Genomic DNA, 57,671 nt, shown 5'->3' with positions numbered 1-57,671 from the left:
TGAAACAAGGGCCACCACTGGCGGATACCGGGGGTGCAGCGGGTAGGGTGGGGGGCAGGCTGCGTTGCAGTTGTTGGCGTTGCTGCTGGTTCTGTTGCAGCAGGTCGCGTTGCTGTTGCTGAATGGTGTCGCGATCTGCCGGGCTAAGCGGGGCTGCTGCAGTTGTAGAAGAGGCCAGCGTGAGTAGCAAAAAAGCCATCCCATAAGGACGACCACATACCTGGTGAATACAACGGAAAAACAACATCAAACAATCCTTGTCGAAAATCGTAATATTTATTAGTCAATAAAATTTTGGGCGAATAATATTTAACAAACGGTCAGTTTGCAATCACTATTCTGCCTTGAGATTAGATAAATATGCTGCGGTTATGAGTGATACTGTGGTTATCAGCCGATTTTATGAGTAACGGAATACGAAGTCACTGAACTGGCTCATGCCTCACCTTGATGGTAGGTCTTGATGTGGGTGTGGCAAAGCTCGCTACGCTATCAAATGACACCATTTTTGAGCCTGTAAACAGCTTTAAATCCAACCAGAATAAACTTGCCAGACTCCAGAGTGAAATGAGCCGTAAGGTGAAGTTCAGCAACAACTGGAAGAAGGCCAAACGCAAAGTCAGTTCAGGTGTCTGGAATGTGGATTGTGGATATAGAGAAAACGCAGATATAAACGGCGCGCGTAATATTTTAGCGGCGGGTACGCCGCGTTAGCCTGTGGAAAAAGGGGAGCTTTAGGCCGCTCGATGAAGCAGGAACCCACCGAGTCAGACTTCGGTCTGCATGCTGTAGGGATCCTCGTCCTTTAGGGGAGGAGGATGTCAAGTTGGCTCAGAAGCTATCTGGCGAGAAGGCCTCAGCAACGCGATAAAAGCCACTAATACTGGCACCAACGCCCCCCAAAGTACCGCATGCCAGCCGAAGATATTGAGCAGAACGCCGGAAGAAAAGGAGCCGATAATCATCACGCCAAACACGATAAAGTCATTCAATGATTGGACCTGCGTTTTCTCTTCCGGGCGGTGATAGTCGACAATCTGTGTGGATGCGCCAGTAAAACCGAAGTTCCAGCCAAGGCCCAGTAGGATCAGTGACAGCCAATAATGCATGATCTCTGTGCCAGCAAGACCAACCATAATCGATAAGCCGGTGATGAGTAACCCCACCGCAGCGATACGTGTCGCGCCAAAGCGGTTGATGAGCTTACCGGTAAAGAAGCCCGGCCCATACATGGCAATAACGTGCCACTGGATCCCCAGGTTTGCTGCTTGCTGCGAAATGCCATGCATGTGCATGGAAAGGGGGGCGGCAGTCATCAGGAAATTCATCACCATATAGGCCACGGCACCACTGAATACCGTGCGGGAAAACCCGGGCTGGCGAACAATCTCTCGAAGAGGGCGACCACCCGCTTTGTTTGTGACGACGGGTTCAGATGATTTTACGCCAAGCAGCACCAGCGCCGAGAGAGCCGCCACCACGGACTGGGCGATAAAGGTAATAGCGAAGGTATGAGGTGGCCAGAGATTCATGGTGCTGGTGACTAACGTCGGGCCGATAATACCGGCGACAACACCGCCCCCCATGACCAGAGAAAGTGCGCGAGCCCGGCGTTCTTTGCTAACACCATCCGTTGCGGCAAAGCGAAATGACAGTGCCACCGCCGCGTAAGCACCCCCCATAAAGGCGGCAAGGCAAAACAGTAAAAACGAACTCATCACTACCGCCAGCGCGGCGGTCAGGCCGGTCAATATGCCGGTGCCCGTCCCGGTGATAAAAGCGGCTTTTCGACCATGTTTTCTGGCCAGTGCCCCCAACGGCAAAATACAGGCCGCCATCCCCAGTACAAATACCGTAATGGGCAGAGTGGCTAGCCTAGTGTCTGGGGCTATGTCGCTGCCAACAATGGCGCCGGTGGCGAAAAAGACCACCGCGTTTGCCCCTGCAAGCGCTTGAGCCGTTGCCAGGCGGATAATATTGTTATTCTGTTGCCTGATGGATAATACGGTTTCAGCATTCATGGCTGTTTTTATCCAGATGGGTGTGAGTAGTACCAGCCGTTTGCTGATAAAAACTGTTCAGGGACTCGGCCGTGGTTTATATGGTCTAAAAGCTAGAGAGTAATAACATATTCACCGCTCCTGCTAAAGCGAGCCAAGGGCCGAATGCCAGGGGCTGATTAAGGTCTTGTTTTGTCAGCCCGCGTTGCACCAGGGTAAACAACAGCCCACTGGCTGCAGCCAGTAAAAGCACATGAGGTAAGGCTTGCCAGCCCAACCAGGCGCCTAATGCTGCCAGTAATTTGAAATCACCGTAACCGAGCGCCTCTTTACCAGTGAGTAACTTGAATAGCCAAAAGAGTGACCAGAGGCAACCATAGCCCGCCATGGCACCTATTATCGCTTGCTCTAGTGAGACAAAGTGACCTTGAAGATTGAACAACAGCCCGACCCACAGCAGTGGCAGCGTCAGGGCATCTGGCAGCAGTTGCACATGATGGTCAATCACCGCCAGCACCAGCAAGAAAGAGAGAAATATCCAACAGCCGAGCAACGGGGCTCCCACCGGGAACACTGTGGCTGCCAGTACAAACAGTATTGCTGTTGTCACTTCAACCAGCAGGTAACGCTTTGGAATAGGTACGCCACAGCAACGGGCTTTGCCCTTTAACAGCAAAAAACTCAGCACCGGGATATTGTCTCTGGCGGCAATCGGCTGCTGACAATGGAGGCAACAAGAACGCGGTAATAACAGGTCAAAACGTGGCTCTGATTCAGGCAACGGTTGTGACAGGTGCAACAGAGCCTCATGTTGCCAGCGCTTTTCCAACATCACGGGCAACCGGTAAATCACCACATTGAGAAAACTACCGACAATAGCCCCGAGTAACCCGGCAATACCTAACCCAATGAGAGGGTAGGCGAGAGTAAAACTTAGCAATAAACTCACAAAACCTCCCTATCCATCAAAACAGCCGTCCTTGAGTTTGCCAGTCGATTTGACCTTGAGCATTGGCTCGCCCCAACTGCGCCATCAGTGGTTTCATCACACTGGGTAACGCCGCTCCACTGCCGACTTGACCACTGAATTGATAGCGTCCATCCATCCCGACGGTGCCACGTCCCATCATGTTCAGATGAGCAGAATCTTGTTTCCATACCAGCGCCAGCGCCCCTTGCTCATTACAGCTTAATTGCCCTTGTATATCCGCCAGATCCACGTAGCCCAACGGGGTCGCCAGCTGTGCATGCTGCCAGTTGAGCTGACCACCGTTAAAATCTCGGCAACCTTGAGGGGTAACTTCACCTTGTTGCAAGCGCAACTGCAATGTCCCTTGAGCGGTGATGGGCACTGGCAGTGATAACTGTTGCCTCACCCAATCCGCTGGGGCGGAGAGTTGCCACTGAGACAGTTGCAAACTATTCCAGCCGCGTAAAGTTCCCGCTCCTTGGAGCCCTTGAGCCGCGCGGAATTCAACGGTTATTGCCGGTAGCAATGAAAAGAAAGTGACTTGCCAGTCCAGTTTTTCCAGCATCAAGCTACGCCAGCTTAACTGGCGTAAACTGCCCTGCCACAAGCTGCCGGAGAAACTACCCACCTTGATATCCGCAGGCATAACAACCTGTAACAGCTGTGCTGGCGCATACCATCCCAGCAAGAATAAATAACAAACCAATAAAAGTATGGACTTTTTTATCTTAGTGCCCATTGTTGCGATCCAGCATCAGTTTATTGACCGTTACCCATCCGGGTTTTTTGGTGACCGCCGTCACATCAAGCGCGACAATCTGAACGCGATATTGCTGTTCCAATCGGCTGAGCCAAAGCATCAATCGGTTAAAATCACTCGGTTCTAACGTTACCGCCAGGCCGGTTCCCTGGGGTTGCAGGCGGGTAATATTGATGTTTTGGGCGGCCGCGCTCTGCGAGACTGCCGCCGGTAAACTGAGGGACTCGTCCGGGGCTGCCCGGGTTTGTGATTGGCGTAAGCGGGGGGCTTGTTGCTGCATCCACTCCACGGTGCTCTTTTCACGCGTGATAGTCCGCTGCCATTGCTCAGCCTGTTGTTGCCAAGGTAGCCATAGGGCGTAATAGCACAGACTGACCAGCAGCAATAGGCCACATCCCAACAGCAACCCGCGCTCCCGTGGTTTGAGTTGCAGCCAACGGAGTTTGAGTTCATTCATGGTTGATCCCCAGAATTGTTAATCCCCAGAGTCAGCCGACTCTCTACACCACCCGGGTTATGCTTGATTTCACCCGGTTGAACCCGGTAGAACTGCCCGGCACGGGTCTGGAACTGTTCCAGTGCCTGAAAAGAGGTCGCATGTACCTCGACTTTTAGCTCTTTGCGGTTGGCGTCATAAGAGATCGCCTGAAAGCGGATAGCCGAATTCTCCGCCACCAGTTGTTGCAATTGGCGCATCTGTACGCTGACTCCTGCCTGTTGGGCGGGTTGTAATTGCTGCAAGTGCTGCTGCATTTGCGCTCGTGGGTTAACAACGTTTTTCTCAGTGGGGAACAGTTGTTGGTAGAAGCGCGCACTTTCTTTCCGCCAATGTTCCGCCTGTTGCCACAGTCGGTAATGAGATAATCCTGCACCGAAGCACAGCAGCACTAAATAGCCGATGAAGGCGATCATTACCCATCGCCACGGGCGTAATCGGCTACGCCAAGGGCTGGAACGGGTAAATTCACCCTGACGCAGATCAGCCCCACGATAGGGCTCCCCCTCGGCTGCCAGTTGCAGTAAATGCCGTGGTGGGTGTTCGCGCCATTCGGCAGGGCCCACTTTCGGTGTTGGGGGAGGGGAGTAACTTTCAATAATCAGGGGTGCCCAGCCAGCGAGGAATTCAGGCAACCAGGAAGATTCCACCATCATCCCGGCATATTTTTCCCGGCGAAACAGCCATTGTTCATTGAGGTTGACGGCACTCCACCCGTGAGTCACCAAGGGCAACATCAGCACATCAGGGATCATGACCTGCACCCGCACGCCTTGCTGGTGACAGCGATTTATCCACTGCTGCATATGGCGTTTTTCAACCACCGCCACCTCACACTCATCGCCACTTTGATGCAAAATAGCAAAATGCAGCTGTTCAACATCCGTTGCCAGTTGTTCTTCCAACATAAATGGCAATACCTGCAGACCCTGACGGCGGACATTGCGTGGCAGCGTAACACGGTGGAAAACAAACTCGCTTGCAGGCAATAAAACATAGGCAGGATAAGTGGCGAGCAGCTTCGCCAGATTATCATCCTGTTCTCCCGGGGCCAGATATCCTTGTTGGTGATGCTCTGCTGAACGGAAATACCACCACAATGGCTGCGTTTCGTCACTGGGTAAACGTAATATCAACCGGGGCTGGGTGTCGGGCTTTTGGTTATGCATCAAGGCTCCACCATCATGCTCAATCCATATTGTCGCCGCACCACCTGGAAGTTATTACCGGCTTTATGCAACAGGGTGCGCTGGCTGTAGTGGGAATCCCCCATCAGTACATCGAAACTGGCAACGAAAAAATCACTCCCGACCGCTAACACCGGGCTGACCGCCGAAGTATCCATCTCTTTAAGGGCCTCTTGTGCCAAGAATACTTTGGTACTATTCCACCCTTCACGTGGGCGTTGTTGTAATAACTGGGTCGCCATGGTGGGATCCAACTCCTTAAGAAATAACGCCGTCAATAATTGCCCTTGAGACTCACTGAGGGTATTGATGTTAACCAATAATGTCTTGGTTGGTAGCACGCAAACATAAGGCAGAAGGCGCTGATAAAGAGGGGTATCAACACCAAAAACTGTCCGCAGTTCGCTGATATCCTGCATCGGCTGATTAGCGGGCAAATAAGGGGACTCCAACGCCATATAGACTTCATCTTCGGCCCCCTCCGCACTGGGCTCACTGTCGCTGTCTATCCAATCACGCAATGCCCCGGTTATTTGTGCCGCACGCAACGAGTCTTCCCCCAGGTTGATTAACAGTTGTCGAAAAACCTGCGCAGGGTAAGGTTCTTTAAGCTGTCCCCCTTCGTCGCTTGCCCCCTGATTGATGGCATTAAGATTAAAGCAAGCCTGACTATCGGTAATCTTGCCAGACACTTCGCCACCTTCAACGGGGAAACGACGCGTTTCTTGCGCCCAGTTTTGCGCCAAATGTGTTTTACCTGGGGAGTCCAAGGCATCGCGTTGTAGGATTTTCACCGCCAAGACTTCTGCCGAACGCCCATACCATTTTGCCTGTTGCCGCTCTAACTGAGTGACGGTGCGCAGATAGGTGCGCCCATTTCGTTCGGCAATGGTAGTGGCAATAATGACCATCAGTGCCAGGATCAGCAGCACCACCAGCAGTGCCACGCCTTTTTGCCGCTGCTTCACTTTTGCCCCCCATTGGTGACCAAAAACAGGCGGGTTAATTCCCCCACTCCCGTTACCGTCAGGGTGACTTCAACGCCTTGCGGCAAACTTGCAGCGTTGTTCCAGCTATCCTGCCATGCCCCATTGGCAAAAAAGCGTAACCGAAAGGCACTGACGTTGTTCAGCAACACCTTGACGGTAGGGGGCTGCCCGACAATGGGGTCGGTATGGGCATAGCTCAAGCGCTCTAACTGCTGATTACGCAAGCGATATCCCACCTGTTGTAACTCAGAACGGGGCAATACTCCCATCGGGTTTTGCCAGCCATTGCGGATGAAAGAGACGCCCCAGTCATCACTTTGCATGAGATAGCGCGCAGCAGAGAACAGCTGAGTACTGCCACGGGCACTGCGTGGGAGTATTTGACCAAAATCCCCATCCAACTGCACAAAGGCACGCTGAAGGTCAGCCAACTGCTGTGCTTTACGTTGTGAGATTTGATCATTGCGCATCACGCCCTGCAACACCTGAAAAGCACTGATGCTCAAGGCAGCAAAAATCGCCAATGCCAGCAGCATTTCCAGCAGTGTGAAGCCCCGCGCGTGACCACGGTTCATTCCGGCACCCTATAACTGCGTAAAGACACTATTGGCGCGACATCATCTTTATTGTGCCGAACTTCAACATCCAGCGCGCGTAATTGACCGAGCTCAGTATCCACCCCTTGCCAGCGGAGATACCACATCTCGCCCGCATAATTCACGGTGGTGCCAATCCAACGTTTTTCCGGCCAGGTTTTATCAAGGCGTAACCGAACCTGCTGGTTATCGGCTAACCAACTGGCGACGATTTTCTCGTGCATACGGCCAATACCGCTCGCCTGTTGCGCTGTGGTTTGCAATAGCGCCAACCCTGCCAGGGAGAAGACCACCAAGGCCACCAGGACTTCCAGCAATGTCATCCCCCGTTGCCTGTTCATGGCGCACCTTCGTTAGCTGATGAGCTGATTGCCCCGGTTTCGTCGACTCGCAACCAGACCAACGGGGTACTCCCCGCCTCGCTGAAAACCAGCTCAAACGGAGTTACTTCACCACCAGGCAACAGCAGAATATCCGGTTCAACCGCCAGTTCCGCCGCTGGTGGCCATGTCTGCAGGTTAGGGAAATGTAACTGGAGGGGCATCTCATCAGGAACTTGCCCCCCCAACGATGCCTGGCGCGGCTGCCACGGCTGCCAAAGATAACCCTGCCAGATATCTGACCCCGGTGCTGACGCATTCTTGGCGGTCGCCTGACGCTGTAGCATCAGGAATTGCCAGCCGTCTGGCCGAATCTGCAGCCCCAACAGTTGGTCATTTTGCACACTGGCATCAATGGCAAATTCCAACTGAGCTTGAAAGCGCTTCAATTGCAGCTCTGGGGTATTCTGCTGCATCGCTGGAAATGACATCACCACCAATGCGGCGGCACTGCCGATCAGCAGCACCACCAGCATCATTTCCAGCAACGTGAAGCCGCGCTGACGCATTACTTCTTACCGATAGTCCAGTTACCGATGTCATCCTCAGTATCCGGCGTACCATCTGGGCCATAAGAGAAAATATCGACCTGACCGTGCTGACCAGGGCTCAGTAGCTGGTAATCAGCCCCCCACGGATCCTGTGGCAAGCGGCGAATATAGCCCCCTTGCGGATAGCTGCGTGGTTCGGGTTGGGCTGAAGGTTTAGTGACCAGTGCTTGCAACCCTTGCTCAGTGCTGGGGTAGCGGCTGTTATCCAGCTTGTACATATCCAGCGCACTCTCTAACGCCATAATGTCGCTGACTGTTTTCTGCTGATCTGCCTTCTCTTTATTCCCCATTAGATTAGGCACCACTAGGCTTGCCAAGATGCCAATAATCACAATCACCACCATGATTTCCAACAGGGTAAAGCCTCTCTGACGCTGTTGCCGCATCGCTATCTCCGTTATTTGTCGATTGAATTTACATACTCATCAAATTATTTAATTGCAGGATGGGTTGCAGGATCGCCAAAACGATAAACAACACCACTCCCGCCATACTCACCACCAGCAAAGGTTCAAACAACCCCAAGGCTAACTGCATTTGGGCGGCGAACTCCCGGTCCTGATTATCTGCTGCACGTTCCAGCATGCTATCCAGCTCACCACTGCGCTCACCACTGGCGATCATGTGGCGCATCATCGGGGGAAACAACCCGGTCATTTCCAAGGCCCGATGCAGGCTCACCCCTTCACGTACCGACTCAGTCGCTAATGACAACTGGTGGCGGGCATATTCATTGGTCAGCACTTCACCGCTGATGCGCATTGCCTGTAACAAGGGCACAGAGCTGGCATTGAGGATACTTAGCGTTCTGGCATAGCGTGCGGTATTGAGGCCGCGCATGATACGACCAAGCACTGGCAGGCGTAGTAGCTGATGATGAAAAGCGGTGCGCCGCCCTTCATTGCGTAGCCCTATTCTCATCAGCAATATCCCCAGGAGTAACAGCAGCAACACCCAAGGGCCAAAAGTTCGAACCGCATCACTGGTCCCCATTAATAAACGGGTGGAGAGTGGTAACGCCTGTTTCATATGAATAAATTGTTCCACCACTTTGGGCACTACCGCAGAAAGCAGAATGGCGATCACACTGACGGCCACCAGCGTCAGCACGCAGGGGTAAATCATCGCTTGCATAATACGAGAGCGCATCTGTTGGCGCTGTTCGGTGTAATCTGCCAGCCGGTTCAGCACCAGGTCCAGATGGCCGGAGGCCTCACCCGCTGCCACCATCGCACAATACAAGCGCTCAAAACTGGTTGGATAACAGCCCATGGCTTCCGCCAAGGAGAAGCCCTCGAGGATTTTGGTGCGCACCGCCGCCATCAAGCTACGTTGGCGAGGTTTTTCACTCTGTTTTGCCACCGCATCCAGGGCTTCTTCTAATGGCAAGGAGGCCGCGACCAAGGTCGCCAACTGACGAGTCAACAACGCCAGGTCGGCGCTACTGATCCCTCGGCGCCAAGTGCGCCGCTGGCCCCCTTGTGCTTGCTGGCGCTCGTCCTGCGTTTCTTCCAAGCTGACAGGCACCAGCCCTTGCTCACGCAATAACTGGCGGGCATGTCGGGCCGAGTCGGCTTCTTGCAGCCCCCGCCGTTTTTTCCCGTGGTCGTCTAATGCCTGATAATGGAATAGCGCCATGTTATTCCTCTTCCAGAGACTGGTTTTCCGTCACGCGCACCACCTCTTCCCAGCTTGTTTCACCCGCCAAGACCTTTTCCAGCCCACCCAGGCGTAATGTGGTGTATTCATTGCGCAGTTGACGGGCAATAGCGAATTCACTCTCTCCCCGGTGAATCGCTGCCCGTACGCGCTCGTCAACCAGCAGCAGTTCATGGATACCAGTACGTCCACGGTAACCGGTAAAGCTACATTGTGGACACCCCAGCGGCTGCCAGAGTGGGGTTCCGGTGGGAATGCCCAGTTGTTCAGCTAATGCGCTATCGGCTTGATATTGTTGACGACAATCAGGGCAGAGGGTGCGGACCAGCCGTTGTGCTAATACCGCCAGCAAGGAGGTGGATAGCAGGAAAGGCTCTATCCCCATATCCTGTAAGCGCGATAACGCTCCCAGTGCGCTGTTGGTATGCAGTGTTGATAGCACCAGGTGCCCGGTTAATGAGGCTTGAACCGCAATCTGGGCGGTTTCGCTGTCACGGATCTCACCCACCAGTACCACGTCGGGGTCTTGACGCAAAATAGCGCGCAAGCCACGGGCAAAGGTCATATCCACCTTGGGGTTGACCTGTGTCTGACCAATGCCATCAAGTTCATATTCGATGGGGTCTTCGACGGTCATGATATTGCGTTCACTGGCATTGAGCCGACTCAAGGCCGCATAAAGCGTGGTGCTCTTACCAGAGCCAGTGGGGCCGGTGACCAGGATAATGCCATGTGGCCGCCGGATCAGCTCATCGATCTGTTGCTGATTCTGTGATGACATGCCCAGCGTGGCCAGATCCAGGCTGACACTGTTTTTATCCAGTAAACGCAGAACAATCCGCTCGCCATAATTGGAAGGTAAGGTGGAAACCCGCACATCAATGGCTCGCCCACCGATGCGTAGCGCCATGCGTCCATCCTGCGGTATGCGTTTTTCAGCGATATCCAGCCGGGCCATGACTTTGATACGCGAGATCAGCAAAGACGCCAACCGCCGCTGTGGCCGCAGGATTTCACGTAATACGCCATCGACCCGAAAGCGAATCTGTAAATGGCGTTCATAGGTTTCGATGTGGATATCCGACGCTTTATCTTTAATCGCCTCGGTTAACATGGCATTGATCAGGCGGATAATGGGCGCATCATCATCGGCATCCAGCAAATCATCGCTATCAGGCAACTCTTCTGCCAAAGTATAAAAATCCATTTCATTGCCGATATCGGTCATTAAACGCCGGGCTTCTTTTGAGTCACGTTGGTAGCTCAGTACCAACTGCTGCTCAAATTCCTCACTCGACAGGGTACTGATACTCAGATCACACCCGGCAACTCTACGTGCTTCAAGCAAGGCACTGGCTGCTGTATCTGCCACGCGGAGCACTCGGCACCCGGTGTCATCCTGCAGCAATAAAATACGTTGAGCCCGCGCGTAGGCAAAAGGCAACTGCGGGCGTAACTCATTGACGCCCTCCAGCAGTGTGCTCATCGTCCCCCCTGTGGATAGAAGGCGCGGATCGCCGCATTAACCTGGTTGAATGTCGCCCCATTTTGGTCTGGTGGTAACTTCAAGACATCGTTGGTGAGCGTGGTGCTGCTGCTCTCTTTGCCCCGCTGTTGTTCCTGCTCTTGGTTAAAGGCCTGATATTTGTCTGCTGAGGCACCACGAAACTGATCACGATCGCGGATGATGGTTGGGCGGATAAACAGCATCAGGTTACGCTTGGAGACCTGTTTGCTGGTGGAGCGGAACAGATAACCCAGCACCGGGATATCCCCCAGTAACGGCACTTTGTCGTTGCTTTCGCGCACTGTTTTATCCAGCAACCCGCCGACCACCACGGTTTCGCCGCTACCCACCAACACCGCATTAGTCACCGTCCGGGTATTAAAGGTGGCCCCCAGATCGGCACTGCTGCTGGAGGCAGAATCTGCCACACTGGAAACCTCTTGTTCAATTTCCATCAGCACCGAGTCCCCTTCATTGATTTGCGGCTTGACCTTGAGCTTAATACCGACCGTTTTACGTTCCACGGTGTTGAAAATATTATCCCCTGACGTGGTGCGCGAACCGGAGAGCACCGGGACTTCCTGACCCACATTGAACGTGGCTTCCATATTATCCAGTGTGACAATACTCGGTGTCGCTAAGATGTCATTTTTGCTAGTGCTGGAAAGGGCCGTCAGCAACATGGCCCAATTGCCCCGATAAAAACCGGCAGCGATACCGCTAAAGCTATTAATGGCACTGGCAAAGGCATTATTAATCGTGCCATCCTGGTTGTATTGATTGACACCCGCCATCGCGGTGGTGATCGGTAGGCCGGTATTGGTGAACTGCGTCATGCCCGCATTTTTGTTGGCCCACTGGATCCCCAGATTCAAGCCGTCAGCGTCTTGCACTTCGGCAATAATGGCTTCCACCAGTACCTGCGGACGGCGGATATCCAATTGGTTGATCACATTCTCCAGGTCACGCATCACATCTGGCGCGGCGGTGACGATCAGTGAGTTGGTTTGTTCGTGGGCTTTAATGGTGACGTCTTTTAGCAGTGCGACCGTGGGTTTGGCACCCTTTTGGTCGTTTTGAATACCCGCGCTGACGCCAGTTAAGACCTCAACTAAATCGGTGGATTTGGCATACTTGAGATAAATCACTTTGGTATTGCCCTGTACCGACTGCTTGCGGTCCAGTTGTTTGATCATGGCGATAATACGCTGACGGGAGTTGGGTTCCCCACTCACCAATACTGCGTTGGTACGTTCATCGGCGACCAGGGTAGCCGTCATTGAACCCGGCGCGGCTGATTTGCTGGTATCTTTGGTTAATTCGGTGACCTGTTTGACCACCTCAGCGGCAGACGCATACTCCAGCGGGACGGTGACCACATTGCGGTCGCCAACCTTGTCAACCCGCTCAACAATCTCCATTAAGCGTTTGATCACTGCCGCCCGACCGGTCATCAACAACACGTTAGAGGGGTCGTAGTGCACCACACTGCCTGCCCCAGCATTGTCATTCAATTGACGCAGTAACGGTGCTAGGTCGCGAGCGGACACGTTATGAACGGGGACCACTCGCGTCACTACTTCATCACCTTCCCCGGGTTGGGCATCGCTGGCGACCGGCACGGCTGCTGTTTTGGCATCTTTGGAACGCACCACCTTGAGTACGCCGTTATTCATATCCACTACGGCAAACCCGTAAACATCTAATACACTGAGGAAAAACTGATAATATTGCTGCTCATTGAGCATATCGTAACTGCGAACGGTGATCGTGCCACGCACCGCAGGATCGATAATCACGGTTTTATTCAGATTCTTGCTGACGGTGTTAATAAACTCCTGGATATCGGTTCCCTTGAAGCTGGCTGAAAACTCAGCACTCCAACCCTGTCTGACGCCCAACAACAGCGCAACCAGCACCACGATGCGTAAGCGACTGATTATTTTTGCATTCAACAATTAGTTATCTCCAAGAGAAATATAGATATCCTGTAACTGACCACCCCGTTCAACGGTAAGGTTCAGTTCACTCAGTTCTGAAAGCTGTTTCAGTGCCTGTTGAGCTTGCTGGGCATCGCGCAAATCCAGCCCATTCAATGCGACGGCAAGATCGTTGTCATGGAGCCCGACCTTGCGAAATAATTCCCCTTGTTTACCGGGGCTCAGGCGATAGCCAGTGAGCTTGTTATCCACCATCACCGGCGAGATAGTCAGGTAATCCAGAATGCTTTGTGGTTGCTTGAGCAGTTGCGCCTTGAGCTGGGACGCTGAGGGGGATTGTTCATTTTTTTTAACCGCTACGGGTTGCTCACTAAATAGCAACAAGGACTCATAACGCCCCTGATAAGAGATCACCACCCGATCGGCAAAAATAGAGGCAATTCGGGCATCATAACCGGGTACCTGATCCCCCATGCCAAGGCTGAATTGCTTGTTATCTTTGGCGATAATCGCGATGGAGCGTTCTGCATTGGCGCTGGCAACAATACCAGTCAGGTTGATTTTTAAAGAAGAAGGCGGCGCGTTGAGTAGCGTATCGCTAGATGCCGAAGTCACCGTGCTTGAAGAGACGGAGGGCGAAGTTCCAAACAAGGTAAAGCGAGTACTGTCTGACGGAGTACTCGCGTTAGTTTTGGCAGGCGTCAACGGCGCTTTGGATAGTTGCACATGGGATATTTCGGGCGATAGCCACCATTGCCAGGTCAACAAGGCGAGCTGGTTACAAATCAGCAGAGAGACGACACACATCACCCAACGTGGTGTTAACAGCCTGAATGTAGATTCTCTTATTGCTAACAACATCACCGAAAATCGCATTACGCTTTCCTTAGCTGGCCTCCTGATAGCTGCCACTGGTCTATCCTCGTCATGTATCCAATCTGCTTGGGTGTAGGCGACATATTGAATACATGACCGGGTTTGTTAGCTATCTCAACCTCAACGCTAAGGTCTTCATTGAGTTTCCTCACCTATGGCTATTGGGGTACCCATCACACGGAACTCTCTGACAGAGATTATTCCCCCGCCAAAAGGAGGAAGCAAGACCAAACGGACATATCGAGCCTCAATAGGATCAATCTTATGAGTACTTCGCCCAACAGGACTATCATCTTCGGTCACAACTGTCTCCCAATAATTACGATCGTTACTTATATCTATGCGATATGCTTTGGTGTTATAGACAGCTAAGTTGTGTTGATACAATTCAAAATACTTCAAACTGTAGTTACCTTGCAAATCGATCTCCAGTGTCTCATCAGAGCTATTTGAGGCATGGCGCTGCCATCCGGTAGCATTGACGATGTCATTGACAGCTAGGAAAGGATTACCATAACCAAATCGAGTAGCGTTGGCGGATACTGGTTTGTCCTTGGCAACATTCGAAAGCACTGGGCCATTATCGCAAATTCCATGCTTCACCATTGCCTTAAACCAGTTATAGGCGTATTTAGCATCCCCGTTTGCATTCGGGTGAGTCGCATCAACATGATCAGATCCCACCGCGATATTGAAATCAACCGAATGGTCCACAAAGATCACGTCTGATTTTGAGGCAAATTCGGCTATCGAATCATTGAATACTTTCATGCTGGGGATATCTGGTCGTATGTTCGGGTAACGACCAAGAAAAATCTTGGACTCAGGATTTTTGTTACGTATTTTCACGATGATGCTATTCAAGCTATTGAGCACAACGTCTGGAGCAATACGGAGCGCTTGTATATCATTGGCACCCAGCATCATGAGAACCACATCTGGACGGGCTGTATCCATCCAAGTATTAATAAACGAGGTATTTACTGTAGCGGCAGTAACTCCCCAAATTGCTGAGTGGCGGGAAACTACTGAGGGTAATGTATCCTGGAATTGTCCCACCCAGTCTATATCACAAGCAACAGAACGGGCCTGCTGAGCAAGCTGGGCTCGATAGTTATGAGTAGAAAACCCGGCAGTCACGGAATCACCCAGCGCCATTACGCGAATCGGCTCAGCATGAAGATGCTGCACCCCGAACAAGAACAGCGCGAGCGGAAAGATTTTTACAAGTTTGGATATATGACTTTTCATCGTTATTCCTTAACAAGATTCCCTTACAAGGATGAGAAATTTTTGACGTTACCCTTAGTTAGCATAATAACAGTATAAGTATAACGGCGTTAATGGGGTTGAGGACAGGGAGTGGGACTGTAATTAAAATGGCGTAACTGCCTGTTTAATTAGATTGTCGCCCCACGGACTGAGCAGCACGTCGGCTGCGTAGAATTCCCTTGAGGGTTACTCATGCAAAACGTTATTCTTACATTCAATTTTCTTGAGGATATGTGCTTCAGCATCAGAATATTCTCATCAAAGGGAATGATAAAGAACCCGACATCCCAGGTCAAGTATTCATTATGTTAACTGGCGTGTAAATCTCCGATTAAGAAAGAAAACACTGTGCGATTTGTTCCAACTACTGTTGGAATTCAATGTCACTTTCTGGTGTACTGGCGGTTACAGGGCTTACAAGGACGCTCTGCCTACGGCGAAGCATATCGTTGGCAAGCTTTATACACAGCATATTGAGCGTGAAAATCTGACGTTGAGTAACCGACTGAAACGCCTCAATCGTAACACCTCGGTGTATTCAAGATGATCCTGCAAACCTGGCAGGATCATCGGTACTTTAATGGAACGCGAGTATTACGTTTGACGCGCTATCAACTCATTGAATATATACCGTATTTAAAATTATCTAATATTCGAATCACAAAAGTTTATTCTGTTATTCTACTGCGACCTCATATATTAGAATGATTACGCTCGTAGTCAAAAAATATTAAATATTTGTGAATCACATATTGAAACATTTTTTACTTTCCATCGTCAGTGCTGGTACATCAATATCGGTTCAATGCTCTTGACCTGTGCCCACTGAAAAGATAGCGTTTTATTGCCCCGGTTAACCGATTGTACCTAATCGATGACTGGGTAGATGATGATTAATCAAAGGATCAGGGACGTGAACCATAAATCGGAATCAGATCCACAAGCCAGTGTACCCTCTGCCAAAGGGCTGTTTATCCCGGGTTATCTGTTACCCATCTACGCATTGCTATTGGTGGCGTTCGGTTGGTTTTCAGGTCAGTTCTGGCGTAACAATGAGGCTCATGCGGCACCGGTATTGACACAGGTTGCTTCTCCCGCAGCGCCACATACAGCAACAGTAAAGCCCGCAGTGGCTAAGGCGGCTATCGAACCGGCACCAGTGCATGATGCTGATAAACCGGTAAAACCAGTTGCGCCAAAACCAGTCGAATCAAAAGAAGTGATACCCTCGTTGCCCAGTGATGAAGTAGCCCCATTGAAATACAGTGCCCATGTCTACTCCTCAGAAGATGATGAACGCAGCATCACCTTGAACGGGCAGCGCTACCAAGAAGGGGAGAGCCCTGCGCCTAACCTCACCATTGAACAGATTCAACAGGATGCGACGGTATTCAACTTTAATGGTGAGGTATTCACACTGATTGCGCTAGAGGATTGGCCTGGCGGCAAGGTTGATAAAGCAGGCCTTACCGCAGCAGACGCAGAATAACCTGCCGCATTAAACTGGATGCACAGGGTTGCGCATCACAATCACACTAAATATTGCTTGCTGCACGCAGCTCATCGGCAAAGGGTGCTAACAGGCTGTTAAAGCTGCTGCATTTGGTTTGCTCTGGCGTGTTGTCTCTTATCAACCCTTGATAAATGGCCTCACTACGCTGCGGCAGCATGCCATAATCAGCGGTATTCCACCCCCGCTTTTTAGCCACTTGATAGGCTGCTTTGTTAATCACATCATCGCTAGGTAAATCGCTACGATTACATTTATATTTCAGATATTTGGTTCCGGCAACCACCGAAGCCAATTGTTCTACTTGCTCGTTAGCAGTAGCCGGACCTTTTTGCAAAGAAGAACGGGGTTGTTGACAACCGGTAATTCCCAGCACTAACAACAAGGGCATAAGGCGAAAAACTAGAGATAATCGCATGATAATCACTATGTTCTTTGGGTTAAGAGCTTTCTATTCTAACAATTCCACCCATGCTGTCACTAAATTGAGCGAAATGTTTTTCTATCTCCGCTGAAAGGACGACTCACGGGAGTTAGGGCGATGCCAGCGATTAAACATTAACCTCATCTTCTAAAGCACTCGCACTTAAACCGATAACCCGCAACTCAGATGGGTTTCTCTTCATCCGCGTTGCCACTGGGTGGGGGGTTATTGAGAACGCTGATAAATATCGGGCCTAACAATTTGCCAGACAAAATTTTCACAGTTTACTGGGCTATACCCCACTTTTTCATACAGCCACGGGGCGCTAGAGGTGACTAACATAATTCTTCGTAGCCGAGCCATCACCGGGTGGGATTGGCAGCACTCCAGCAGCCAGCGCCCCAATTTTTGTTGTTGCCAAGCTTCCAGAATATAGACGTCGCAGAGATAGCCGAAGGTGACGCCATCGGTCACCAGGCGAGCAAAACCAATTTGCTTATCCCCCTCAAAGAGCCCAAAACACAGGCTGTTATCGATGCTTTCTCTTACTGTATCAACATCAATGCCGGGGGCCCAGGTTGAACGAGTGAGGTATTGATGAATAGCTTCAATATCAAACTGTTTGCGATCGGTAGTGATAGTGTATGGCTGCTGACACCAGCTCTGCGTATTTTCCATTTTTTTATTCCCTCTTGAATAGATGTCATCAGCAAGCGCAACGCGTCGGTGGCTAACTGAACAGGCGAGAAATTGATAGACACGACAATATCATGGGTCTCTATACGGTCAATAATTTCCGCCACAGGCATCGTTCGGTGATGCTAAACCCTAAACCGCATTGTTGATTGTCAGTCATTCAGAATCGGTCATAAGTGAAATTTTTAATCCAAATAAAAGCCTGTGTGAAATGCCTTTTTAGCGTGGTTGATGCCAATAACCCCATTTGAAGGCATAAAAACCCACGGCTGATCACAATATTTAGGCTTTATTTTATTTCAAATTAAAATAGAATGTTTATTTCATTGTCCGTGGTTGGATAACAGTCACCTATCAACAGCGAGAGGTTAGGATGGAAACGGTAGCGAATTTTATTCATGGCGAATGTGTCAACGGTTCAGGCCAGCGAGTGCAGGCGATCTTTAACCCAGCTACCGGTGAGCAAATTCGTCAGGTGGTCATGAGCACGGTGCAGGAAACGCAGCAGGCGGTTGCGGCTGCCCAGCAGGCATTTCCGGCGTGGTCGCGTCAGTCACCGCTGAAACGGGCACGGGTGATGTTCCGTTTTAAAGCCTTGCTAGAACAGAACATGAACGCTCTGGCGCGGCTTATCAGTGAAGAGCATGGCAAAATTTACTCGGACGCCGTAGGGGAGCTGACACGCGGCCTGGAGGTGGTGGAGTTTGCCTGCGGGATCCCCCATCTGCAAAAAGGGGAGCACTCAGCCAATGTGGGTACCGGGGTGGATAGCCACTCATTGATGCAACCGCTGGGGGTTTGTGTCGGGATCACGCCCTTTAATTTTCCGGCAATGGTACCGATGTGGATGTTCCCGATAGCGCTGGCCACCGGTAATACTTTTGTTCTTAAACCGTCGGAAAAAAATCCCTCTTTGGCCCTGTCGCTGGCACAACTGCTGAAACAGGCCGGCCTACCAGATGGTGTCTTCAACGTGGTGCAAGGGGATAAAGAAGCGGTGGATGTGTTGCTCACCGATGAGCGTGTCCAGGCGGTGAGTTTTGTTGGTTCGACACCGATTGCGGAATATATCTATCAGACTGCCTCGGCACACGGTAAGCGCTGCCAGGCGCTGGGGGGAGCAAAAAACCACTGCATTTTGATGCCGGATGCGGATATGGAGATGGCCACTAACGCCATTATGGGGGCGGCGTATGGTGCGGCAGGTGAACGTTGTATGGCGCTGTCGGTGGTGCTGGCAGTGGGTGATAAAACCGCAGATGATCTTTGTGCGCTGCTGGAAAAACAGATTGCCGAACTGAGGGTTGGGCCTGGGCTGGACCAGACGCCAGAAAATGAGATGGGGCCGCTGATCTCTTCGGCACATCGCAGTAAGGTTTTGGGTTATATCGATAGTGGTGAAGCGCAAGGGGCCAAGCTGAGAGTTGATGGTCGCCATTTTCACGTCAAACAGCATGAGCAGGGGTACTTTGTCGGCCCAACGCTATTCGATAACGTCACACCAGAGATGACCATCTATCAAGAGGAAATATTTGGCCCGGTGCTTGCTGTGGTACGTGTTGCCGATTACCACAGTGCGGTGGATTTGATTAATCGCCATGAATATGGCAATGGTACGGCGATCTTCACCCGCGACGGTGGTTGTGCGCGGTTATTCTGCCAGGAGGTACAGGCGGGCATGGTGGGGGTTAACGTGCCAATCCCGGTCCCGATGGCCTTTCACAGCTTTGGTGGCTGGAAGCGTTCCATTTTTGGTCCACTGAATGTCCATGGCAACGATGGCGTTCGTTTCTATACCCGGATGAAAACCGTCACCGCTCGCTGGCCGGACATGCAACAGGATAGTGGTGCCTCATTCTCCATGCCAACACTGGGTTAAAAGGTGAGTTGATAAAAATGGAACCGATGACCAAGGACGGTCAAGAGGGTGACGATGACAGCAAACCGTGTTTCCCCTGCTGCTGTCGGCGGATCTGGTTTACCACACCTTGAGCATTAACACGACTTCCTGATCAGCACTTACGATAGCTTCTATTCGGTATCTCGTTACTGGTGCGCATCAACTCTATTGGTGGCGGATACCCATATCGGGTTGATAGCGCTGATGGCTGCGTTCCCTCTCTGCCCCATTGGTTGGCATAATCGATATTTCCCCCTAGACCCTCATTTTTGAAATTTTTATTTCATCCATCGCCTGATTTATGCTCATTAATCAAGCGATTTATGTTGTGATATTGATAACAAAACGCATCGAGAGTGTCATAAAAGTGTTAACCTCATCTCAAAATATCCTTTCTAATATTTATTAAAATAAAATGTATGTTTTATTTTGTGTGGTGGGTTCACTGTGTCGTGGTCAGATTTATTAAACCTCTATAGCTCCTGCAATCCATCGTCCTTCGGGCAACAGTGAACATTGAGTATTGCACATTGAAAAACATACCCTACATAGAGAGAGATAATGATGAAAAAACTAATCTTGGCCGCCCTTATCGCAGTCACCTCTGGGGCGGCAATGGCCGAGAACGAGCAGATTGTTTTCAGTACGCCGAATCTGGCCATGCCGTTTGAAGTTCATATGCAGCGTACCGCAGTCAAAGCCGCGAAAGAGATGGGCGTGAAGCTACAGGTCCTGGATGGTCAGGGCAGTTCGCCCAAGCAGGTTGCTGACCTGGAGAATGCCATTACTCGTGGTGCTCAGGGGTTTATTGTCTCACCCAATGATGTCAACGCCGTTTCCGATGCGATAGATGAAATTCAGGAGAGAGAATTGCCGGTGGTGACCCTTGACCGTTCCGTCGATAGCCAGAAGAAAGTGCCGCATTTCGGTGCCAATAACTACAACGGAGGGCTGGCGATTGGCGACTTTGTGAAAGCCAAATTTCCCGATGGTGCAGACATCATCCTGCTGACCGGGCAACCGGGCTCCTCTTCCAATATTGAGCGTACCAAAGGCATTCGCGACAGTTTGAAAGCCGGCGGTGAAAAGTATCGTATTGTCGCCGATCAGACCGGTAACTGGATGCGTTCTGAAGGGATGCGCATTGTGGAAAGTGTGCTGCCATCACTGCCGAAGCGCCCGCAAGTGATCCTTTCGGCAAACGACGATATGGCGTTGGGGGCGATTGAAGCGTTGCAGGGGCAGGGGCTAAAACCGGGGGAAATTCTGGTAACCGGTTTTGACGCAGTACCGGAAGCCTTGGCACGTGTGCGCGATGGCTGGATGGTGCTGACGGCGGATCAGCGCCCCGGTTACGCGGTACAGACGGCGATGAGTCAACTGGTTGCCAACGTGCGTGAGAAGAAAGCCATCACCGGGGCAGATTACCCGCCATTGTTGATCACCAAAGAAACCCTACAGCAGGCTGAGCGCATTAGCGAAGCCGGGAACTGATTTGATCAAGGCCACTACGCTGGTGGTGGCCCTCACTAAAGAAGGTGCTGGACGATGTTGCGACCCTTACTGAAAGTGACCAACCTGGCGAAAAGCTTTTCCGGCGTCTGGGCGTTGAGTAATGCCCAGTTAACTGTGGCGAGCGGTGAAATTCATGCGCTGTTGGGTGAAAACGGAGCGGGAAAATCCACCCTGCTTAAGGCGTTGGCGGGTGCTCAGCCGCAAAGCAAAGGTGACATCTGGTTTAACGGGGAAACGCTGCCGCTGGGTGATTCGCCAGTAGAGCGGCAAAACAGGGGCATTATTACCATCTACCAAGAGTTTAACTTGCTGCCCAATATGAGTGTTGCGGAGAACATGTTTCTGGGGCGTGAACCGCGCAAAGGTAACCTGATTGTGGATGAAAAAGCGGTAAATCAGGAGGCGCAGGCGATCCTGGATCACCTGCAATTGAATATTGCGCCGACCACGGCGGTGGCGCGTTTGAGTGTGGCGCAACAGCAGATGGTGGAAATTGCCCGTGCACTGACGTTGAACGCCAAGCTGATCATTATGGACGAGCCTTCTGCGGCGCTGAGCGACAGTGAAGTAGAAAGCCTGCATCGTGTGGTACGCGAACTCAAAGAGCGCGGTGTCAGCATTATTTACGTCACTCATCGTCTGCACGAAGTTTTCCAGCTCTGTGATCAGTTCACGGTATTTCAGGATGGCCGCTTCACCGGCAGCGGTAAGGTGGCCGACACCACGGTAGAGCAACTGATCCGCCTGATGGTGGGGCGTGATGTGGCGTTTAATCGCCGGCCACCCAGCGAAACGCATCATGAGCAGCAACCCATTCGCCTGGCAGTCAAGGGGTTGTGTCGTGAAAAGCCACCACTGGATCCCCATGGTATTGCTTTGCATGACATTAGTTTCCATGTGCATGCCGGAGAAGTGCTGGGTATTGCCGGTTTGGTGGGGGCCGGGCGTACCGAAGTGGCACGTTGCTTGTTTGGTGCCGATGGCTTTACCTCTGGAGCCTTCGAGCTTGATGGTGTGCCGTACCAGCCGAGCTCCCCGATGTATGCACTGGATCAGGGTATCGCACTGGTGCCGGAAGATCGCAAAAAAGAGGGGGCGGTATTAGGGTTGTCGATCCGTGACAATCTGTCGCTCTCCAGCCTCTCCTCATTGTTGCGCTGGCGCTACTTTATCAATACCCGCAAAGAAGATGCACTGATTGACGCTTACCGTCAGGCGCTGCAGATCAAAATGGTCGACAGTGAGCAGGAGGTCCGCAAGCTCTCTGGGGGTAATCAGCAAAAGGTGATCCTCGCCCGTTGTATGGCACTCAATCCTCGGGTGCTGATTGTCGATGAACCTACACGGGGTATTGATGTTGGCACCAAATCAGAAGTGCATCAGGTGCTGTTTGATATGGCGAAGCAGGGGGTGGCGGTTATCGTGATTTCATCCGATCTACCCGAAGTGATGGCCGTTTCTGATCGCATTATCACGCTGAGTGAAGGCCGGATGACCGGTGAGATCCATGGTGATGATGCTACCGAAGAACGCCTGATGATGATGATGGCGATCAACCACCACTCCCTTAACGTGGCATAACGGAGTTTTCCATGACGCAGATGATTTCCAAAACCGAGACGGCAATAAAGCGCCCCGGGCATATCGACCTGATCGCTTTTTTTGAGCGTTTTGGTGTGTTGATTTTTATGATCTTGCTGCTGATTTTTTTCCAGTTGCAGAACAGTAATTTCCTGTCTGAACGTAATATTTTCAATATTCTGACCGAGGTATCCATCTACGGCATCTTGGCCGTGGGGATGACGTTTGTCATTCTGACCGCTGGGATTGACCTGTCTGTCGGGTCCATTTTGGCGGTTTGTGCCATGACCGCTGCCTACATTATTAAAGGTGATAACTTTACCACCGCTGACCCTAACGCTTGGGGCGGCATGAGCTGGCTGATTGGGCTGAGTATTTGCCTGGCGATGGGGACGCTGATTGGCTTTCTGCATGGCCTTGGGGTGACCCGGCTGCGGTTGCCACCGTTTATTGTCACGCTGGGAGGTATGACTATTTGGCGTGGCTTGACGCTGGTGATTAACGATGGGGCGCCGATTGCCGGTTTCGATGCGGGTTACCGTTGGTGGGGTCGTGGAGAATTATTGGGTATCTCAATCCCTATCTGGATCTTTGCACTGGTGGCCATTGGTGGCTATCTGGCGTTGCATAAAACGCGCTGGGGGCGTTTTGTTTATGCCATCGGCGGTAACCCGGAGGCGGCGCGGCTTGCTGGGGTGAATGTGAAACGCGTGTTGGTCAGTGTTTATGTGCTGATTGGCTGCTTGGCTGGGCTGGCGGGTTTTATCCTCAGTGCCCGTCTGGGGAGTGCGGAAGCGGTGGCAGGGCTCTCTTTTGAGTTGCGGGTGATCGCATCGGTAGTGATTGGTGGTACCTCACTGATGGGGGGATATGGGCGTATCACTGGCACCATCATCGGTTCCATCATTATGGGGGTCCTGATTAATGGCTTGGTATTAATGAATGTTTCCGCGTATTACCAGCAGATTATCACCGGCCTGATTATTGTATTGGCGGTGGCCTTTGACACCTATGCCAAGAGCCGTCGCGGTGCATTATAAGGGGGGATGATGAAACCAGTACGTATTGGATTGATTGGTACCGGGTATATCGGTAAGGCACATGCGATTGCTTATGCTCAGGCACCCACGGTGTTCAGCCTGCGAGGCAAGTTGATACGGGAAATGGTGGCTGAGGTGACGCCAGAGCTGGCAGCAGAGCGGGCGCAGGCGTTTGGCTTCAACCGTTCTACCGGCGACTGGCGTACTTTGGTGGCTGATCCACACATCGATGTTGTGGATATTTGTGCGCCAAACCATCTGCATAAACAGATGGCGCTGGCAGCGATCCACCATGGTAAACATGTGTACTCGGAAAAACCGCTGGCGCTGAATGCCCATGATGCGCGCGAAATGGTGGATGCGGCAAAACAGGCGGGGGTCAAAACCTTGGTGGGGTTCAATTATATGAAGAACCCGACGGCGGCGCTGGCGAAAGAGATTATCGCCGGTGGTGAGATTGGCGAAGTCATCCACTTCTATGGAACCCATAATGAAGACTATATGGCTGATCCACTTTCCCCCATTCATTGGCACTGTTTCAAAGAAACTGCCGGGTTGGGGGCTTTGGGGGATCTGGCGGCACACATTGTCAATATGGCGCACTACCTGGTAGGTGACATCCTGCAAGTTTGTGGTGATTTGAAGATTGTTGTTCCTGAGCGTCCGGCCTATGTCGGCGCAACACAACGGGTGGTGGTGGAAAATGAAGACCAGGCGCATGCGATGGTGCGTTTTGCTAACGGTGCACAAGGGGTGATTGAAACCTCCCGTATCGCTTGTGGCCGTAAAATGGGACTGTCATACGTTATCACTGGTACCAAAGGGGCTATCCGTTTTACTCAGGAGCGTATGGCAGAACTACAGCTTTATCTGCATGACGACCCGGTTAATCGCCAGGGATTTCGTACGTTGCTGGTGGGGCCAGAACATCCGGAATATGCTGCATTTTGCATGGGGACCGGACATGGCATCGGCTTTAACGATCAAAAGGCAGTCGAAGTGCGTGACCTAGTGGATGGCATTGCTGCTGATGTGCCGATGTGGCCGGACTTCGAAGAGGGCTGGAAGGTATCGCGGGTGCTGGATGCGATCGCTCTTTCCCACCGTGAAGGGCGCTGGCTGAACGTGATTGATATTGTTTGACGAGATATCAACCTGGGAAAAGCCGTTTGATGCGTTAGGTATGGATCGTGCTGTGCTTGCCCGATGAAAATGCCCCTCTTCAGTTGGGTATCCCACTGAAGAGGGGGCAGGCGCGATATCAATATGGTAAATGGTTGATAGTTTTTTTATTTGGCAGGGGGAATTTGTCGGGCCGTATCGATAGGGTAAAGTGTTTCACATTTCACCTTATCATTATCTAATTTATCACAACGTTGTGCGACTTCTGATGATTTGGATGCGGTTGCTTCATCAGTAATGTAAATGAACTGATTGGGTCGGCAGACGATGTTTTTTGTTTTGAGGAACTGAATATAACCCTCATTGGTTAAATTCATCTCGTTTTTATTAACATAGACAGTACATTGGTCCAGATTGGCGATTCTAATATGCGAGGTGACGAAAACCTGTTCTCGTCTATAGTTACTGGCTAGATAGATTAATAAAATGGCAATCAGCAGCAATAGCATGGGGTTGATGATAATAAACCGGCCATTAATTCTGAATAACAGTGCCCGGCTTTTTTTTAACAGCCCTTTATTATGGCGGGGAGGATTCGGTACCTCATTCTTATCTACCCCTTTTTCAATATCATTTTCTTGCTCGAAGTTAATGGGAGCCGCTGTCTCTGTGGTGGCGGTTTCAACAGTCTCTGAGGTAGTAGTTTCAATATCTAAAACCTGTACCGTACCACAGAATAAAAGACCTTCTTTAGGGACGGTTTTGATGACTTCTTCTTTGATGCCAGCACTCACCAACCCCCTTCTTAACAGTGATACGTTCTGATAAAAGGTATTGTTAGTGACATAACGCCCTTGACTCTGCCAGGCAAAGGCAAAAAATTCCTGCTGACTAATCACTTTCCCGGGGTTTGATAATAATAGTTGCAAGCATCGACTGGCTGGAATATTTAAAATAGTTTCATTCCCTTTTTTCCCGTTCGGCAACAGCCGATGTTGCTCCGGGATGTAAGTAACCAAGTCGTTAATAACAAATTTTGTCATTTTTTTTAACCAACCACAGTTAGTTTTATCAAGAGTAACTGATTTCACTCCAATTATAGTAAAAAAATCAGTTATGTATACCACGCCGATTCAAGTTTTCGCCAGAGAGTGGCACTCAAGGCTCCTTGAGGTATGGGCAGCAAGCGACTGAACGGGGTAACTAGCGGCGTGACTGTGATTTGTATCAATTTAGTTCTCGGCGGTTTATGAGCAATGGTGCAGACCTGACTGAGCAGGGAGGGCTATCAAGGGAGGATTTATTCAGCTCAGGGAGCGGAGCATAGACTCCTTCACGTGGGTAAACAATATTAAATGTATGATTAAGATTTTTTTATATTAAAATCAATGAATTAAACTCAATCTCATTGTCATTCAGCCGGTGTGGTAAAGGTGTTATTTTGTTTTGGTCAATTCAGGTGTAAATTTTTTTACTTTTAAATCAGCATGTTATATAAACTTAAATTAATTGCATATTGTATTTAAAAAAATATTAACTTAATTAAGGGAATGCTTTCTACGCTTTGCCGCAAGGCATTTTTTAATCTTAACAGCATAAATAATAATAATTCACTAAGGTTTTTTTTTATTGTCGGCTAAAGTCTATTGCTGTACATGTAATCCTTGCTGTCAGTTTGGATGCGATATGGGGTATGCCAAAATACACTGCTAGTGGCAGGGTTTTGTAAAATTATCCTTTTCGCTAGCTTAATTGTCTCAAGATGTTATTAATCTATAGTATGTTGATGGGTATTATGAAGGGTGAGATTTACGGTTTTTTAATTGATGAAGAAATTTTATTTGATATGAATAAAAAAAGGTTGATTCGCTTTAGTGATGACACTGAATTGCGTGCTGTAACAATTTCGGTAGTTTCTCTTAGTGTAAACCTAGTGCGATTATTAACCTTATTACTGACCAGTGAGAAAGGTGTCGTTGTCTCGAAGAATGATATTCTCAATAATGTTTGGGAAGACAATAATCTCTCTTCCTCCAGTCAGCGATTGTGGCATGCTATCAATGAATTGAGACGAAAATTGACGGCAGTGGGGCTTTCTTCTGATTTTATTTCGAGTGTCAGAGATTCCGGTTATTTTATTAATAACCATAAAGTGACGCCACTTTTTTATGGTTAATATGTCGAGATTGAATATATCAGCAGTGAAGTATCGGGATTGGTTTTATTTTGTGAATCCATTTTATTTTGTGAATTCATAGTTTATAAACCTCATCCCTTGGTATTGTTGTGTCGTTGTATCGCTTTGCCGTGACAGCGAAAGTCTAGTTAAAATTCAAGTTCACTCCTGAACCCGTTAAAATGGGTTATCCTCGTTCCTAACTGCTATGTTGATTTAAGTTCAGCTTGAGTGACAGCGGATAGTAATTAGTCATTATTTTTGGGTTAATAAATTGTCCATCATGTTTAAGTTGACCTGGCACTGTATTAAACTATGTAATGAGGTAATTCCCAATTTGACCATAGCTGCTCGTTTGTGGGCACTGACAGTTTTTGGGTGAATCTGCATCGTTCTTGCAACCTGTAAGGTTGGCGTTCCTTTTAACAAATATTTTAGTACCTTGATTTCTTGATGTGTCAGCGGTGTTGTCGATTTTGATTTCTGCCTGATATCTGGTAAATTAAGAATAGTATCTTGCAAATAGTGACTTAACTCATTTATTGTTATTGCATTATCCAGCACTGCGGAAACATTATTCAGACCTGAAAGATAGTCCTTCAGCCGCCCGAGAATAAGGGTTTGCGCCATGATAATGACTTTGGCTTGCGGATAGTGTAAGGGGAGCCATTTGATAATAAAATCAAGGGTGTTCCCATAGCTATCATAAGTGTTTTGTAAGCCTAAAATAAAAACATCTACATCAGTGCCGGGTAATGCTAGATAGTCACTGATTTCTAAATATTTTTTTTCCGCAATAACCGTTAGGTCAATATTGCCACATGAAAGACGAGATAAGGTTGATTTTATACCTTCCCTGGTATACATGCAGGCATGTTGGATAAATAAATTCTTCCTAATGCTCATTTTTTCCCTGTTTTTTGTAAAATCCATAAGTATTTTTTTTTGACTTTTTAAATTTATTTTCATCATTAAAATTACAGATGGATGGCATGGCTGGTGCATAACGTCATTTATAATGAACAACTAATAGCCATGTAATGTAAAGTATCATGGGTATGGTTCAGTTAAGAGATGCCATATATACTTGATCCTTCAAGTTGGCTGAGTTTTGGCTGTAGTGACCGGTAAATAGTGACCGGTCAATAGTTACTCGGCCCATATCAAGGCACTCGAATTATTTTGTGCATAACCGTTTATTTGATAAAAGCAGAATATGTTTTTCCCTGGTGTTGTTTAAATGTGGTTATTTTAAATTGCATAGGCATAACGATACGAGAGAAGTATTTATCGGTATGCTTGGTAAATGATTAACGCTATCTTTGTCTAGCTGTGTTTGTTGTCCATCCATGTCCCTCGCCCTAAAGGGCCAGCGCAAGCGCTGTTCAAAACGAATTATTTAGGGTATAGGCAATCAATGCTATTCAACGTATAAGTCGCATTCACTTGGCTTGCATTATAAGAATAATCTCACTCTTATCAAGAAAGTTACTTATGTAATTATCGCTGTAGAAAAGCGCAAGATAAGGTTTATTGTGTTTTGTTTTTTTATTAACCTGGTGTTTAATTCTGCAATAAAACATAATGTTATTATTTTATAAATATAATGATGTGGTTGGCTTCGCTGATTTTGAGTAGTTTAATGTTGCAAAATTTTATAAAAAAAAGAATAAAATTTTAATTTTATGATAATTCATTGTTTTTATTTTATTTTTATTTTGCTTGAATTGATTGTAAAGCGAGCAATGAGAAATGGAAATGATGTGTCCCGATGCCAAGCGGATCTGTCTGGCAGACCGTCAGGTCGATTCTTTGTCTGGCAGGCTAACCAGGCATCTAATCAACGCCTTGCGGTTATGACCTGTCAACCACCGCTTGAGTGAAAATGAATATACTCGTCATACTTCAAGTTGCTTGAGTGTTGGCTGAGGTTACTCGTCTCATCCATGAGGTTCACCCTGCGGGCCAACACAAGCGCTGTTCAAATCGATTGCTGATCGATTTGTCTCGGACTGGCCGCCTTCAGGCAACTCGAATTATTTTGGGTATTGATAGCAGTGCGCTTGCAGTTTGTAAATCTACGTAAAAATATATATCATTTCTTTGCTGTATTAAACAATGAGGTTTTGGTTCCTCTTCGTTGGAATGATTGACATTAACTGAAGGATATAGAATGAAAAGCATTTTCTTTTTCGATGCGATGCTGACCCCAAAAATTATTACCTTTTTGTATTGGCTCAGTCTGCTAGGGGCGATTCTCTTTGGCATTGGGTATATGTATATGGTTGATTTTTTCTATGGCCTGCTGGGGTTGGTGATTGTTTGTGTCATGACCCGAGTCTCTTTTGAAATGATTATTATTGCATTTAAAAATAACGAGTATCTGCGCAAGATTGCTGAAAAACCGTAATATACTTAGCAATGTAATTATGTTTATCAGTAGCATTGGTAGCATTGGTACCAATGCCATTTTCCTGCCGTTAATCATTATCGCCAGGTTTAGCGCTTTCATTGGTTTTGCATCTTAGTGGATTAAGTAAAACCGAACAGGGTAAATGCGTCGTCTTCAGGGTAGTAGTCAAGCAGGCGAGTGGTTTCTTCCAGTGAGAGTCGTTTGTATTGGTTGTTGGAGATGCCGTGTACTACAGCGTACTGTACATCGGTGATGCGGATACAGCGATCAAGTAGATCAGCTGCATCCCGGTGACTAAGAAAAGTGCTCATATCACGAGCGCTTATCTGCTGGCCCTTTTCCAGAGTGGTGCAGTTGGCAATCCGTACCGATAACGCAGAAAGACCCTCCTGATAGGCGAAATAGGCGGCGATACCTTCACCAAATGCCTTACTGGCACCGTACATATTTTTGGGTCTCGGTGCATCTTCGGGGCGTACTTGATAATTCAAGGGATAACCTTCCACGGCAAGGGAGCTGCTGGCGAACACCACGCGTTTACAGCCCGCATCTTTTGCCGCCCGGAATATATTGAATGTGCCAAGGATATTGTTGTTCATCAATGACGCGTGAAACTTGGTATCAGGAGTGGGCTCGGCTGCCAGATGTAGTACGGTATCAATATTGGCGCAGGCATTACGGCAGGCTTCAATATCGCTGATATCAAAAGCCAACGCTTGATCTTCGGGTCGCAGCTCATTCAGCATATCGATATCCTTTTCGGCTAAACGAAAAGCGTAACGATGACCAGCAAACTGTCTGAATGCCGTTGCTACACGACCACTTGCACCAGTAATCAAAATTCGCCCAAGTTCGCTACGTAGTGCCATGACAACTGCTCACCCTCAATCAAATTTTCAGGACAACATTAATAATACTGTGAGTTATTTTTGTCTACCTTTTAATTAGTTTTTCTGATGTATTTTGTTGGGTAATGGGGAGCTATTTTGGTGTTAATTTGAAAAATGGTAAGTATTTTTAAGAAAAATCTTATTTATTTGTCAGAAATCAAGCGGATGTTTCGAGAGTATGAAGACCTTTTAATGTGTTCAACATGTTGTTAATATTGGTTTTTAATGGATTCCATCCTGGTTGGGTAATCTGCTTCCATATCTGTACACATTAAGTTACCTCTTCAATTTTAATTAGACAGGTTAATGTTTTCCTGGGGCGTTCACCGTGATCAAATTTTAACGGTCACTCTATTTCGATAGTGTGATTTTGTACTCCAGATCACACTTCGATAACTTTGTGCGGGAAGGTCTTGCCGGATGGAAAAACAGAATGTTACCGTCATGGCTCAACCAAATTTAGGGTTGTCACTGCGTTAGCAGGCAAAACCTAAACTTCGTGCTGCTGTCTTCCCTGTTGGGTGTCGACAGTAACGAGGTTTAGGTTTTTTTTTGCATTTAATTCCTCAACGGTGATTGGCCATCGCCAGCGAGTGAGATCACGAACGCTAAGCATTAAGGATATTGTTATGAAATATAAGGAGTTAGCCAGTGAGGTTTTGGCCGGGGTCGGTGGCCGCGACAACGTGAAGAGTCTGGTGCATTGTGCTACCCGTTTGCGTTTTAAACTGCATGACAGCAGCAAGGCTGATGTACAAGCGCTGAAGAAAAATCCGGACATTATCATGGTAGTGGAAAGCGGCGGTCAGTTTCAGGTCGTTGTCGGTAACCATGTTAGCGAGGTTTATAATAGTTTGAATGTGCTGGCCGGGTTAGATGATCACCAGCCAACGGATGCCAAAAAGGGTGATAAGGAGAATCTGCTCAGTCATTTTATTGACATTATTTCTGGCATTTTTACTCCGATACTCGGGGTGTTGGCTGCTTCGGGGATTTTAAAAGGCTTTTTGGCCTTGAGTCTGGCCTGTGGCTGGTTACTGGAGAGTAGTGGCACGTTTAAGCTGTTATTTGCCGCCAGTGATGCTCTGTTCTATTTCTTCCCGATTATTTTAGGTTACACCGCAGGGAAGAAGTTTGGTGGCAATGCCTTTGTGACGATGGCTATCGGTGGTGCGCTGACCCATCCATTGATGATGACAGCTTTCGATGCATCACAACAGGTAGGCGCACAGCCTGAATACTTTCTCGGTATTCCGATTACCTTTATTAACTACAGTTCGTCGGTTATTCCGATCATCTTTGCCGCTTGGATATCTTGTCGGTTGGAGCCCTGGTTCAACCGGCTGTTCCACAGCGCGTTACGTAATTACGTGACACCATTAATGTGCCTGGTGATCACCGTGCCGTTAACGTTCTTGCTGATTGGGCCAGCCGCTACCTGGTTTAGTCATCTGCTGGCTAATGGCTATCAAACCATTTATGCCTTTAATCCGGTTATTGCTGGCGCATTTATGGGGGCGTTATGGCAAGTCTGCGTGATCTTTGGCCTGCATTGGGGGCTAGTACCGTTGATGGTCAACAACCTGAGTGTGCTGGGATACGACACAATGGTGCCACTGTTATTACCCGCAGTGATGGGGCAGGTGGGGGCGGCACTGGGGGTCATGCTGCGCACCCGCGACAGCAAACTGCGTGTGATGGCTGGATCTGCAGTGACTGCCGGTATTTTTGGTGTCACTGAACCCGCAGTCTATGGGGTGACATTACCCTACAAACGCCCCTTTGTTTTCGGCTGCGTGGGGGGGGCACTAGGGGGAGCGGTGATCGGCTATTTTCAGACGGCAACCTACTCCTTTGGCTTGGTCAGTGTTTTCACCTTTGCTCAGATTATTCCCGCCAGCGGTTTCAACGCTACGGTATGGGGGGCGATTGCCGGTACTCTGCTCGGTTTCCTGTTTGCTGCCATTGCCAGCTATCTGTTTGGCATTGTCCCTGAAGCCAGGCTGGAAGGGGAAGAGTCCCTCACATCGCCTACTCCCGTTAATCGCAACCCGGTGTTATTCAGCCCGATAGCCGGTGAAGTCATTTCACTGGAGCAGGTAAACGATGCCACTTTTGCCAGTGGTCTGTTGGGGAAGGGGGTGGCCATTGTGCCGAGCCAGGGCAGGTTAGTGGCCCCGGTCAATGGTACGGTTGTTTCACTGTTCAAGACACGTCATGCCATCGGTATTGAATCGGATGAAGGGATAGAACTGTTAATTCATATCGGCATTGATACTGTCAAATTAGATGGTCAGCATTTTACTGCGCATATTGCCGAGGGCGCGCGTGTTAAGACCGGGGAGTTGCTGATTGAGTTTGATCTGGCTGCCATCCAGGCGGCAGGTTTTGATACCACCACGCCAGTCATTGTCAGCAACAGTGACGACTATATCGATGTGCTTGCCAGTGGCGAGAGCCCGGTGCAAGAGCGGGCACCATTACTGACCCTCTACCCAGTGTAATCAAGATGCAGCCAACAACCCTGCAGCTTGAGTGACAACGGGTTTATTAGATTAATCAGTCTATTGGCGTTACGAATCATTAAGGAGAAAGCGATGAGTTGCAAATTTCCCAAATCTTTCCTCTGGGGCGGGGCAGTGGCGGCAAATCAGGTGGAAGGGGCCTATTTGGCGGAGGGCAAAGGCCTTTCAACGTCAGATCTGCAACCCGAAGGGATCTTTGGTGCACTGATGCCGCGAGTTTCGGGTGATAGCAGCATCAAGGATGTCGCCATCGATTTTTATCACCGTTATCCGGAAGATATCGCGCTGTTTGCCGAAATGGGGTTTAAATGCCTGCGCACCTCGATTGCCTGGGCGCGTATCTTTCCACAAGGTGACGAAGAGACGCCCAATGAAGCCGGATTGGCATTTTATGATCGCTTGTTTGATGAGATGGCGAAATATGACATTAAGCCGCTGATCACCCTTTCACATTATGAAATGCCCTATGCTCTGACACAAAAATACGGTGGTTGGGGGAACCGCAAAACCATTGGGTTCTTCGAGCATTATGCGCGGACTGTGTTTGAGCGTTATAAACACCAAGTAAAACACTGGCTGACGTTTAATGAGATCAACATGTCGCTGCATGCTCCTTTTACGGGTGTTGGCTTGCCGGAAAATAGCAGTAAAAGTGAAATTTATCAGGCGATTCACCATCAGTTGGTGGCCAGTGCCAAAGCGGTAAAAGCCTGCCACGAGATAGTACCGGAGGGGCAAATTGGCAATATGTTGCTGGGTGGCATCCTTTATCCGCTCAGTTGTAAACCCGATGATCTATTGGAAACACAGCGTCAGAACCGTGATTGGCTGTTCTTCGGTGATGTACAGGCGCGAGGGGCTTACCCTACTTATATGAAACGTTTCTTCCGTGAAAACGACATTAAGGTGACGATCACCGAGGAAGACCAGCTGGCGTTAAGTGAAACCGTCGATTTTATCTCTTTCAGTTATTACATGAGTGGCTGTGTTACCACGGATAAAGAGCAGAACAACACCGCCCGTGCCAATATCCTTAACATGGTACCCAACCCCCATTTGGCGAGTTCAGAATGGGGGTGGCAAATAGATCCTGTGGGTTTGCGCTATTTACTCAATGTGTTGTATGACCGTTACCAGAAGCCTCTGTTTATTGTGGAAAATGGGCTAGGGGCGCGGGATCGTCTTGAGGCCGACGGCAGTATCAATGATGATTACCGCATCAATTACCTCAATGACCATTTGGTTCAGGTTGCTGAGTCCATCGACGATGGTGTTGAAGTGATGGGATATACCAGTTGGGGGCCCATTGATCTGGTGAGTGCTTCCAAAGCAGAAATGTCGAAGCGTTATGGTTTTATTTATGTTGATCGTGATGATGCCGGCAAGGGTAGCTTGGCGCGGTACCGTAAAAAGAGTTTTTACTGGTATCGCGATGTGATCCACAGTAATGGCGAGAGCCTGAAAATAGAGTAATCTTATCCGCTGGCGTTTTTACCCTCACTTTTAGGGGCGGGTCAAAAAAGTGATTGACGAGCATGATACCCAGCAGTAATATGCGCCCCGCATCGGCGAGTAGCGCAGCTTGGTAGCGCAACTGGTTTGGGACCAGTGGGTCGGAGGTTCGAATCCTCTCTCGCCGACCAAATTTGAAAAACCTGCTTTTTAGCAGGTTTTTTTTCGCCTGTCGTTTAAGCCTGTCGTTTAAGAGGATGAGACAAAACGGCCTGGAATCTTGGGGAAGACCAGCGATTCCTAAGCTATCCTCTGTGTGTCTGCCCAGTGAACTTGAATATATCCTTGTTTGCCGCCTTACTGCCCTATAAAGCGCGGTTCAAAACGGAGTATGTTTTTCCCCGTAACATGAATCAGCTGAGTAGCAGCAGCTTGATGTCCGACTGATTTTTGCCCACCGCTCTCAGCATTTCATCCTGTTTTTCAGCTATAATGAAAAAATAATCTTTTAGATGCCCTTCTTTCATCAATAAAATTTTGGTTTTTTGATTGGCTATTAATTCTGGGTTTATGCTGTTTTCTTAGCTGGCTGAACTGGATTTTAGTAAAAATTGAGACTTTAATTTTATCATGTTGCTGTTATGTTTTTTTTATGTTTGTTTGTTGTTTCACATATTACGTATAAATTCATCCCGGTTATATTGACGCCGCCACAAACAGTTGGCAATTTGGTAAACTGATGGATAAAAGTAAGGGCTGATTGGGGATATCCAGCACAAGCAGCCGTTTTGCTGTGATGCGTTCCACCCAGCATTTTCATACTTTATTCGATGACTAACTGCACAGAGACAGCGTAATAAAAAATAGAGGTTCTGGCAGTCATACACACACCACATACGGAGCACGAGCGATGATACGTTCCTTGGGAAAATCAGGAATTTTGAAATGCGGTATTGGGCTGATTGCCTTGACTGTAGCGGCAAGCGTACAAGCAAAAACATTGGTTTATTGTTCAGAGGGTTCTCCTGAAGGGTTCAACCCGCAGTTGTTTACTTCTGGTACCACCTATGATGCCAGTGCAGTACCGATTTATAACCGCCTGGTTGAGTTCAAGGCAGGTACCACTGAACTGGAACCCGGCCTGGCAGAGAAGTGGGACGTCAGCGAAGACGGCAAAACCTATACTTTCCACTTGCGCCAAGGCGTGAAGTGGCAATCGAGCAAAGATTTTAAACCTACTCGTGATTTCAATGCTGATGACGTGGTGTATTCCTTTATGCGTCAGCTTGACCCGAACCATCCTTACCACAAGGTGTCTGGCGGCACCTATGAATACTTCCAAGGGATGGGGATGCAGGATCTGATTAGCAAGATCGAAAAAGTTGATGACCACACGGTGCGTTTCACCTTGACGCGTCCTGAAGCACCATTCCTGGCTGATCTGGGTATGGACTTTGCCTCCATTCTGTCTGCGGAATATGCTGACAATATGATGAAAGCAGGTAAGCCAGAAGTCGTTGATCTCAACCCAATCGGCACCGGTCCGTTCCAATTGCTGCAATATCAGAAAGACTCGAAGATCCTTTACAAAGCCTTTGAGGAATACTGGGGTACCAAGGCGAAGATCGATCGCTTGGTGTTCTCCATCACGCCAGATGCCGCTGTGCGTTATGCCAAACTGCAGAAAAACGAGTGTCAGGTCATGCCGTATCCCAACCCGGCTGATATCGCGCGTATGAAGCAGGACAAAACCATCAACCTGATGGAACAGCCTGGTCTGAATGTCGGTTACCTGTCGTTCAACGTTGAGAAAAAACCGTTCGATAACGTCAAAGTGCGTCAGGCACTGACCATGGCGGTTAACAAGCAAGCCATCATTGATGCGGTTTACCAGGGGGCGGGTCAAGCTGCCAAGAACCTGATCCCGCCGACCATGTGGGGCTATAACGATGCGGTTAAAGACTATGCTTATGACCCTGTCAAAGCGAAAGAACTGCTGAAGGAAGCGGGTCTGCCAGACGGTTTCACTGTTGAACTGTGGGCAATGCCAGTACAGCGCCCTTACAACCCTAATGCCCGCCGCATGGCCGAAATGATCCAGTCTGACTGGGCGAAAATTGGCGTGAATGCCAAGATTGTCACCTACGAGTGGGGCGAATACCTCAAGCGTGCCAAAGATGGCGAACATCAGGCGGTGATGATGGGTTGGACCGGTGATAATGGTGACCCAGATAACTTCTTCGCGACGCTGTTCAGTTGTGCTGCCGCAAAAGATGGCTCTAACTACTCACGCTGGTGTTACAAGCCATTTGAAGATCTGATCCAACCGGCTCGTTCTGCCGCTGATCACGAAAAACGCGTAGAACTTTACAAGCAGGCGCAAGTGGTGATGAATGAGCAGGCTCCGGCATTGATTATTGCCCACTCAACCGTTTACGAGCCAGTGCGTAAAGAAGTGAAGGGCTATGTGGTTGATCCGCTTGGTAAGCACCACTTTGAGAATGTTTCTCTGGATTAAACCCGATGCAGGGCAGAGTCTCTTCTGCCCTGACCACCAGGTTGTCATTTGAAATTAGCAGGATGTTATTAGGCAGGGGCCAGATGTTACGCCTCTGCCTTCCTGTCTCCAGAAGATGTCGTGCAGTGCGTTTTAATAAACCCGGCAGACGATGCGCTGTCGGGCTCTTTATACAGAATACAGAGAGTTCGGGATATGTTGCAGTTCATACTCCGACGTTTGGGGTTGGTTATCCCAACGTTTATCGGCATTACATTGCTGACTTTTGCATTTGTCCATATGATCCCCGGGGATCCGGTGACCATTATGGCCGGGGAGCGCGGTATCTCCGCTGAACGCCATGCTCAGCTCATGGCAGAGATGGGGTTGGACAAACCGCTCTATCAACAATATTTCACTTACGTGACCAACGTGTTACAGGGCGATTTGGGTTTATCCCTCAAAAGCCGAATTCCCGTTTGGCAAGAGTTTGTTCCCCGTTTTAAGGCGACGATGGAACTGGGTTTATGCGCGATGCTTTTTGCCGTGATGCTGGGTATCCCTGTGGGGGTGTTGGCAGCGGTTAAGCGGGGTTCAGTCTTCGATCACACAGCAGTGGGGATCTCATTGACCGGTTATTCGATGCCGATTTTCTGGTGGGGCATGATGTTGATCATGCTGGTATCGGTGCAGCTTAATCTTACCCCGGTCTCGGGGCGGATAAGCGATACGGTATTCCTCGACGAGAGCTTGCCGCTGACCGGTTTTATGTTGATAGATACCCTGATCTGGGGGGAGCCGGGCGATTTTAAAGATGCCGTGATGCATATGATCCTGCCTGCCATTGTGTTGGGTACTATCCCTCTGGCGGTTATTGTGCGTATGACCCGTTCCTCGATGTTGGAAGTGCTGGGTGAGGACTATATTCGTACCGCGCGCGCCAAAGGCCTGAGCCGTATGCGGGTGATCGTGGTACATGCGTTGCGTAATGCCTTGCTACCGGTGGTGACGGTGATTGGTCTGCAGGTTGGTACGTTGCTGGCGGGGGCTATCCTGACTGAAACCATCTTCTCCTGGCCTGGCTTGGGGCGCTGGTTGATGGATGCGCTGCAACGTCGTGACTACCCGGTGGTTCAGGGGGGCGTATTACTGGTCGCCTGTATGATTATTCTGGTTAACCTGCTGGTGGACGTGCTGTATGGCATCGTTAACCCGCGTATTCGTCACAAGAAATAAGGGGCGCTCTGATGTCTCAAGTTACCGAGTCTGTAGTGAAAGGCGCGCCGAAGCCAATGACCCCCTTCCAGGAGTTTTGGCACTATTTTAAGCGCAATAAAGGGGCCGTTGTCGGTCTGGTTTATATCATCATTATGTTGGTGGTGGCGTTAGGGGCAGGGTTCCTGGCTCCGCATGACCCTGCTGACCAGTTCCGAGATGCCTTGCTTAAACCGCCAGTCTGGATGGAAGGGGGCAGTTGGCAGTATCTTTTGGGCACTGACGATGTAGGGCGTGATGTCTTGTCACGCTTGATGTATGGTGCTCGGCTTTCACTGCTGGTAGGTTGCCTGGTGGTGGTGCTTTCGCTGATTATGGGTGTGTTTTTCGGCATGTTGGCCGGGTATTTTGGCGGGGTGGTGGATGCCATCATCATGCGCGTCGTGGATATTATGCTGGCGCTGCCAAGCTTACTGTTGGCTTTGGTGCTGGTAGCGGTATTTGGCCCGTCAATTGTCAACGCCTCGTTGGCACTCACCTTTGTCGCTTTACCGCATTACATTCGTTTGACCCGTGCGGCGGTGTTGGTAGAAGTAAACCGTGATTATGTCACGGCATCTCGCGTTGCGGGCGCGGGTTCGATGCGCCAGATGTTTGTCAATATTTTGCCAAACTGCCTGGCACCGTTGATCGTACAGGCTTCTCTTGGTTTCTCTAACGCCATCCTGGATATGGCCGCACTCGGCTTTCTGGGGATGGGGGCACAACCACCGACACCGGAATGGGGAACGATGCTTTCCGATGTGTTGCAATTTGCACAAAGTGCTTGGTGGGTGGTGACCTTCCCTGGGGTGGCAATTCTGCTGACGGTTTTGGCATTTAACCTGATGGGGGACGGCTTGCGTGATGCTCTCGACCCCAAACTGAAGCAGTGACGAGGAACCGATCATGGCATTATTAAATGTAGAAAAGCTTTCGGTGCACTTCGGTGATGATGATGCGCCGTTCCGTGCGGTAGATCGCATTAGCTACAGTGTGGAGCAAGGGCAGGTAGTGGGTATTGTCGGTGAATCTGGCTCTGGTAAGTCGGTCAGTTCATTGGCGATTATGGGGTTGATTGATTACCCCGGCAAAGTAATGGCAGATAAACTGGAGTTCAATGGCCAGGATCTGCGTAAAATTTCTGAAAAAGAGCGTCGTCATCTGGTGGGCTCTGAAGTCGCAATGATCTTCCAAGACCCGATGACCAGCTTGAACCCCTGTTACACCGTCGGTTATCAGATCATGGAAGCCTTGAAGGTGCATCAGGGGGGCAATCGTCGCACTCGTCGCCAGCGTGCCATTGACTTACTGACCCAAGTGGGGATCCCTGATCCTGCTTCGCGGTTGGATGTTTATCCCCATCAACTTTCGGGTGGCATGAGCCAGCGTGTGATGATCGCCATGGCGATCGCCTGTCGGCCCAAGCTGCTGATTGCTGATGAACCGACCACCGCCCTTGATGTGACCATTCAGGCGCAGATCATTGAGCTGCTGCTGGAATTACAACAGCGTGAAAATATGGCACTGCTGTTGATCACCCATGATTTGGCCTTGGTGGCGGAAGCAGCACATCACATCATCGTGATGTATGCCGGGCAGGTGGTGGAGTCGGGCAAGTCATCGGAAATTTTCCGCGCACCGCGTCATCCTTATACTCAGGCGCTGCTCCGTGCATTGCCGGAGTTTGCCACCGATAAGGCGCGCCTGGCATCACTGCCTGGTGTGGTTCCGGGTAAATATGATCGGCCAGAGGGTTGCTTGTTGAACCCGCGTTGCCCTTATGCGAATCAACGTTGCCGTGTAGAAGAGCCGGAGTTACAAACTGTTCACGGCCGCCAGGTTAAATGTCATACACCGCTGGACGATGCGGGGAGACCAACCGAATGAGTCAGAATCACCCTTTTTTATTGCAGGCGATTGACCTGAAAAAATATTATCCGGTCAAGAAGGGGATGTTTGCTCCAGAACGGCTGGTAAAAGCGCTGGATGGCGTTTCCTTTACCCTTGAGCGCGGCAAGACACTGGCCGTGGTTGGTGAATCTGGCTGTGGTAAGTCCACGTTAGGCCGTCTACTGACCATGATCGAAGTGCCCACCGGTGGGGAGCTCTACTACCAAGGGCAAGACCTGCTCAAGCCGGATGTCACGGCGGATAAGTTACGCCGCCAGAAGATCCAGATTGTATTCCAGAACCCTTATGGCTCGCTGAATCCGCGCAAGAAGGTGGGGCAGATTCTGGAAGAGCCGCTGTTGATCAATACCTCATTAAGCAGTGCTGAACGGCGTGAAAAAGCGCTGGAGATGATGGCGAAAGTCGGCCTGAAAACGGAACATTATGACCGCTACCCGCATATGTTTTCTGGTGGTCAGCGCCAACGTATCGCCATTGCCCGTGGCTTGATGCTTAATCCGGATGTGGTGATTGCCGATGAGCCTGTTTCTGCACTGGATGTTTCGGTGCGTGCGCAGGTACTGAATCTGATGATGGATCTGCAGCAGGAACTGGGGTTGTCTTATGTCTTTATCTCCCATGACCTGTCGGTGGTGGAGCACATTGCTGATGAAGTGATGGTGATGTACCTGGGGCGTTGTGTGGAAAAGGGCAGTAAAGAGGCTATCTTCAACAACCCGCGTCATCCTTACACCCAGGCGTTGCTCTCGGCAACACCACGGCTGAACCCGGATATGCGCCGTGAACGTATCAAACTGACCGGTGAGCTCCCGAGCCCAATGAACCCACCGCCTGGTTGCGCGTTCAATGCGCGTTGCAGCCGAACCTTCGGTAGCTGTACCCAGTTGCAACCGCAGTTGCGGCAGTATGGTGACCAAATGGTGGCCTGTTTTGCTGTTGATCAGGATGAAAGCGCCGAGTCTTAAAACAGATTGGGTTGCCAATAAGAAAGGGCTCGTTTGAGCCCTTTGTCATGTATACCCAGTAAGATGGTTTAATGCGGATAAGGTACCCAATCACCGCCATTCAGTTGAATATAGGGTTGCTCCTGGTACTGAATGACGATGGCATTATCATTTTCAGAGATCGCGGCAGTTTTAGGTAGGCCTTCAGTCAGTGCTTGCCAGTTAACGCTGGCCGCAGTGAACGCTTTACCATCCACCAAGCGGGAGACTAACTCAGACAGTGCCAGATAGCTGCTGGGGGCTGTAATCTCTAGCGGGCTGCCTTGATGTGGAGCCTGCATGCCCACCAGTTTGATACCCACCGGGATATGCGTAATGCTTGGGCTGGGGATATCACGCAAACCTGACATCTGCATTTTATCACCCGCCAGCGCCGCACCGTGCTCTGGTACAAACACTACCATTACTTTGCGCCCCGACTTTTCCAGCTCATCCAGGAAGGTGTTTAACTGGTCTAACAGCATCTGTGCCCGAGGCCGGTAGTCGGCACTTTTATTGGAACCGACAAACCGGTTGCCATCATGTAACGGGATGGTATTAAAGAAAGTCGCAGTACGGGCATTACCCTCATTTTTCTGCTGTTCAAGCCACTGGTTGAGTAATTGCAGGTCGTTATATATCGGTTCACCATCAAATGAAGTGAGTTCGTGACTTATGTTAGCTTGAGACATAAGTGGCGCTTGCAGACCACCATCGGTCTGCAGATTTTTTAGGTAATCACCGAAGACACCTGAGTGATCCAGCATCAGTTGCTGCTTAAAGCCTAATTTAGCTAAATTATCAAATAGATAACATTGCTGATTGGCCGGTTGATACAGATCCTTATGGGCGGGTTGGCCGCAACTGGCACGTAATAGTCGTATGGCGGCCGGGCCACTATAGGCGGTTGCCGAGTTGAAGTTGGTGAACAGAATATCCATCTTCGCCCATAACGGATGGTTGCGCAGGTTGACCGCATCCAGATCAGACCACGAAAGTGAACAAATATTGATGATTAATACATCAAAAGGCTGAGCATCGGTCGGCAAGCTGGCTGGGAAAGTGGTCGCTCGGCTTTGCTCCTCGCCATAGAACTGGTTCAGGTAGGCGTTGAGATTCTCATTAGTGGGGGGCGCATTGGCGGCAGGTTGGTTACTCGCAGGAGCCGCAGGTGTCGCAGGTGTCTCAGGGACCATCGCCGCCTGCTTGGTCGCGGGTAACAGCGATACTGCCGGGCCGGTGATATTGACCAGATTCAACCAAACCAATGCAGCAACGGTAAACACCGAGATCCGTAGCCATTGGGCGATAAACAGATAAGCCACCAGCAAGACAAAAATTGCCCCGATCATTTGCCAATTGATAAAACGTAGGGTCAGCTCGAGCATATAGTGGGCACTGAAACCGGCCAGTTGTGAACCTTGGCTGATAATACTGCTCACCCCGGGCAGCCAGGTATCGTGATAGAACAAACCGATACCAATAGGAATGGCAATCCTCTGCCGCCAGCGGTGCCACCTTAGTGAGGGGATGGGCATCAGCAAGAATGCCATAAACACCAAATTAGGCAGTGGATGGAAGTTCAGATAACCAAACCATAATAGACCGAACTTGAGCAAAAAATAAAAATTCCAGCCGCCAAGGCCACGCCAATAGCGCCATAGCGTATTATCAGGTTGCGTGATTTCTTTATCAGTCATAGTTATTTTTTATGTTCGCCTTGAGAGGCCACGTTTTTGTTTCCCGATCGTTTTGCCGGTTTCAAATAACGTGGAGATAACAGTAAATTCTGCCAGGTTCGCAGCCAGTTAGGGAGACGACGGTGTAGCACGTATCCCACAGGAATAAAGATGATTGCGCACAGCAGCACTAATTGCACGATATCGTCTATGCCATTCATACTCCCCCCTCCGGCTCACGGCTCAAGAGTGTAATCGGCACCGGGTCACGGCGTTCAACCGCCGCCGCCTCTGCTACGGTTACCGCTGGTTTGGTAACTTTGACTTCCGGCTGACTATCGTCAAATGATAGCCCAATATCTTGAGTCAGTAGCCTGATTTGCGCGGTAATATCGATATCCTGTGACCATACTATCCGGTTACTGAATGCTTCGTTTACGGGTAAACGGAAAATAAACTTCAACGCGGTATCCAAATCGTTAATGCGGCAGGTGGACAGGAACAGGAATAACCGATTCTGTGCCACCGTCATGATATCGCCATAGCGGCGCTGATGGCACAGCGTCATCGACTGGCGAGCAGTTAACCCTGGGGCGGGGCGTAAAGCGACCATCACACCTTTGCCATCCTCCGGCAATAGCGTATTTTCCATCAGTGATAACACGGCTTTGTTGAACTCTTCTGGTGGCAGATAACCTTTTAATTGCAATGGACGCACCCCGGCAATCAGGGCGCTGATATCTTGCGGAATATGGCGCGATAATCTCTGGCCCTGAATACCTTCCAGCATGGTCAAAAAGGTGGAAAGCGGTGCGACATGGGGCACAATCAAATTAGTGCCGCAGGCGAGTAGTAGCCGTTCGTCACTGTAGCGCAGGCTGGCACTCATCTCGCGCACCGCAATCTTCAAACCATCCCCACGGCTGCGGCGCAAACTATGGATATGCTGCGCTAACGGGTCAATTTCATCAGTTTTGTACAAGGCAAAAATCAGCGTGGCGGCGGTGGCCTCCATACCGAGCTGCATCACTTGGGTATTATTTTCCAGTAACTGCCAATTGCTTGACAGCGCAGGCGCCCCTTCCAACACTCGTTTCTCTGCCAGGTAGAGGCTACTGTCGTTGTGCTCGAGGGCCGGCGAGGGCTGATCAGTATTCTCTTCTGCTTGCCAGCCCAGCTCATCGCTGTGCAGAGTGAATGACTGGTTGGCCTGGATGCTGTTTTCTGTACTCCACCAGTTAACCAGATATTGGGCGTGGTCCTGTTGCCACTGCAGGCTGGCTAATCCATGTAGCAGGTGATGCTCACCGCCGAGTTGGCCCTTAAGCTTGTTGACGCCGCTACCGTAACTGAGCACCAACAACGTGCATTGTTGCTGTTCTAACCAGCTATTGAGTTTCTTACCCCAGGATTGCAGTTCTTGACTGGTGAAGGTTTGCCATAAATTGGCATGAGCCAGCAGGATCAGCAGCCGGTTTTTCGGCCTTAGCGCGCGCATCAAATCGTCAGTCAAGTGCCAGAGTGCGGCCTTTTTTTCCGGTAAGGTATACCAAGGGCATTTTTTCAGCCTGGCGGTAGACAGGTGTTCCACCAGTTGTTCACTCGGTTGGTCACCGCTACAAATCAGGGCTAATCGGCGACTTTCTTCCTGGGCGGTGATGATTTGCTGGCAAAGCAAATCTGCATCGCGCTGGCGATCAACATTCACCCAATAGAACCCCGGGCCTTGCATTTCCGACAGCTCTTGCCAAATGCGTCGGATACCTAGAGAAAAATATTGCGCCATATGGTCTATTCTATTTTCTTAATTAACTGGAATGTCGGATAGAGAATTGAACTAAGCACCCGTCTCAAGTTCTGCTGTTGTGATGAAAAGAGATGCAGATAAGAAGGAGCAAGTATGAACAACTTAGTAAAGTTTCTCTGTAATGTCGATGATTCATGTCAGGTATTTATCCGATAACGGGAGCTGTAGTGTTTGGAATGGTGCTCGGAAAGTGGTTGTTACCAACGTATACGGCCATGCCGTATACGCCACCCATGCTTCTCGCTTTTCAGACGGGAGCTTTATGATGAACATTCATGATGAACAAACCGAACGACTTGTCAGTCATTTTTATCAGCATTCATTTCATCACTTAACGTTTTCACTATGCCTCTACCTGGTGCATTTATTTTTTATCTTAATGATTTCATTTAACTTTTTATTTAACTTTTTAATTAATTAAGCGCCTTCAGGTTAATTTGGGATATGTGTTATATTTAAAATACGGCGATAACCAAAGAAATATTCATGCATTTGCCCCGTATCTGTGCTGACGATTGCAACGGGGCTGTACAGGTTTTAAAAATGGTCGGTATTTTGCTAGCGATCTACCCTTGTTCGGTGTTGATTAAGTTATTTAGGGGCTCGCTCGTTTGCCAGCTACAACCAACTCTAATTGTTTTGAGTATATTTACCTTCCCACGATACTCGTGGCATAAGGGCTATTTTAAAATGGGGTTTTCTTATGTTAAAAAACGCAGACATCTGTCCGTTTAAAAACTCTATGACACTTCACTGCGTGGGTTGGCGACGGGTAGTTGCAATCTCTCTTTTTCTGACTTTGGTGCCGATGTCGACTTATGCCGATGCCCCACCTGATTGGGGTACTCTTCGTGAAGTGCAGAACAAAGATAATATGACTGTAGAGGAGGCCATCATTTCGGCTTTCCAGCGTAGCCCAGATATCAGTAAAGCACTTTCGCAAATCAACAGAGGCAAAGCTCAGGTCGATGAGGCTAAAAGCGCCTACTACCCGCAAATAGGTATGAATGCGAATTACGGTAAAGCAGGGGAGTCCTCTTTTGGGCCGAAGCTATCGCAGTTATTGTATGATTTTGGCAAAACAAGTAATTCTGTTGATCACCAAAGGAATTTAACTGACTCTTATCGTCAGGATCTGAAAAAAAGCATGACAGAGGTTGCTGGTAGAACACTGTTATCTTATTCCAACGTTAAGCGTTACCAAGGCTTAATGAACATCGCCCAAGACTCTATTGATTCACTAAAACAAGTGAGAGATATGTCCCGCTTGCGTGTTGATGCCGGGCTTAACCCGCAATCAGATATACTGCAAGCAGAAACACGTATCTCTCTGTTGCAAACCATTCTTGAACAGTATCGTACTCAGTTGCATGCCGCTCAGGCCAATCTGGCAACACTGACAGGGAGAAATGCAACTAATTTGGCTGAGCTGCCTGACAGCCTGAAAGAGATTACGGTCAAACCTGATGCCATCAACTATAATCAAATTTCTGCGATGCAATCTGCACGCGCTAAACAGAAAGCCGCAGAAAGTACTGTCGCGCACAGAAAGGCGCAGTATTTACCCGATATCAAAGTAGAAGCGGGACGTATACGGCAATTTTACCGAGATGATACCTACTGGGATAATCAGATTGGCGTGTCTGTCGATATGTCTATCTACCAAGGTGGCGCGGTGTCAGCTCAAGTTAGTCAGGCTGAACAAGATGTCGTGGCGGCCAGCTCCGATGTTAACCAAGTCAAGTTAACTGTTGACCAACAGGCATCTGCCGCCTTTGCCAACTGGTCGGGAGCAGGTGCACGTGAACAATTAAGTGTCAGCCAGATTGATATAGCGGAACGCACCCGTAGCTTGTATCGCGATGAATACAAACTGAGTGAGCGTAGCTTGAATGACCTCTTGAGTGTTGAACAGGATGTTTACCAAGCTAACAGTGGTAATGTGAATGCGCATTTTGATGCCTTGGATGCAGCAATAAATTATGCATTAGCACTGGACAACCTTTTACCGTTGCTCGGTGTCGATAAAACCGCGGAAAAGGAACTGCCGAATATTCAATGATGGGTATCACTTCAGCGGGAGACTGACATGTCGCCATTTTCATTCGATTATAGTGGTGTCGTGTTTTTGTCCCGCAGCTTGGATGCAATTGCGTATACACTCAAAATGATTCGAGTTGCTTGTAGGTAATTAGCACGGGAATGACCGGATGCCTAGCCTACTGCGTGACTGGAGGGTAATACGTAGCCAACACTCAAGCAACTTGAAGCATGATGAATATATCCGTTCCCTTTTTGGATTTGTCGAAAATTAATGGGGGCCAGGCATGAAGGTGGTAGAGACCCAAACCGACACAAAAAAATGGCTATCTGCGGTTTGTCGCATCGCAGAGATTTATGGACATCCGCTGGATGAGACATATTTGAACCAACAGATGGTCTGGTTTGAAAGTTGTACATTGGAAGACAAACTGATCCGCCTGTCTGCTTTGATTAATCTGCAGATTAAACCTGTTTTACATAAAAACAAACAGTTAATCACCTATCCTACTCCTTTTATAGTGGCTCGCACAGACAATGAGCTGGCTGTTGTCCAATCGGTGAATACGGATGGTAGTATTACTTTTTGGTTAACGGATAGTACTGACATGACTTATGAACTCCCTGCCGAAGAGTTTTGGGAGCAAAACAGTGGGCTGATTGTCCTTATCCGTCCTAAAGCGCGGGGACGCGATTCCAGAGTCGATGAATTTGTCAAACCCTATAAAAAGCACTGGTTTTTAAACGCGTTTAAGGGTACTGGCCGCAATATTTTTGAAATATCACTAGCATCTATCGTCAGTAATACACTAGCGCTGGCGGGTATTCTTTTTTCTATGCAGGTTTATGACCGGATCATTCCGGCTGAATCCTATAATTCTCTTTGGGTACTCTTTTTTGGTGTCATGACGGCAGTACTGTTTGAAGCATTAGTGCGAATAGCACGAACCAGTGTTTCAGATATGATGGGCAAAGATGTTGATTTAAAAGTATCTTCATTACTATTTGCCCGCGCGCTGGCTATTCGCAATGAGGCTCGGCCGAAATCGACGGGTTCCTTTATTTCCCAGTTACGGGAGCTGGAGCAAGTCCGTGAGCTAATTACTTCCACAACTGTCAACGCCGTCGCCGATATTCCGTTTGTTATCTTATTTCTTTTCTTGATGGCGTTCATTGGCGGTCCACTGGTTATCATTCCAATGCTGGCGATTCCACTGGTGGTTATTCCCGGCCTGATAGTGCAGTGGCCGTTAAGCAAGCTTTCTCAGCAAGGTATGCGTGAAAGTGCTCTACGCAATGCCGTATTGGTGGAATCTATTGAGGGTATAGAAGATATCAAGGCCCTACAGGCAGAGCCGTACTTTCAACGTCAATGGGAACAGAACCATGAGGTCAGTGCTGAGATTAATATTAAAAGTCGGCTATGGACTTCGTTACTAACAGGGTGGGGGAGTGCCATCCAGCAACTCGCCTATTCAGCCATGTTGGTGATGGGGGTTTACCTGGTACTCAAAGGCGAGATTACCACCGGTACCTTAGTGGCTTGTAGTATGTTGTCATCAAGAACCATCGCGCCTCTCATGCAACTCACCATGGTATTTTCCCGTTGGCAACATGCTAAAACTGCCATACGCGGGTTGGATGAACTGCTAAAAAAACCCGTTGATATGCCAGATGATGAGAAACGCGCCCATTGCCCTGAGCTCCAGGGTAACTATGTATTACAAGGTACCGAGTATGCTTATGATACCGAAAGAAAAAACAGTGTGTTATTTATAAACAATCTCCATATAACCCCTGGGGAACGTATCGCTATCATTGGCCGAGTAGGGTCAGGGAAGTCAACCTTGTTAAAGTTGCTTGCGGGGCAGGGCACGGCATCACAAGGTAAAGTACTCATGGATGGCGTTGATATATCGCGCATTGATCCTTCTGATTTACGCCGTCAAGTTGGTTACACATCGCAGGATTGCCGTCTTTTCTTTGGAACCTTACGACAAAATCTAATGTTGGGTCATCCTCATGCGACGGAGCAAGAATTATTGCAATCCCTTGTTGTGAGTGGAGCGATCAGCTTGGTACAGAAGGATGCGGCAGTGATGGATTATATTATTAACGAGGGAGGGCGCGGATTGTCCGGTGGTCAACGGCAAATGGTTCTCCTTAGTCGCATGTTGGTACGTAATCCGAGAATAGTGTTGATGGATGAACCGACGACCTTTATGGATGAAAATCTTGAACAGCACGTGCTGCAACAATTGGACAAGTGGGTTGGAGGGCGAACGATGGTTGTGGTGACCCATCGTCCTGCACTGCTCAAGATTGTGAATCGTATCATCGTGATGGATAACGGAAGGATCGTGGCCGACGGTTCAAAAGAGCAGATCCTAAAAGACTATGGTTCCCCAGCAGTTGAATCCCCCAGTAATCATACAGCGACGGTTAAACATACAGTAAATTCCCATGACGCCAAGCCTATTGGAGGGAGTGTACAATGAATAACACTTTGGTAAAAAAGCCAGCTTTTCATGCCTCTCCCATTATCTGGCTGAGTTTGATCGCCCTCGTGATATTTGGCGCTTGGTCTTACTTTGCCGTTCTTGATGAGGTCACGGTTGGGACCGGTAAGGTAACTCCAGCTTCTCAAGAGCAAATTATTGAGAGCCTAGATGGGGGGATTCTGTCTGAAATTTTAGTGAAAAAAGGGGATATTGTAAAAAAAGGGCAGGTTTTAGCCAAACTTGATCCTAACTACTTCGAGTCGTCGGTTGGTGAAGCACAGGCAAGGATATCTGCGCTACGAGCTTCTATTGAAAGACTGAATGCTGAATTAAATGATACACCATTGGTATTTAGCTCAGATATACAACAGGATAAAATTTTAGTGACACAAGAGAGTCACTTGTACAATTCACGAAGGCTCAGTCTCCATGAAACCATTGATAACCTCACTCAGTCTAAACAACTGATTGAAAAAGAGCTTTCCATGACCGCACCCTTAGTCAGTCGGGGGGCGGCGAGCCCTGTGGAAGTCATACGCTTACGGCGGCAGATAAGTGATCTTGATGGAAAAATTGATGAGGCGCGTAACTCCTATTTTGTTAATGCACGTCAAGACTTGGTGAAAGCCAAAGCCGAAATGGAGGCTCAGTCAGCCATCATGAAAGGGCGTATGGGGCAATTAAAACATACTGTGTTCAACTCGCCAGTCAATGGGATAGTGAAGGAGATCCATGTTTCTACCTTAGGAGGGGTATTAAAACCTGGTGAAAAAATGATTGAAATTATCCCATTAGAAGATCAGTTATTGATTGAAACAAGAATCAACCCCCGTGATATTGCTTACATACGACCAGGCTTGGATGCGAATGTAAAAATTACTGCCTATGATTCATCTATTTATGGTGATATCAAAGGGAAGGTAGACATTGTCTCACCGGATACATTACAAGATGAAGTGAAACCAGATCAATTTTATTACCGTATTTATGTTAGGACAAATAGTATAGATATCAAAAATAAAGCGGGGAAATCGTTCCCTATTATGCCTGGGATGATTGCTAGTGTAGAAATTAAAACAGGGCAAAAAAGTGTCTTTGATTATCTGGTAAAACCATTGAATAAAGTGAAGGAATCTTTGCGTGAACGCTAATTGACGGAGAGGGTTAACTGCCGTAGCACGCTAGTAGGGTTATTATTTAGCGCTGACTTATACGATGCCACGGGATGTGTAAAATGCGTTTCAGTTTCCTAATCCATTGTTATCTCTTGTGCTGACTAAATGCCCTATCATCTAGATGATGGTAGGGCTAGTATATTTGTATTTACTTAGCAGTGATATAATCATATCGCTAATCTCTTAGGTGTTTTTGGTAAAAGACTTTCTCACCAAGCCAATCGGATTTTTATGCTCATTGAGTACCATGAATGCCCTATCACTTGTTGTCCTAACTGCAGATTGTTTCATCATTCACCCAGGTGACTACTTTCTTCCACAATATCCCTCCACGATTGTGAGTGTAACTCAATATATATTTGAAACTATTAGGGTTTCATGCAGGGGATAGAGCTCGGTAAGCGCCGAGTATCTCTGTATCGCTATCATTCGAGCAACTTGAAGTATGTACAGTCTCGGGCTGTCAAAATGCCGCCCCAAAAAATAAAAAATTCACAATCAAAAAGTTAGCTCTGCATAAGAATATTTTTAGTGTGAAAAGTACACAGCCTGTTTTAGCTGATTCTATAATCGTATATAGGTCTTTTTTCACCCATACAAAAACTCGATACCTTAAGGTGATTAGCATGAGCGCAAATATCTCTATTGTTAACAAAGAAACGCATCAAAGAACTGTTTCTTTGGATAAGCACGTTATTATTAAAGAAGCTTCTGTTATCGAAATAAATGTGAAGCCTAGTGATATTGCCTCCATGGAAAAACAAGGTAACTCATTAGTTATTAAATTAAAATCTGGCGAGTCTATTTTTTTAGAAGACTTCTATGTACCACATAAAAATCATAAAAACTCGCTTGTGTTACAACATGATAATGAGCTTTGGGTGTTAGATGCTAATCCTGCGGGGCAACCGACTCTTGATATTACTGGGTTTTCTCCTATTTCATCAATTCAACCATTGTTACTGGGTATCGAATCAGGTATTAGTTCTACAACCTTATTGGGGGCTGGGCTTGGTGCATTGCTGATTGGCGGGGGGATTGCCTTGGCTTCGAGCAATGGTGGTTCGGATTCCAATGATGATGAAAGACAAGATGTCCCCCCTGCTGCACCTGTTATTTCAAATATTATCGCCAACGCTGACGGTACCCTGAGTGTGTCAGGTGTAGCGGGGGCGGCAGATCCTGGCTCGACCGTGACTGTTATTTTCCCGGATGGTAGCAGAGCCAGCGTCCTGGTGGCCGCTGACGGCAGCTACGGGCCGGTGACCAGCAGCGTACCGCAGACTTCCGGCACGATCTCGGTGATTGATACCGATGCTGCGGGTAATAGCAGCCCGGCGGCGACGGCCAGCTACAGCGACACCACCGCGCCGGTGGCCCCAGCCACCCCAAGCGTAGTGGTTAACCCAGACGGCACCCTCAGTGTGTCTGGTAAAGCTGAGCCCGGCACGACCGTGACCATCACTTTCCCGGATGGCAGTAGTGGCACCGCGTTGGTGGCCTCTGACGGTAGTTATGGGCCGGTGACCTGTAGCGTGCCACAGACTTCCGGTACGATCTTGGTCACCGATTCTGATGTGGCGGGTAATACTAGCCCGGCGACGGCAGTCAGCTATATCGACAGCACCGCGCCAGTGGCCCCGGCCACCCCGAACGTGGTGGTCAACGCCGACGGTACCTTGAGTGTGTCTGGTAGAGCCGAACCCGGCACGACCGTGACCATCACCTTCCCGGACGGTAGTACCGCCACCGCGCCGGTGGCCGCCGATGGCCGCTATGGGCCGGTGACCTGTATCGTGCCACAGACCTCCGGTACGATTTTGGTCACCGATTCTGATGTGGTGGGTAATAGAAGCCCGGCGACGACGACCAGTTACATCGACATCACCGCGCCGCTGGTCCCTATCCCGAACGTGGTGGTCAATGCTGACGGCACTCTGAATGTATCCGGTAGAGCGGAACCCGGCACGACCGTGACCATCACCTTCCCGGATGGCAGCACGGGCACCGCGCTGGTGGCTGCTGATGGCAGCTACGGCCCGGTGACCAGCAGCGAGCCACAGACTTCTGGCACGATCTTGGTGACTGATACCGATGCAGCGGGTAATAGCAGCCCGGCTGCGGTCACACCCTACATCGATAGCACCGCGCCAGTCGCGCCAGCGACGCCAACCGTGGTGGTTAACTCAGACGGCACCCTGAGTGTGTCTGGTAGAGCTGAACCCGGCACGACAGTGACCATCACCTTCCCGGATGGCAGCACGGGCACCGCGCTGGTGGCTGCTGATGGCAGCTACGGCCCGGTGACCAGCAGCGAGCCACAGACTTCTGGCACGATCTTGGTGACCGATACCGATGCAGCGGGCAATACCAGCCCGGCTGCGGTCATCCCCTACATCGACAGCACTGCGCCGGTGGCGCCAGCCGCGCCAAGTGTGGTGGTTAACTCAGACGGTACCCTGACGGTGTCCGGTACCGCCGAGCCGGGCAGCACCGTCACTGTCACCTTCCCGGATGGCAGCACCGCCACCGGGCCGGTGGCGGCCGACGGCAGCTATGGGCCGATCAGCAGCACCGCGCCTCAGACCAGTGGTGATGTCAGCGTGCTGGCCACCGATGTGGCGGGCAATGACAGCCCGTCCGCGGTCACCGCCTATGTGGACAGCACTGGCCCAGTGGCGCCAGCCGCGCCAAGCGTGGTCGCTAACCCAGACGGCACTTTGAGTGTCTCCGGTACCGCCGAGCCTAACAGCACCATCACGGTCACCTTCCCGGATGGCAGCACCGCCACCGGACCGGTGGCCGCCGATGGCAGCTATGGTCCTATCAGCAGCACCGCGCCACAAACCAGTGGTGATGTCAGCGTGCTGGCCACCGATGTGGCGGGCAATGACAGTCCGTCCGCGATCACCGCCTATGTGGACAGCACTGGCCCAGTGGCCCCGGCTGCGCCAAGCGTGGTCGCTAACCCCGATGGCACCTTGAGTGTCTCCGGTACCGCCGAGCCGGGCAGCACCATCACTGTCACCTTCCCGGATGGCAGCACCGCCACCGGGCCGGTGGCCGCCGACGGCAGCTATGGGCCGATCAGCAGCACCGCACCTCAGACCAGTGGTGATGTCAGCGTGCTGGCTACCGATGTGGCCGGCAATGACAGTCCGTCCGCCATTACCGCCTATGTGGACAGCACTGGCCCCGTGGCGCCAGCCGCGCCAAGCGTGGTCGCTAACCCAGACGGTACCCTGACTGTCTCCGGTACCGCCGAGCCTAACAGCACCGTCACCGTCACCTTCCCGGATGGCAGCACCGCCACCGGGCCGGTGGCCGCCGATGGCAGCTATGGGCCGATCAGCAGCACCGCGCCACAAACGTCCGGTGATGTCAGCGTGCTGGCCACTGATGTGGCCGGCAATGACAGTCCGTCCGCCATTACCGCCTATGTGGACAGCACTGGCCCCGTGGCGCCGGCTGCGCCAAGTGTGGTCGCTAACCCCGATGGCACCTTGAGTGTCTCCGGTACCGCCGAGCCGGGCAGCACCATCACTGTCACCTTCCCGGATGGCAGCACCGCCACCGGGCCGGTGGCCGCCGATGGCAGCTATGGTCCTATCAGCAGCACCGCGCCACAAACGTCCGGTGATGTCAGCGTGCTGGCCACCGATGTGGCCGGCAATGACAGTCCGTCTGCCATTACGGCGTATGTGGACAGCACTGGCCCCGTGGCGCCAGCCGCGCCAAGCGTGGTCGCTAACCCCGATGGCACCTTGAGCGTCTCCGGTACCGCCGAGCCTAACAGCACCGTCACGGTCACCTTCCCGGATGGCAGCACCGCCACCGGAGCGGTGGCCGCCGATGGCAGCTATGGTCCTATCAGCAGCACCGCGCCACAAACCAGTGGTGATGTCAGCGTGCTGGCCACCGATGTGGCCGGCAATGACAGCCCGTCTGCCATTACGGCGTATGTGGACAGCACTGGCCCCGTGGCGCCAGCTGCGCCAAGCGTGGTCGCTAACCCCGATGGCACTTTGAGTGTCTCCGGTACCGCCGAGCCTAACAGCACCATCACGGTCACCTTCCCGGATGGCAGCACCGCCACCGGGCCGGTGGCCGCCGATGGCAGCTATGGTCCTATCAGCAGCACCGCGCCACAAACCAGTGGTGATGTCAGCGTGCTGGCTACCGATGTGGCGGGCAATGACAGTCCGTCTGCGATCACCGCGTATGTGGACAGCACTGGCCCCGTGGCGCCAGCCGCGCCAAGCGTGGTCGCTAACCCCGATGGCACCTTGAGCGTCTCCGGTACCGCCGAGCCTAACAGCACCATCACCGTCACCTTCCCGGACGGCAGCACCGCCACCGGGCCGGTAGCCGCCGATGGCAGCTATGGTCCTATCAGCAGCACCGCGCCACAAACCAGTGGTGATGTCAGCGTGCTGGCCACCGATGTGGCCGGCAATGACAGTCCGTCTGCCATTACGGCGTATGTGGACAGCACTGGCCCAGTGGCGCCAGCTGCGCCAAGCGTGGTCGCTAACCCAGACGGTACCCTGACTGTCTCCGGTACCGCCGAGCCGGGCAGCACCATCACGGTCACCTTCCCGGATGGCAGCACCGCCACCGGGCCGGTGGCCGCCGATGGCAGCTATGGTCCGATCAGCAGCACCGCGCCACAAACGTCCGGTGATGTCAGCGTGCTGGCCACCGATGTGGCGGGCAATGACAGTCCGTCTGCCATTACGGCGTATGTGGACAGCACTGGCCCCGTGGCGCCGGCTGCGCCAAGCGTGGTCGCTAACCCCGATGGCACCCTGACGGTGTCCGGTACCGCCGAGCCGGGCAGCACCGTCACGGTCACCTTCCCGGACGGCAGCACCGCCACCGGGCCGGTGGCCGCCGATGGCAGCTATGGACCTATCAGCAGCACCGCGCCACAAACTTCCGGTGATGTCAGCGTGCTGGCCACCGATGTGGCGGGCAATGACAGTCCGTCTGCCGTCACCGCGTATGTGGACAGCACCGCCCCTGTCGCGCCAGCCGCGCCAAGCGTGGTCGCTAACCCCGATGGCACCCTGACGGTGTCCGGTACCGCCGAGCCTAACAGCACCGTCACCGTCACCTTCCCGGATGGCAGCACCGCCACCGGACCGGTGGCTGCCGACGGCAGCTATGGGCCGATCAGCAGCACCGCGCCTCAGACCAGTGGTGATGTCAGCGTGCTGGCCACCGATGTGGCGGGCAATGACAGTCCGTCCGCCATTACGGCGTATGTCGACAGCACCGCGCCGGTCGCGCCAGCCGCGCCAAGTGTGGTGGCTAACCCAGACGGCACCCTGACGGTCTCCGGTACCGCCGAGCCTAACAGCACCATCACGGTCACCTTCCCGGATGGCAGCACCGCCACCGGGCCGGTGGCTGCCGACGGCAGCTATGGTCCGATCAGCAGCACCGCGCCACAAACCAGTGGTGATGTCAGCGTGCTGGCCACCGATGTGGCCGGCAATGACAGCCCGTCCGCGGTCACCGCGTATGTGGACAGCACCGCGCCAGTGGTGCCAGCCGCGCCAAGCGTGGTCGCTAACCCCGATGGCACCTTGAGCGTCTCCGGTACTGCCGAGCCTAACAGCACCGTCACCGTCACCTTCCCGGATGGCAGCACCGCCACCGGACCGGTGGCTGCCGACGGCAGCTATGGGCCGATCAGCAGCACCGCGCCTCAGACCAGTGGTGATGTCAGCGTGCTGGCCACCGATGTGGCGGGCAATGACAGTCCGTCCGCCATTACGGCGTATGTGGACAGCACCGCGCCGGTCGCGCCAGCCGCGCCAAGTGTGGTGGCTAACCCAGACGGCACCCTGACGGTCTCCGGTACCGCGGAGCCTAACAGCACCATCACGGTCACCTTCCCGGACGGCAGCACCGCCACCGGACCGGTGGCCGCCGATGGCAGCTATGGTCCTATCAGCAGCACCGCACCACAAACCAGTGGTGATGTCAGCGTGCTGGCCACCGATGTGGCGGGCAATGACAGTCCGTCCGCGATCACCGCGTATGTGGACAGCACTGGCCCTGTCGCGCCAGCCGCGCCAAGCGTGGTCGCTAACCCAGACGGTACCCTGACTGTGTCCGGTACCGCCGAGCCGGGCAGCACCATCACTGTGACCTTCCCGGATGGCAGCACCGCCACCGGACCGGTGGCCGCCGATGGCAGCTATGGTCCTATCAGCAGCACCGCACCACAAACCAGTGGTGATGTCAGCGTGCTGGCCACCGATGTGGCCGGCAATGACAGTCCGTCTGCCGTCACCGCGTATGTGGACAGCACTGGCCCTGTCGCGCCAGTCGCGCCAAGCGTGGTCGCTAACCCAGACGGTACCCTGACTGTTTCCGGTACCGCCGAGCCGGGCAGCACCATCACGGTCACCTTCCCGGATGGCAGCACCGCCACCGGACCGGTGGCTGCCGATGGCAGCTATGGTCCTATCAGCAGCACCGCTCCTCAGACCAGTGGTGATGTCAGCGTGCTGGCCACCGATGTGGCGGGCAATGACAGTCCGTCCGCGATCACCGCCTATGTGGACAGCACTGGCCCAGTGGCGCCAGCCGCGCCAAGCGTGGTCGCTAACCCAGATGGCACCTTGACGGTCTCCGGTACCGCCGAGCCTAACAGCACCATCACGGTCACCTTCCCGGATGGCAGCACCGCCACCGGGCCGGTGGCCGCCGATGGCAGCTACGGTCCGATCAGCAGCACCGCGCCTCAGACCAGTGGTGATGTCAGCGTGCTGGCCACCGATGTGGCGGGCAATGACAGTCCGTCCGCGGTCACCGCGTATGTGGACAGCACTGGCCCAGTGGCGCCAGCCGCGCCAAGCGTGGTCGCTAACCCAGATGGCACCCTGACGGTCTCCGGTACTGCCGAGCCTAACAGCACCATCACCGTCACCTTCCCGGACGGCAGCACCGCCACCGGACCGGTGGCTGCCGATGGCAGCTACGGTCCTATCAGCAGCACCGCGCCGCAAACGTCCGGTGATGTCAGCGTGCTGGCCACCGATGTGGCCGGCAATGACAGTCCGTCCGCCGTCACCGCGTATGTGGACAGCACTGCCCCTGTGGCGCCAGCCGCGCCAAGTGTGGTGGCTAACCCAGACGGCACGCTGAGTGTCTCCGGTACTGCCGAGCCGCTCAGCACCGTCACTGTCACCTTCCCGGATGGCAGCACCGGCAGCGCCACCGTGGCCGCCGATGGCAGCTATGGTCCGATCAGCAGCACCGCGCCGCAAACCAGTGGTGATGTCAGCGTGCTGGCCACCGATGTGGCCGGCAATGACAGTCCGTCTGCGATCACCGCCTATGTGGACAGCACTGGCCCTGTCGCGCCAGCCGCGCCAAGC

At 50.7% G+C, this 57,671-nt stretch carries 44 protein-coding genes, 1 tRNA gene and 1 pseudogene (1 of these 46 running past the window's edge); 22 read left to right on the top strand and 24 right to left on the bottom strand.

What is annotated here, in order from left to right; genetic code table 11:
• Positions 1–199, bottom strand: the beginning of a protein-coding gene (locus AC2A06_RS16160; protein WP_484380952.1) for a ShlB/FhaC/HecB family hemolysin secretion/activation protein. Its footprint begins 1,448 nt before the window's first position; only the first 199 of its 1,647 coding nucleotides appear in the window; the start codon lies at positions 197–199; its stop codon lies off the left edge, out of view.
• A 210-nt stretch (positions 200–409) separates the two neighbouring features.
• On the opposite strand from AC2A06_RS16160, the pseudogene AC2A06_RS16155 reads away from it, so the two are divergent.
• Positions 410–809, top strand: a pseudogene (locus AC2A06_RS16155) (transposase); the annotation flags it as partial.
• A gap of 12 nt (positions 810–821) precedes the next feature.
• On the opposite strand, the gene AC2A06_RS16150 reads toward AC2A06_RS16155, so the two are convergent.
• The 15 genes from AC2A06_RS16150 to AC2A06_RS16080 form a co-directional block, all read right to left on the bottom strand.
• The gene (locus AC2A06_RS16150; RefSeq protein WP_484380939.1) at positions 822–2,021 is read right to left on the bottom strand and encodes an MFS transporter; all 1,200 of its coding nucleotides are present in this window, start codon (positions 2,019–2,021) and stop codon (positions 822–824) included.
• A gap of 85 nt (positions 2,022–2,106) precedes the next feature.
• A complete protein-coding gene (locus AC2A06_RS16145; RefSeq protein WP_484380938.1) occupies positions 2,107–2,949 on the bottom strand; it encodes a prepilin peptidase in 843 nt (280 codons plus the stop codon).
• Between the two features lie 16 nt (positions 2,950–2,965).
• Complete coding sequence (locus AC2A06_RS16140) at positions 2,966–3,709, bottom strand: type II secretion system protein N (protein WP_484380937.1); 744 nt, start codon at positions 3,707–3,709, stop codon at positions 2,966–2,968.
• Complete coding sequence (gspM, locus tag AC2A06_RS16135) at positions 3,699–4,187, bottom strand: type II secretion system protein GspM (protein ID WP_484380936.1); 489 nt, start codon at positions 4,185–4,187, stop codon at positions 3,699–3,701. Before gspM ends, AC2A06_RS16140 begins: the two co-directional genes overlap by 11 nt.
• The gene (gene gspL, locus AC2A06_RS16130; protein ID WP_484380935.1) at positions 4,184–5,395 is read right to left on the bottom strand and encodes a type II secretion system protein GspL; all 1,212 of its coding nucleotides are present in this window, start codon (positions 5,393–5,395) and stop codon (positions 4,184–4,186) included. The genes gspM and gspL overlap by 4 nt, the downstream gene beginning before the upstream one ends.
• Entirely contained in the window at positions 5,395–6,381 is a 987-nt protein-coding gene (gspK, locus tag AC2A06_RS16125) for a type II secretion system minor pseudopilin GspK (protein WP_484380934.1), read from the bottom strand. The genes gspL and gspK overlap by 1 nt, the downstream gene beginning before the upstream one ends.
• The gene (gene gspJ, locus AC2A06_RS16120; protein WP_473196342.1) at positions 6,378–6,977 is read right to left on the bottom strand and encodes a type II secretion system minor pseudopilin GspJ; all 600 of its coding nucleotides are present in this window, start codon (positions 6,975–6,977) and stop codon (positions 6,378–6,380) included. Before gspJ ends, gspK begins: the two co-directional genes overlap by 4 nt.
• The gene (gene gspI / locus AC2A06_RS16115) at positions 6,974–7,339 is read right to left on the bottom strand and encodes a type II secretion system minor pseudopilin GspI (RefSeq protein WP_473196341.1); all 366 of its coding nucleotides are present in this window, start codon (positions 7,337–7,339) and stop codon (positions 6,974–6,976) included. Before gspI ends, gspJ begins: the two co-directional genes overlap by 4 nt.
• Entirely contained in the window at positions 7,336–7,887 is a 552-nt protein-coding gene (gspH, locus tag AC2A06_RS16110; RefSeq protein WP_023489900.1) for a type II secretion system minor pseudopilin GspH, read from the bottom strand. Before gspH ends, gspI begins: the two co-directional genes overlap by 4 nt.
• A complete protein-coding gene (gene gspG / locus AC2A06_RS16105; protein ID WP_023489899.1) occupies positions 7,887–8,315 on the bottom strand; it encodes a type II secretion system major pseudopilin GspG in 429 nt (142 codons plus the stop codon). Before gspG ends, gspH begins: the two co-directional genes overlap by 1 nt.
• A 28-nt stretch (positions 8,316–8,343) precedes the next feature.
• The gene (gspF, locus tag AC2A06_RS16100; protein WP_484380933.1) at positions 8,344–9,567 is read right to left on the bottom strand and encodes a type II secretion system inner membrane protein GspF; all 1,224 of its coding nucleotides are present in this window, start codon (positions 9,565–9,567) and stop codon (positions 8,344–8,346) included.
• A gap of 1 nt (position 9,568) precedes the next feature.
• Complete coding sequence (gspE, locus tag AC2A06_RS16095; RefSeq protein ID WP_484380932.1) at positions 9,569–11,074, bottom strand: type II secretion system ATPase GspE; 1,506 nt, start codon at positions 11,072–11,074, stop codon at positions 9,569–9,571.
• Positions 11,071–13,020 carry a type II secretion system secretin GspD gene (gspD, locus tag AC2A06_RS16090; RefSeq protein WP_484380951.1) on the bottom strand — a complete coding sequence of 650 codons (1,950 nt, stop codon included), beginning with the start codon at positions 13,018–13,020 and terminating at the stop codon, positions 11,071–11,073. The genes gspE and gspD overlap by 4 nt, the downstream gene beginning before the upstream one ends.
• Positions 13,021–13,053: 33 nt before the next feature.
• Positions 13,054–13,911 carry a type II secretion system protein GspC gene (gene gspC, locus AC2A06_RS16085; protein WP_473196337.1) on the bottom strand — a complete coding sequence of 286 codons (858 nt, stop codon included), beginning with the start codon at positions 13,909–13,911 and terminating at the stop codon, positions 13,054–13,056.
• 135 nt (positions 13,912–14,046) lie between these two features.
• Positions 14,047–15,162 (bottom strand): GDSL-type esterase/lipase family protein, encoded by a 1,116-nt coding sequence (locus tag AC2A06_RS16080; RefSeq protein ID WP_484380931.1) that lies wholly within the window; start codon positions 15,160–15,162, stop codon positions 14,047–14,049.
• A 319-nt stretch (positions 15,163–15,481) separates the two neighbouring features.
• On the opposite strand from AC2A06_RS16080, the gene AC2A06_RS16075 reads away from it, so the two are divergent.
• On the top strand, positions 15,482–15,730 hold the full coding sequence (locus AC2A06_RS16075; protein WP_484380950.1) for an IS1 family transposase: 249 nt from the start codon (positions 15,482–15,484) through the stop codon (positions 15,728–15,730).
• 366 nt (positions 15,731–16,096) lie between these two features.
• Positions 16,097–16,672: a type II secretion system assembly factor GspB gene (gene gspB, locus AC2A06_RS16070; RefSeq protein WP_484380930.1), complete on the top strand. Its 576-nt coding sequence runs from the start codon at positions 16,097–16,099 to the stop codon at positions 16,670–16,672.
• A gap of 46 nt (positions 16,673–16,718) precedes the next feature.
• Here the strand turns inward: gspB and gspS are convergent, their stop codons facing one another.
• Both gspS and AC2A06_RS16060 read right to left on the bottom strand, forming a co-directional pair.
• Positions 16,719–17,111 (bottom strand): type II secretion system pilot lipoprotein GspS, encoded by a 393-nt coding sequence (gspS, locus tag AC2A06_RS16065; RefSeq protein ID WP_037385249.1) that lies wholly within the window; start codon positions 17,109–17,111, stop codon positions 16,719–16,721.
• Positions 17,112–17,342: 231 nt separating this feature from the next.
• Positions 17,343–17,795, bottom strand: coding sequence for a GNAT family N-acetyltransferase (locus AC2A06_RS16060; RefSeq protein WP_484380929.1), 453 nt, complete (start codon positions 17,793–17,795; stop codon positions 17,343–17,345).
• Positions 17,796–18,186: 391 nt separating this feature from the next.
• On the opposite strand from AC2A06_RS16060, the gene AC2A06_RS16055 reads away from it, so the two are divergent.
• The 5 genes from AC2A06_RS16055 to AC2A06_RS16035 all read left to right on the top strand — a co-directional run bounded on the left by AC2A06_RS16055 (position 18,187) and on the right by AC2A06_RS16035 (position 24,992).
• On the top strand, positions 18,187–19,692 hold the full coding sequence (locus AC2A06_RS16055; RefSeq protein WP_484380928.1) for a CoA-acylating methylmalonate-semialdehyde dehydrogenase: 1,506 nt from the start codon (positions 18,187–18,189) through the stop codon (positions 19,690–19,692).
• A gap of 585 nt (positions 19,693–20,277) precedes the next feature.
• Positions 20,278–21,207, top strand: coding sequence for a substrate-binding domain-containing protein (locus tag AC2A06_RS16050; RefSeq protein WP_484380949.1), 930 nt, complete (start codon positions 20,278–20,280; stop codon positions 21,205–21,207).
• Positions 21,208–21,261: 54 nt separating this feature from the next.
• Positions 21,262–22,809 (top strand): sugar ABC transporter ATP-binding protein, encoded by a 1,548-nt coding sequence (locus tag AC2A06_RS16045; protein ID WP_484380927.1) that lies wholly within the window; start codon positions 21,262–21,264, stop codon positions 22,807–22,809.
• An 11-nt stretch (positions 22,810–22,820) separates the two neighbouring features.
• Positions 22,821–23,849 (top strand): ABC transporter permease, encoded by a 1,029-nt coding sequence (locus tag AC2A06_RS16040; protein WP_484380926.1) that lies wholly within the window; start codon positions 22,821–22,823, stop codon positions 23,847–23,849.
• A 9-nt stretch (positions 23,850–23,858) separates the two neighbouring features.
• The gene (locus AC2A06_RS16035) at positions 23,859–24,992 is read left to right on the top strand and encodes a Gfo/Idh/MocA family protein (protein ID WP_484380925.1); all 1,134 of its coding nucleotides are present in this window, start codon (positions 23,859–23,861) and stop codon (positions 24,990–24,992) included.
• 146 nt (positions 24,993–25,138) lie between these two features.
• Here the strand turns inward: AC2A06_RS16035 and AC2A06_RS16030 are convergent, their stop codons facing one another.
• On the bottom strand, positions 25,139–26,014 hold the full coding sequence (locus AC2A06_RS16030; RefSeq protein WP_484380924.1) for a winged helix-turn-helix domain-containing protein: 876 nt from the start codon (positions 26,012–26,014) through the stop codon (positions 25,139–25,141).
• A 752-nt stretch (positions 26,015–26,766) separates the two neighbouring features.
• Between AC2A06_RS16030 and AC2A06_RS16025 the strand changes: the two genes are divergently transcribed.
• The gene (locus AC2A06_RS16025) at positions 26,767–27,147 is read left to right on the top strand and encodes a winged helix-turn-helix domain-containing protein (RefSeq protein WP_484380923.1); all 381 of its coding nucleotides are present in this window, start codon (positions 26,767–26,769) and stop codon (positions 27,145–27,147) included.
• A gap of 255 nt (positions 27,148–27,402) precedes the next feature.
• Here AC2A06_RS16025 and AC2A06_RS16020 read toward each other — a convergent pair whose 3' ends face one another.
• Positions 27,403–28,119, bottom strand: coding sequence for a LuxR C-terminal-related transcriptional regulator (locus AC2A06_RS16020; RefSeq protein ID WP_484380922.1), 717 nt, complete (start codon positions 28,117–28,119; stop codon positions 27,403–27,405).
• 1,201 nt (positions 28,120–29,320) lie between these two features.
• Here AC2A06_RS16020 and AC2A06_RS16015 point away from each other — a divergent pair.
• Positions 29,321–29,557 (top strand): DUF4282 domain-containing protein, encoded by a 237-nt coding sequence (locus AC2A06_RS16015; protein WP_473196328.1) that lies wholly within the window; start codon positions 29,321–29,323, stop codon positions 29,555–29,557.
• Positions 29,558–29,679: 122 nt separating this feature from the next.
• Here AC2A06_RS16015 and AC2A06_RS16010 read toward each other — a convergent pair whose 3' ends face one another.
• Complete coding sequence (locus AC2A06_RS16010; protein ID WP_473196327.1) at positions 29,680–30,429, bottom strand: NAD-dependent epimerase/dehydratase family protein; 750 nt, start codon at positions 30,427–30,429, stop codon at positions 29,680–29,682.
• Between the two features lie 650 nt (positions 30,430–31,079).
• Here AC2A06_RS16010 and bglF point away from each other — a divergent pair.
• From bglF to dppF, 8 genes are all read left to right on the top strand, one after another.
• Positions 31,080–32,954 (top strand): PTS beta-glucoside transporter subunit IIABC, encoded by a 1,875-nt coding sequence (gene bglF, locus AC2A06_RS16005; protein WP_484380921.1) that lies wholly within the window; start codon positions 31,080–31,082, stop codon positions 32,952–32,954.
• A gap of 93 nt (positions 32,955–33,047) precedes the next feature.
• Positions 33,048–34,448 carry a glycoside hydrolase family 1 protein gene (locus tag AC2A06_RS16000; RefSeq protein ID WP_484380920.1) on the top strand — a complete coding sequence of 467 codons (1,401 nt, stop codon included), beginning with the start codon at positions 33,048–33,050 and terminating at the stop codon, positions 34,446–34,448.
• Positions 34,449–34,541: 93 nt separating this feature from the next.
• Positions 34,542–34,618 (top strand) — tRNA-Pro (locus AC2A06_RS15995).
• A 719-nt stretch (positions 34,619–35,337) separates the two neighbouring features.
• On the top strand, positions 35,338–36,945 hold the full coding sequence (gene dppA / locus AC2A06_RS15990) for a dipeptide ABC transporter periplasmic-binding protein DppA (protein WP_484380919.1): 1,608 nt from the start codon (positions 35,338–35,340) through the stop codon (positions 36,943–36,945).
• Positions 36,946–37,140: 195 nt separating this feature from the next.
• A complete protein-coding gene (gene dppB / locus AC2A06_RS15985) occupies positions 37,141–38,160 on the top strand; it encodes a dipeptide ABC transporter permease DppB (protein WP_023489113.1) in 1,020 nt (339 codons plus the stop codon).
• 11 nt (positions 38,161–38,171) lie between these two features.
• Positions 38,172–39,074, top strand: coding sequence for a dipeptide ABC transporter permease DppC (gene dppC, locus AC2A06_RS15980; RefSeq protein ID WP_473196323.1), 903 nt, complete (start codon positions 38,172–38,174; stop codon positions 39,072–39,074).
• A 13-nt stretch (positions 39,075–39,087) separates the two neighbouring features.
• Complete coding sequence (gene dppD / locus AC2A06_RS15975; RefSeq protein ID WP_473196322.1) at positions 39,088–40,068, top strand: dipeptide ABC transporter ATP-binding protein; 981 nt, start codon at positions 39,088–39,090, stop codon at positions 40,066–40,068.
• Positions 40,065–41,057 (top strand): dipeptide ABC transporter ATP-binding subunit DppF, encoded by a 993-nt coding sequence (gene dppF, locus AC2A06_RS15970; RefSeq protein WP_023489110.1) that lies wholly within the window; start codon positions 40,065–40,067, stop codon positions 41,055–41,057. The genes dppD and dppF overlap by 4 nt, the downstream gene beginning before the upstream one ends.
• Positions 41,058–41,125: 68 nt before the next feature.
• On the opposite strand, the gene bcsG is transcribed toward dppF, so the two are convergent.
• The 3 genes from bcsG to bcsE are packed head-to-tail and all read right to left on the bottom strand — an operon-like array spanning position 41,126 to position 44,540.
• Positions 41,126–42,775, bottom strand: coding sequence for a cellulose biosynthesis protein BcsG (bcsG, locus tag AC2A06_RS15965; RefSeq protein ID WP_484380918.1), 1,650 nt, complete (start codon positions 42,773–42,775; stop codon positions 41,126–41,128).
• Between the two features lie 2 nt (positions 42,776–42,777).
• Positions 42,778–42,975, bottom strand: coding sequence for a cellulose biosynthesis protein BcsF (bcsF, locus tag AC2A06_RS15960; RefSeq protein WP_023489108.1), 198 nt, complete (start codon positions 42,973–42,975; stop codon positions 42,778–42,780).
• Positions 42,972–44,540 (bottom strand): cellulose biosynthesis protein BcsE, encoded by a 1,569-nt coding sequence (bcsE, locus tag AC2A06_RS15955; RefSeq protein WP_484380917.1) that lies wholly within the window; start codon positions 44,538–44,540, stop codon positions 42,972–42,974. The genes bcsF and bcsE overlap by 4 nt, the downstream gene beginning before the upstream one ends.
• Positions 44,541–45,369: 829 nt before the next feature.
• On the opposite strand from bcsE, the gene AC2A06_RS15950 reads away from it, so the two are divergent.
• From AC2A06_RS15950 to AC2A06_RS15935, 4 genes are all read left to right on the top strand, one after another.
• Complete coding sequence (locus tag AC2A06_RS15950; protein WP_484380916.1) at positions 45,370–46,623, top strand: TolC family outer membrane protein; 1,254 nt, start codon at positions 45,370–45,372, stop codon at positions 46,621–46,623.
• Positions 46,624–46,888: 265 nt separating this feature from the next.
• Complete coding sequence (locus AC2A06_RS15945; RefSeq protein ID WP_484380915.1) at positions 46,889–49,099, top strand: type I secretion system permease/ATPase; 2,211 nt, start codon at positions 46,889–46,891, stop codon at positions 49,097–49,099.
• Complete coding sequence (locus AC2A06_RS15940) at positions 49,096–50,253, top strand: beta-barrel domain-containing protein (RefSeq protein ID WP_484380914.1); 1,158 nt, start codon at positions 49,096–49,098, stop codon at positions 50,251–50,253. Before AC2A06_RS15945 ends, AC2A06_RS15940 begins: the two co-directional genes overlap by 4 nt.
• Positions 50,254–50,903: 650 nt before the next feature.
• Positions 50,904–57,671 (top strand): Ig-like domain-containing protein (locus tag AC2A06_RS15935; protein ID WP_484380913.1); only part of this gene is annotated, 6,768 nt, incomplete at its 3' end.

The organism is Serratia sp. HNCC26DJ244, from assembly GCF_057180565.1.
Note: the sequence above shows the minus strand (reverse complement) of the source record. Positions and strands in the feature narration are given on the sequence as shown.

Coding starts and splice junctions, on each gene's coding strand:
- dppC (WP_473196323.1), top strand. CDS start 38,172: ATGTCTCAAGTTACCGAGTCTGTAGTGAAAGGCGCGCCGAAGCCAATG.
- AC2A06_RS16055 (WP_484380928.1), top strand. CDS start 18,187: ATGGAAACGGTAGCGAATTTTATTCATGGCGAATGTGTCAACGGTTCA.
- gspS (WP_037385249.1), bottom strand. CDS start 17,111: ATGCGATTATCTCTAGTTTTTCGCCTTATGCCCTTGTTGTTAGTGCTG.
- bglF (WP_484380921.1), top strand. CDS start 31,080: ATGAAATATAAGGAGTTAGCCAGTGAGGTTTTGGCCGGGGTCGGTGGC.
- bcsE (WP_484380917.1), bottom strand. CDS start 44,540: ATGGCGCAATATTTTTCTCTAGGTATCCGACGCATTTGGCAAGAGCTG.
- AC2A06_RS16045 (WP_484380927.1), top strand. CDS start 21,262: ATGTTGCGACCCTTACTGAAAGTGACCAACCTGGCGAAAAGCTTTTCC.
- gspM (WP_484380936.1), bottom strand. CDS start 4,187: ATGAATGAACTCAAACTCCGTTGGCTGCAACTCAAACCACGGGAGCGC.
- AC2A06_RS16060 (WP_484380929.1), bottom strand. CDS start 17,795: ATGGAAAATACGCAGAGCTGGTGTCAGCAGCCATACACTATCACTACC.
- gspE (WP_484380932.1), bottom strand. CDS start 11,074: ATGAGCACACTGCTGGAGGGCGTCAATGAGTTACGCCCGCAGTTGCCT.
- gspJ (WP_473196342.1), bottom strand. CDS start 6,977: ATGAACCGTGGTCACGCGCGGGGCTTCACACTGCTGGAAATGCTGCTG.
- dppA (WP_484380919.1), top strand. CDS start 35,338: ATGATACGTTCCTTGGGAAAATCAGGAATTTTGAAATGCGGTATTGGG.
- AC2A06_RS16030 (WP_484380924.1), bottom strand. CDS start 26,014: ATGACAAAATTTGTTATTAACGACTTGGTTACTTACATCCCGGAGCAA.
- AC2A06_RS16035 (WP_484380925.1), top strand. CDS start 23,859: ATGAAACCAGTACGTATTGGATTGATTGGTACCGGGTATATCGGTAAG.
- bcsF (WP_023489108.1), bottom strand. CDS start 42,975: ATGAATGGCATAGACGATATCGTGCAATTAGTGCTGCTGTGCGCAATC.
- AC2A06_RS16150 (WP_484380939.1), bottom strand. CDS start 2,021: ATGAATGCTGAAACCGTATTATCCATCAGGCAACAGAATAACAATATT.
- gspG (WP_023489899.1), bottom strand. CDS start 8,315: ATGCGGCAACAGCGTCAGAGAGGCTTTACCCTGTTGGAAATCATGGTG.
- dppD (WP_473196322.1), top strand. CDS start 39,088: ATGGCATTATTAAATGTAGAAAAGCTTTCGGTGCACTTCGGTGATGAT.
- AC2A06_RS15945 (WP_484380915.1), top strand. CDS start 46,889: ATGAAGGTGGTAGAGACCCAAACCGACACAAAAAAATGGCTATCTGCG.
- AC2A06_RS16140 (WP_484380937.1), bottom strand. CDS start 3,709: ATGGGCACTAAGATAAAAAAGTCCATACTTTTATTGGTTTGTTATTTA.
- AC2A06_RS16050 (WP_484380949.1), top strand. CDS start 20,278: ATGAAAAAACTAATCTTGGCCGCCCTTATCGCAGTCACCTCTGGGGCG.
- AC2A06_RS16080 (WP_484380931.1), bottom strand. CDS start 15,162: ATGAAAAGTCATATATCCAAACTTGTAAAAATCTTTCCGCTCGCGCTG.
- AC2A06_RS15950 (WP_484380916.1), top strand. CDS start 45,370: ATGTCGACTTATGCCGATGCCCCACCTGATTGGGGTACTCTTCGTGAA.
- AC2A06_RS16025 (WP_484380923.1), top strand. CDS start 26,767: ATGAAGGGTGAGATTTACGGTTTTTTAATTGATGAAGAAATTTTATTT.
- gspH (WP_023489900.1), bottom strand. CDS start 7,887: ATGCGTCAGCGCGGCTTCACGTTGCTGGAAATGATGCTGGTGGTGCTG.
- AC2A06_RS16020 (WP_484380922.1), bottom strand. CDS start 28,119: ATGATGAAAATAAATTTAAAAAGTCAAAAAAAAATACTTATGGATTTT.
- dppF (WP_023489110.1), top strand. CDS start 40,065: ATGAGTCAGAATCACCCTTTTTTATTGCAGGCGATTGACCTGAAAAAA.
- AC2A06_RS16015 (WP_473196328.1), top strand. CDS start 29,321: ATGAAAAGCATTTTCTTTTTCGATGCGATGCTGACCCCAAAAATTATT.
- dppB (WP_023489113.1), top strand. CDS start 37,141: ATGTTGCAGTTCATACTCCGACGTTTGGGGTTGGTTATCCCAACGTTT.
- AC2A06_RS16000 (WP_484380920.1), top strand. CDS start 33,048: ATGAGTTGCAAATTTCCCAAATCTTTCCTCTGGGGCGGGGCAGTGGCG.
- gspL (WP_484380935.1), bottom strand. CDS start 5,395: ATGCATAACCAAAAGCCCGACACCCAGCCCCGGTTGATATTACGTTTA.
- AC2A06_RS16040 (WP_484380926.1), top strand. CDS start 22,821: ATGACGCAGATGATTTCCAAAACCGAGACGGCAATAAAGCGCCCCGGG.
- AC2A06_RS16010 (WP_473196327.1), bottom strand. CDS start 30,429: ATGGCACTACGTAGCGAACTTGGGCGAATTTTGATTACTGGTGCAAGT.
- gspI (WP_473196341.1), bottom strand. CDS start 7,339: ATGAACAGGCAACGGGGGATGACATTGCTGGAAGTCCTGGTGGCCTTG.
- bcsG (WP_484380918.1), bottom strand. CDS start 42,775: ATGACTGATAAAGAAATCACGCAACCTGATAATACGCTATGGCGCTAT.
- gspF (WP_484380933.1), bottom strand. CDS start 9,567: ATGGCGCTATTCCATTATCAGGCATTAGACGACCACGGGAAAAAACGG.
- AC2A06_RS15940 (WP_484380914.1), top strand. CDS start 49,096: ATGAATAACACTTTGGTAAAAAAGCCAGCTTTTCATGCCTCTCCCATT.
- gspC (WP_473196337.1), bottom strand. CDS start 13,911: ATGCGATTTTCGGTGATGTTGTTAGCAATAAGAGAATCTACATTCAGG.